Consider the following 57671-nt stretch of genomic DNA (forward strand, 5'->3'; position numbering starts at 1 on the left):
AGGTCGATGAGGATCATCGAGAACGGCGCGTTCATGGCGAGTTGTTCGTCGAGGAAGGTGTCGAAGGCGTGGCGGTTGGGCAGGCCGGTGAGTTTGTCGCGGGTGGCCTGGAGGTGCAGGGCCTGTTTCTCGGATTCGAGTTGGCGGGCGTTGGCTTCGTTGGCCATGGCCAGTTCGAGTAGGCGAGCGTTGGCGTCGGTGAGGATCTGGGCGACGTCGCGTTTGGGGGTGGGCGAGAGGTTGAAGTTGCCGGCGATCGCGCGGCCGTGAGCGTCGGCGGCGGTGAGCACGAGGTTGGCTTTGTCGCGGTCCAGGCCGAAGGCGGTCTTCATCGCCTCGAACCACTTCGCGGTCGCGGCCATGGCGACCTGGTCGGGCAGCAGCACATCGGCCCCGATCGATCCGACCGCGGCACACCACACGTGGTTCCGCCACTCGGCCGGGGCGTTCTCGGGTTCGTGGTGGTAGCGCAGTGAGTTGACGATCATCGGGCCGAGCTTCCAGTTCTGGGCCAGCATCGCGCCGACCACGGCGTGGGAGACCTGGAGCTGTTTGCGTTCGAGGCGGTCGAGGGCCGAGTGGTTCTTGCCCGCGACTTTGGAGATCTGCATGTACGGCCCGCCGATGGTCATCGCCATCGCCAGGACGCCGATGTCTTCGAGCAGCCCGGCGGTGAAGGCTTCCTGCGGGTCGCAGCAGCCGGTGAGCTTGGCGGTTTCCTGCGCGGCCGACGCGGCGTAGACGCAGCGTCGCCAGTAGGCGTCCATGTCAAAGACGTCGCCGCACTGGTCGGTCATCGCGTTCGACAGGCAGAACGCCAGCGACAGCGTCTGGATGGAACGCAGCCCCATCATCTTTGCCGCCGCTTCGACGGTCGTGATCGACCGCCCCGCGCCGAAGCCCGAGGAGTTGACCGTCTGCAGCAGCTTCATGACCAGCGAGGGGTCCTGGCTGATGAGGTGGGCCAATTGGTTAACCGTCGTCTCTTCGTCGCGGCAGAGCTCGACCACCTGCATGGCGATGCGTGGCAAGCTCGGCAGTCGCGGAGAGGCGAGTACCTTTTCCAATAAAGAGCGATCCAGCCGTCCCATCCCAGCCCTTCGTGTCAGGCCCCCGAGGCGGCCAACTGTGGTCACATAAATAAACCGACTACGACGAAAATGACATCGGCCCGATCGGCCTTCTGCTTGACGGGAACCGACTAGGGGAAAACCACCGCTTAAGCAGGTGGTTCTGCTTCGTTTGAAGGATTATCGGCCGCACAACTTACGCCACGATCAGGCCGAGCTGGTCGACGGGTTATTGGGCGCGGGCGGGGCGAGGTTCTTGGTGATCGTCGGTTTGGGCGGGGTGCGGGTCGCTTCGGCCGCGTCTGACTTTTTGCCCGGGGTCGTGGGGTCGGCGGGCTTCCCTTCGCCGGTCTCGGTCGAGGTCGGCGAGAGGGCCGAGGCCTGCTCGTTGTCGAGGTCGAGGTTGTGTTCGTAGAGCGACAGGAGCGAAAGCAGCCAGGACACGGTGGCCTGAGCGCCCTGGTTCTCGTCGACGCCTTGGGCGAGCAGGGCGTTGCAGCATCCGCCGGTGGTGTTGTCGTAGAGGGGGGTGCGCAGGTCGTTATCGCCGAGGAACCAGTTCAGGCATTTGTAAGCGCTGTCGAGCCACTTGCGGTCGTTGGTGACGCGGTAGGCTTCGAGGTTGGCGTCGATGGTGCCCGAGGCCTCGGCGGGCGTCTGGTTGAATCGCGCTTTCTCGCCGCCGCGCGGGTACCAGCCGAGGCTGCCGACGGGGGCGAACTGCTCGTCCTTGCCGGTGTACTGCACGTCGTGGAGCCATTCGAGCGAGCGCAGCGCCTGCTGGATCATCTCGTTGTTGAACATCCAGCGGCCGGACAGCAAAAGCGCGTGGGGCAGGCGGGAAGCGGTGTAGGTGATCGTGTCGGTGGGCCAGGGCCAGTCGTCGCTGCCGTTTTGCTTGAAGGCGTCGAAGAGCTTGTGGGCCAGGGCTTCGCGGACGCGGCGGGCCGAGCTGTCGCCGGAGAACTTGCGGAGGTAGGCGTGGATGCCGATCAGCGAATACGCCCAGCCGTGGACGTGTTCGAAGGATTCACACGCGGGCAACGCGCGGTGGAACAGGCTGGCGGCGAGGGTGAGGTGGCCGCGGACTTGTGAACGGGCCACGGTTTCACCCAGGGCACGGATGGCCTGGCCGTGGGCGTCTTCGGAGAAGCTGCGCTGCTCCCAGGTGCGGTCGAAGTTCATGCGGACGCGGAATCGGCCGTGGTCTTCGTCGAAGGCGTGCTCGAGGAAGGCGAGGTACCGGCAGGCGGCCTCGTCGAGCTTCTTCGCCTCCTTGGCGGGCGAGTTCATGTGGTCCTGAGCCACCAGCACGGCGACCAGCGCCCGGGCGTTGTTGGACACGGTGTACCCCGCGGCCCGGTCGGGAACGGTGTTTTTCGCGTGGCTGAGGATGCCGCAGTCGTCGGTCATCATGTGCAGGTGGTCGAGCTTGATCTCCTGTAACTCGGGGGTCTGGCGGAGCTTGGCCGACTTGCTGCTGACGGGTTTGGGCTTCTGGTTACGCTCTTCGCGGACCTCTTCGAACAGGTCGAGGTACTGCCCGGCGATCGTGGACCAACGCATGTCGCGGGTGAACTGATAGGCCCGCTTACGCATCGCGTGGCGGTCGACTTCGTTGTCGAAGAGATCGATGATCGCGTCCGACATCGCCTTGGTGTCTTTGAACGGCACGAGTCGGCCGCGTCCGTCGGCGAGCATCTCCTGGGCGTACCAGTACGGCGTCGCCACGGTGGCCTTGCCCGTGCCCAGCGCGTAGGCGAGCGTGCCGGAGGTGATCTGGGCTTCGTTTTCGTAGGGCGTGACGTAGACATCGGCGCTGCCGAGGAACTCGACGAGTTCTTCGAGCTCGACGAACTTGTTGAACCACAGGATGTTGTCGGCCACGCCCAGCTCTTTCGCTCGGCGTTGCAGGCCGAGGCGGTATTCCTCGCCCGAGTGGGCCAGGACGCCGGGGTGGGTCGCGCCGAGCACGACGTACACCGCATCCGGGTGCTTGGCGACGATCGCGGGCATTGCCTCGACCATGTTCTCCAGGCCCTTGGACGGGCCGAGCAGGCCGAAGGTAAAGATGACTTTTTTGCCCTCGACGCCGAACTGGTCTTTGTAGAACGCCGGGTCGACGAACGGCACATCGGGGATGCCGTGGTGGATCAGGCGGATGCGGGATTCCTCGATGCCGTAGATATCGGTGAGGAATTCGTAGGCGCGGTCGGCCATGACCACGAAGCGGTCGCAGTGCTTGGCGAGCTCGTTGAAGCTGTCGCGGTACTCGGGCTTGGGGTCTTTGAGGACGGTATGGAGCGTGGCGACCACGGGCATGCGGAGCCGACGCAGCAGGTCGTAGAGGTTGCTGCCCGCCTTGCCGCCGAAGATGCCGAACTCGTGCTGGAGGCTGACGACGTCGACGCCGCCCATGTTCAGGAAGTCCGAGGCGACCTTGTACTCGCCCATGCGGTTCTGGTTGATCTCGAACCACACCCGGCTGGGGTACCGATAACCCTCGGCCCGGTCGTTCATCGCGACGGTATGCACGCCCACGTCCGGAGCGGCGGTGGCCAGAGCGTCGGCGAGGTCGGAGGTGAAGGTGGCGATGCCGCAGCGGCGGGGCAGGTAGTTGCCGATGAGCGAGATGTTGTTGAGGTTGCCCCAGCCCGATCGGCCGGAATTCCTGGATGCGGGCGGATTGCTGCTCATGCGGGGCTCCCAAAATATTTGATCCCGACCAATATAGGTTATCGCTCCTTGCTCGCCAAAAATCGTTCTGGATCGGCCGGGGGATTCATCCGATCCTAACCCATAAGGAGTAGGCCCGCGCGTTAAACTGCGTCGGCTTGGCCGATCCAAGACACGACCCATCGCCCACTCGATCAGGGCCTCGATCAGGAAAAGAGTTACACGATGAAGGGCATCATCCTCGCCGGTGGACACGGCACCCGGCTGTACCCGCTGACCCAGGCGATCAGCAAGCAGCTGCTTCCGGTCTACAACAAGCCGATGGTCTACTACCCCCTGTCCGTGCTCATGCTCGCGGGCATCCGGGAAGTGCTGATCATCTCCACGCCCAACGACCTGCCCCACTTCAGACGCCTGCTCAAAGACGGCAGCCAGTGGGGCATGGAGTTCAGCTACGTCGAACAGCCCGAGCCCAAGGGCCTGGCCCAGGCGTTCCTGCTCGACAAAGACTTCATCAACGGCGAGCCCTGCTGCCTCTGCCTGGGTGACAACATCTTCTACGGCAGCGGTCTGCGGCAGCAGATCCGCGACGCGGCCCAGGTCACCGACGGCGCCACCGTCTTCGGCTACCCCGTCCGCGACCCCGAGCGCTACGGCGTCGTCGAGTTCGACGAAGAAGGCAAGGTCATCTCCCTCGAAGAGAAGCCCGAAAAGCCCAAGAGCCACTTCGCCGTGCCCGGCCTGTACTTCTACGACAAAGACGTCACCGCCATCGCCGAGAACATCAAGCCCTCGGCCCGCGGCGAGCTCGAGATCACCGACCTCAACCGCGTCTACATGGACAAGGGCAAGCTCTACGTGAAGCTCTGGTCGCGCGGCACCGCCTGGCTCGACGCGGGCACCCACGAGTCGCTGCTGCAGGCCGGCACGTTCGTCGAAGCCATCGAAGAACGCCAGGGCATGATGATCGGCTGCCCCGAAGAGATTGCCTGGCGGCAGAACTTCATCGACGACGCCAAGCTCGAGTCCATCGCCCAGACCATGAAGAACAACGGCTACGGCCAGTACCTCTTTGACCTGTTGAAAGACGACCACGTGGAGCCGTGGCTATAGGAGTTACGAGTGACGAGTGAACAGTGACGAGTTTGAAATCAATTACTCATCACTACTCACTCGTCACTCATCACTGATAATGGAAATTATCCCCACCGACATCCCGGCCGTGAAGCTGCTCCGCCCCAAGCGGTTTGGCGATCACCGTGGTTACTTCGCGGAAGTCTATTCGCTGCCCAAGCTGCTGGACGGCGGGATCGATCTGACGTTTGTGCAAGACAACGAGTCGCTCAGTGCCGAGCAGGGCACCGTGCGCGGCCTGCACTTCCAGTCGCCGCCGCACGCCCAGGACAAGCTGGTGCGTTGTGTGCAGGGCGTGTTGCTCGACGTCGCGGTGGACATCCGCAAGGGTTCGCCGACTTTCGGCCAGCACGTCACCGCGGTGCTCAGTGCCGAGAACGGCGACCAGCTGCTCGTGCCCAAGGGCTTCGCCCACGGCTTCGCCACCCTCGCGCCCGACACGATGGTGATGTACAAGGTCACCGACGTCTACGCCCCGCAGTGCGACGCGGGCATCCTCTGGAAAGACCCGGCCCTGGGCATCGATTGGCAGACCGCCGAGGACGCCGCGATCCTTTCGGACAAGGACGTGAAGCTGCCGTTGCTCGCCGAGCTCGACAGCCCGTTTGTGTACGACCCCGCGACCGATGGCGTCGTGGCGGCTGCTGAGGTGAACGCTTGAGCGACGACCACGCTTTCATCCCGGTGTACGTGATCGTGGGTGCCAACGGCATGCTCGGGCGGGCGTGGCGCGAACTGCTCGAAGCTGAGCAGCGCGACTACCTCGCGTTCGACCGTGTCCAGCTCGACATCACCGACCCCGATGCCGTCGCGGCGAAGATCCCCGAGGGGGTGCGCTACGTCGTGAACTGCGCGGCGTACACCAACGTCGACGGCTGCGAAGAGCACGAAGACGAAGCCACCCGCATCAACGGCGAGGGCGTCGGCCGACTGGCCGAGCGCTGCGCCGCGATCGGCGCGACGCTGGTGCACTACTCGACCGACTATGTGTTTGCGGGCGACGCCGATTCGCCGTACCCGACCGATGCGCCGATCGCCCCGGTCAGCGCCTACGGCCGGAGCAAGGCGGCGGGCGAAAAAGCCATCGCCGACAGCGGCTGTTCGCACCGCACGATCCGCACGAGCTGGCTCTACGCCCCGTGGGGCAACAACTTCGTCCGCACGATGCTCCGCCTGACCGACGAGAAGGACACGCTGAGTGTCGTAAACGATCAGCGCGGCCGGCCGACGAGTTCGCAGCACCTCGCCGCGGTGAGCAAGACCCTGCTCGCGGCGAACGACGGGGTGTACCACGTGACCGACGGCGGCGAGTGCACCTGGTTCGAGTTCACCCAGGAGATCGCCCGCCAGGCGGGCCACGACTGCGACATCCAGCCGTGCACCACCGACCAGTTCCCCCGTCCCGCGAAACGCCCGGCGTACAGCGTGATGGATTTGTCCCGCACCGAAGCGGCGGCGGGCAAGATGACCGATTGGAAAACCAACTTGGCTCAGGTGCTGAGCCAGATCGATTGAGGACGTTATGAAACTTCTACTGACCGGCGGTTCCGGATTCATCGGCTCCAACTTCGTGCGTGTGGTCCTGCGTGACCACCCCGAGTACGAGATCCTCAACGTCGACGCGCTGACCTACTCGGGCAACCCCGAGAACCTGGCCGACGTCGAAGACCATCCGAACTACGAGTTCGTCCACGGCAACATCCTCGACATGGAGCTCATGTCCGAGCTGATGCAACGGGTGGACGCGGTCGTACACATGGCCGCCGAGTCGCACGTCGACCGCTCGATCATCGACGCCCGCCCGTTCGTCGAGACCAACGTGCTCGGCACGCAGACCCTGCTCGACGCCCTGCGCAAGAGCGACCCCGACAACACGAAGACCTTCATCCATGTCAGTACGGATGAGGTCTTCGGCGACCTGCCGCTCGACGACAAGGACCTGAAGTTCCACGAAGACACGCCCTTCGCCCCCAGCTCGCCGTACTCGTCCAGCAAGGCGGGCAGCGACCTGGTCGCGATGGCCTACCACCACACCTTCGGCATGGACGTGCGGATCACCAACTGCTCGAACAACTTCGGCGCCTACCAATTCCCCGAGAAGGTCATCCCGCTGTTTGTCACCAACCTCATCGAAGGCAAAAAGGTCCCGCTCTACGGCGACGGCCAAAACGTCCGCGACTGGCTGCACGTCGAAGACCACAACGAAGCGGTCATGACCGTGCTCGAAAAAGGCAAAGCGGGCGAGCGCTACTGCATCGGCGGCAACAACGAACGCAACAACCTCGAGCTCACCCACTCGATCCTCGAGATCATGGGCAAGGGCGAAGAGATGATCGAACGCGTCACCGACCGCCTCGGCCACGACCGCCGCTACGCGATCGACGCCACCAAGCTCAAGACCCAGCTCGGCTGGGAGCCCACCCGCAGCGCCTGGCCCCAGGCCCTCGAAGCCACGGTGAAGTGGTACGTTGACAACGAATCGTGGTGGCGCAACGTCAAGAGCGGTGCCTACCGCGAGTACTACGCCAAGCAGTACGGCGGCTGAGTACGTCTGCGAGAAACCCGGCTTTACTCCCTCTCCCTCCGGGAGAGGGCTGGTGTGAGGGAACGCGAGCCCCGCATCATCTACGCAGCCCCAAGCGACAGAGCGTTTCAGCCGCCCTCACCCTAACCCTCTCCCGGAGGGAGAGGGGACCAAGGCATGGCTTCTCGTAAACGTTCTGAGCCAACCGACAGAAAATCTCACCCATGGCGCAGGTCCCCCGGGCCCGCGGCGTAACGGTGTTGGCCAAGGGAAGTGTTCCCGGCCTAACGACCCCGAAACCCGCGATCCGTGAGGACCACCATGAGCACGTTTGAACCCCTCGAAGCCCGTGAGCTGATGAGCGCCAGCGCGTTCCTCTCCGGGAGCACCCTGTATGTCACCGGCGATTCCGGCAACAACGGGATTTCCGTCACCACGGCCGACCGCGGCGCGACCCTGGAGGTCTCCGAGTACCGCTGGGGCAGCGGCTACCGGCCGATCTACTCCGTCGCCTCCAGCCGCGTCGGCGAGATCCTCATGTACGGCGGGGCAGGCGACGACACCCTGTCGATCGGCACGGATATCGTCAAACGCGCCACCATCGAAGGCGGACGCGGGGCGGACTATCTCTTCGGCGGGGCGGGCATCACCAGGATCGTTGGCAACGGGGATGCGGGGGGCTCCGGTCTGGCCGAGAACGACACGCTCGTTGCGCGTGCGGGCCTGACGTACCTGTACGGCGAGGGGGGCAACGACACGCTGATCAACCAAACCCGCTCGACCTTCTCGATGACCTACATGTACGGCGGCGCCGGCAACGACCGCATGATCGGCAGCGATTACGGCGGGACCTACGCCAAGGGCGACGCCGGCAACGACACCGCGGTCGTGAAACGCGGGGCGTTCGAGTTCCGCGGCGGCGACGGCCGGGACATGGCCGACTACTCCGCCTGGACCACCGACGTCCGCATCGACCTCAACGGCTCGCGCAACAGCGGCGACCGCTGGGGTGCCAAGAAGCACCGCCTGCACAACGACATCGAGGCCGCCAAGGGCGGCAGCGGTAACGACTTCATCCGCGGCAATGCGGGGTTCAACTGGCTCTACGGCAACGCGGGCAACGACCACATCGAGGCGGGCTACGGCAACCTCACCGCCCGCATCTGGGGCGGCGCGGGCAACGACTACATCATCGGCGGCAACGCCAACGACCACATCTGGGGCGACTCGGGCAACGACACCATCATTGGTGGCAACGGCAACGACTCGCTGGTCGGCGGCCTGGGCAACGACACCCTCATCGGCGGCAACGGCAACGACCGGATGTACGGCCAGTGGGGCTACGACACCATGATCGGCGGCGAAGGCGACGACGAAGCCCCCGACCGCGGATGGGACGGCGACTACTGGGTGTTGTGACCCTGGAGTCCGTTAAGAAAGACAGCGGCCCACCTCCATGCTAGGGGTGGGCCGTTCTGTTTGGCGGTTCAGCTTTGCTTGCGACGGCGGGTCATCGCCAAGAGGCCACCGGCCCCCAGCAGCGCCAGCGAGGTGGGCTCGGGGATGGCGTTGATGGTGGTGGCGTAGTCGCGGAGGTCAACGGCGAAGAGGGTCTGGCCGAAGAAGGCCTGGGCGTCGAAGTCGTCGTTGGTGGTTCCGGCGTTCTGGTCGTCGTCGCCGTCGAGGGCCACGGCGTGGGTGAGCCCGGTGAGTTTCCAGGTGCCGCCGTCGTTGATGAACCAGCCGCCGCCCGAGTCGCCGATGCTCACGGTGGATTCAAACTCCACCGCGCCGTTGAGGCCCGGGGTGCCGGCCTCGTCGAAGTCGGCGACCAGGACACTCATGCCCGAGAAGGTGCCGGTGTCGATCGTGTCGAACCCGTTGATGCGGTTCTGCCCGGCGTTGAGCGCGTTGCCGTTGTCCAGCGTGCCGGCCCAGTCGAAGCCGTCGGTGTCGGTGGCGCCGATCGTCGGGCCGAACCCGGTGATGGCGGTGACGGTCGAGCCCAGGGCGCTGATGTTGCCGTCGTAGACCTCGACGAACGAGGTTAGCTCGGCGGGGTTGCCCGAGCCGTCCACCAGGGGCACGAGGCGGAGGTCCACGGTAGTGCCGCCCGAGTCGAACAGGATCTGGTTGTCGACATCGGCGGTGTAGCTCATGCCGTCGATCACGACGGTGCGGTCGGGCGGGTTGGTGGTGGAGTCTTGGTGGCGGGTGGTCAGGACCCAGCCGGAGGCGACCGCGATCGCGGCGGCGTTGTTGCCCCAGGTGCCGACGGCGTCGAGGGGGATGTCGGCGGGCAGGGTCGAGCCGCTGGGCTGGACAATCAGGCCCGAGGCTGATGTTCCGACCAGCACCGTCGCCAGCAAGCCAGCCGCGATGGGGCGGGCCCCTGAGAGACGTTCAAACAGATACATCATGTAAATACTTCCTTCTCCACCCAGGCTCAGGATTCGCTTGCGACCCAGTAAACGGGCTTAGACCTCTAATTTACCCGATCCCCGGCCAACTCCAAACGGTGTCTTGGGTTAATTTGCGGATTTTGAACTCAATCCGCTTTTTTTGCATTAAATCATTATTTAACAATATATTAGTTAATTCGTTTTTTGGCGTTCGGAAACCGATTTTAAGACCAAACGCTTCATCTGTTGGAGCCTGGATTCGAGCCAGACGTATCTGAACTTCCCCGCCGATCCGGTGCGAGCCGATTCCGAGAAAGCCATAAAAGTTGTGGGAACAATTTTTTCGGGGGTTGAGTTGGATGCTTGTCTTGAGGGACCACCGTGTGTGTGGCCCTTAAAAAAACCCGGGACTGGGGTGGTACCACGGCCGTGGTTTGAATACCACACGCCCCACGTCTACACTCTCAGGCCGATCACCCGTTTTGGAGTTAAACCATGGCAAGCGAAACCGTCCTCGAATTGACTGACGCGAACTTCGACGCCGAAGTCGTGAATTCTGATCAACCCGTCCTCGTCGACTTCTGGGCCGAGTGGTGCATGCCCTGCCGCATGCTCGCTCCGGTGATCGACGAGCTGAGCCAGGAGTACGAAGGCAAGGTCAAGGTCGGCAAGGTCGATACCGACGCCAACCGCGAGACCTCGGTCAAGTATGGCATCAGCGCGATCCCCACCATCATCCTGTTCAAGGGTGGCGAGGTGCACAAGAAGTTCGTCGGCGTGACCCCCAAGGCCGAGTTCAGCGCTGAGCTCGACGCCGTCACCGCCTGATCGACGGATACCCCGTCTGATTACAACCACCATAAAAAGCAGCAAGCCCGTGCCCCTCAGCACGGGCTTGCTTTTATTTTGCGAACGGGACAGTGCTCCGTGTTCTTACAGGTCGTATCGTGCCTCGTCGCGGGGGGCCGGCAGACCGTCCCACATCGCACGGCTGGTCCAGGGTTTCGGTGGGTCGGCCCAAAACGGGTCTTGCGGTGGCAGCCCCAATGGGAGCAGGCCCATGGTGCACAGGTACATGCTGCCGTGGGTCAGGTAGGGCTCGGGCAGATCGGGCTGGGGGCCGATGAAGCCGATGGTGAGCCAGCCGTCGTCGGTGAACAGGCCGGGCCTGGAGGCAAACCGGCCGATGACCGCGGTCGAAGCGCATCGGAGCTGAGCCGGGGTGATGGTGTCGGGCAGTTCGTGACGCAACGCCACCATCCCAGGGAGGTGCAGGACGCCGAAGCGGTAGCAGATCGATCGGCCAAGCGGAGGGAACGTCCCCTCGGGCGAGATCATGCGTTCGACCACCTCGGCGGCGCGGACGATACGTTGTTGCGCTTTCACGCGGAAGTCGTCCCAGGTCGGCAGCGGCGGGGCGAGGTTCTCGAGGACGTCGACGAGCATCGGCTGAATGACGAAGCTGTTGTAGTAATCCCAGGTGTGGTGGAAGCCGTCGGCATACCAGCCGTCACCCAGGTAGAAGTGGTCGAAGAATTCCATCGCCTGGCGGGTACGCATCGGGTCGGGCGCTTCGCCGAGGCGGATGAGCGCGATCTCGATGATGGCGGCGAAGAGGAGCCAGTTCATCAGCGGCGGCTGGATCACGCGGGTCTCGAGCAGCCGGTCGCGCAGTTGCTGGCGGACCTCGTCGGGCAGGCCGTCGATCAGGAGTTTGGGAGCCCGCAGCATGGCGTGGGCGAGGTGGGCGGCGTCGACCAACGGCTGGTCGCCGACGTTGTAGTTCCAGCCGCCTTGGTCGGGGGTGCGGGTCCCGCGGTCCAGGCCATCGTAGAGCTGATCGATGAGGCGCTGGCGTATTGCCGCTTCGCGTTCGGGCACGTCTTCGGGCTGGGCTTCGAGCCACGGAGCGAGCCCGGCCAGCGTCCGGCTGAACACCTCGAGCCCTGTGTAACGCCGACGATCGGCGACCGGCGGCATCGGCATCGCGTCCGGGATCCGTCCCGCGGCGGCGTGTTCGAAGACCGGCGTGGCGATCCGGTCGACCAGATCGATCCAGGCTTCGCGTTGCTGCAGCCCCGTCGCGGCGGGGTCGGTCCAGGCGGGGTGGTTCTCGGTTTCAGGCATCTTCGCTCCGGTTGTAGATCGCCAGGTTTCGGAAGGTCATGTCGGTCCGCATCATGCAGCGCAGCGCAACCGCGCCGTTGCGTAGCACCGGGCCGTTGTTGTCCCAGGAGGTGTCGACCGCGTCGATGACTTTGACGTTGTCGATCGCCCCGAGGATGTGGTTGCCGCGCTGCAGATAGTGCAGGCGATAGGTCCGGCCGAGCTCCCACTGGTCCTGCGTCGCAAGGTACGACATCGGCTTGTACCACGGATTCTTGAGCATCGCGTGGGTGGCGACGTCGTTGCGGATGTCGCACATCTCCCGCATGTATTCCCAGTGGTAGTTGCGCACGTCTTCCCAGCAGACCATGCTCATCGAGCCATCGACCCGGGGGTGGTAGGTGTGGATGAAGTCTTCCCCGTGCATGCCCGCGGCTTGGGTCATGAGTAGCGCCAGCCCACCGTGGCGGTGGAGCTCGAACTCGAAGGTGACGTAGAGGTCGCCCTCGAAGGTCTGGCGGGTCCACAAGTACATCCGCGTCTGATCACCCCACGGCGGCTTGGGCGCATCGTAGTAATTGCCCAACTCGGGCGTGGTCACCCGTAGGCCGTTTTCGCTAACCGAAGTGCCGTTGTTGCAGCCCTGGTGGTAGAACGCCAGGAGGTCTTCGTCGCGGGTCAGCGGGAGTTCGAGTTGAGATGACCAGCCGTCGGCGTTGAGGTCGGGCGGGGTGAACTCGGCCGGTTCGCCGTGGGCGTGTTCTTTCTTGGTTTCACGGTACAGCTCGGGATCGAGGGGGTACGAGCCGTCGTGGGCCAGGGCGTGGACCTGGTCGTCGGCGAGGACGTCATCGTAAAAACTCACTTCGCCGTAGGCGGTTCGGGGCGCCCCGCCGTAGGCGACGGGCCCGGCGGGTTGGTTGGGGATGACGCCTTCGTAGGATTTGTCTTCGGTGCCGACGAGCACACCGTTGACGTAGATCTTGTAGAGCCCGCGGGTGCGGTCCCAGGAGCAGGCGAGGTGCTGCCAGCGGTCGCGGTGCAGCCGCATGTGGTTGGCGATGGCGATCGCGCCGCGGTCGTGCGACCAGAACAGGCTTTGGTAATCGCCGCGGGCCCACTTGGCCATGAACACGGGGTGCCACCACGTGTGCAGGTAGAGCGCGAACTGGGCCGGCCGTGCGTCGATCGGCTGCTCGAGGTCGCTGAGGAAGATGTAGTGGTCGTAGCCGGGGTTGTGCTCGCGGTGCTGGGGGTGCTGAGCCTGGGAGGTGATGTCGTCGAGCGGGCAGACCCAGAGCGCCGCGGTGCCGCGGTCTGCCTGAAGCGTGTTGCGGGTCAGCGCGAAGCCGCTGTGCAGGCGGTCGAAGACCACGGCAGGCCGGCCCATCCGGGTCACCGTCCGTCCCGGGCCACGCGGGAATGCGGGAGGCAGACTCCCCTCGGTGTTTTCTCCAAAACGGTAACGATACAGAGGCTGGGTCATAGGTTTTATGGATAGTTGAATGAACGGGTTCGAACAATTCGTCATGCCCCGCGAGAAGATTGGGTTAGCACTCCACGTCTCGGCCCTCGCTGCCGAAGAGCGCGAGGCGGGTTTCGGTGTCACACTTCTGTGTGCTTTGGCCCGTGTAGTGGAACTGCAGCGCCCACCGCCGGTGTTCGCTGAAGTTGGTGGGCGTGCCGTGCATCAACAGCCCCGAGAACACCAACGCCCCGCCCGGCGGCAGCGGCACCGCAACCGTGGGCCGGCCCATGACGTGGCTGTCACAGATCTGCCAGTCCCGCCGGTTGAAGTGGGGCACGATTTCTTTGTGCGTCGACTCGACCAGGTGCATGCACCCGTTGTCCAGGCGTGCCTCGTCCAACGCGATCCATACCCCGGCGATGCGCGTGCCTGCGGGGTAGTCGAAGTAGGCGTGGTCCTGGTGCCACGGTTTCTCCCGTCCGCCGCCCGGCGGCTTGAGCAGGGCCATCTCCTGGAAGCAGGTCGGCTCGTCGCCGATCAGTGTCCGCAGCAAGTCCATTAGCGCGGGGGCACGCATCACCGCGTCCAGCCGGGCGTCGAACCGGGCGAACGCCATGAGCTTGCGCACCAGCTCGGCCCGTGCGAGTTCATCCAGTTCGTTCAGGTCCACGCCCCCCGCAGCGGACTCGAAGGCGATGCCGTTGAACTCGGGATTGCGGCCCCGAGTCAGGTCGTCGATTGCCGCTACCGCGTCGGCAATTGTCTGGGCGTCGAACGCCTTCTCGAAAGCCAGATAACCCGTCTCGTGGAACCGGCGTAGCGCGGCCTCGTCCACCGCCGACAGGTCCGGCAACAACTCCGCGGTGCGTGTCGCGGCGTACAACCCCTCGGGGTAGTCCTGCGGGGCATGCACGTCGATCTGGGGCGTCTCGTAGGGGTTGGCGGTCATGTGCTGGTCCGATTGGATTGAAGCGAAGATTCAGGAAGATGTTGTATTATCCCTTAGCTATTGGTTTTTTCCATGGAGCGAAGCGCGAGCGATATGCACTGGTCCGATCCAAATGTTGTGTGGGCGGTTAACCGATGCCTTCGGACCTACCCGGAGCCGGGCTGGTCGATCGGGCCGGAGTGGTCGGGTCAGCTCAAGGACCTGGACCTCTGGCTGATCCTGGGCGGGCGGGGGTGGATGCGCTGTGACGGCGAGGAATTCGAGCTGCGTCGGGGCGTTGCGCTGGTGGCCCGTGCGGGCAGTTCGTACGAAGCGTGGCAGGACCTCGACGATCGTCTGTGTGTGGACGCGATCCATTTTGATCTACTGGACCAACAGGGTCGGCGTCTTCCCGGGGACGCCTTGCCGCCGCGGGTGCTGAGCGTGGCGGACTTGGGCATGGCCGAGGCGGTGTCTCGCCGTCTGCGCGAGCGCCGGTACTTCCATCCCGAGGGGCAGTCTGCCTCGGACGATCGCGTGAGCGGTGCTTTGCTGCGTGGGTTGCTGCTCGACCTGGATCACCACACGCTTGCGAGCGGGAACGATGACGCGTCCGATGAGATGGCCGAGCACCGGACCGCGGTCCAACGGGCCTTGTCGCTGATCCACGAAAAGCCCGGGCATCAACTTACCGTCGCGGACCTGGCCGAGGACGCGGGCTACAGCCCGGACCACTTCAGCCGCATCTTCCGCAGCCTGACCGGCCGCTCGCCCCAGGCCGCCATGATCCACGCCCGGCTGGACCGCGCCCGCCACCTGCTGCGCTCCACGCCGATGAGCATCTCCCAGATCGCCGAGGCGCTGGAGTACTCCGACGCGTTTTTCTTCTCCCGCCAATTCAAGAAGTTCGTCGGCGAGTCGCCCACCCAATACCGGCAGAAACCCCGATCTTAACGAAGACCTACACTACGCCCATGCCCATTCAATTCCGCCAACACACCCTCGCCAACCAGCTCACCGTCATCGCCGAGGTCAACCCCGACGCCCACACCGCCGCGATCGGCTTCTTCGTGAAGGCCGGGGCCCGCGACGAGACGCCCGAGGTGATGGGCGTCTCGCACTTCCTCGAACACATGATGTTCAAGGGCACCGCCCGCCGTACCGCCGAGGACGTGAACCGCGAGTTCGACGAGCTCGGCGCCAACTACAACGCCTACACCAGCCACGAACAGACCGTGTACTACGCCCACGTCCTGCCCGAGTTTCTGCCGCGGGCAACTGACCTCATCGGCGACATGCTCCGCCCGGCCCTGCGCACCGAAGACTTCGACATGGAAAAGAACGTCATCCTCGAAGAGATCGGGATGTACGACGACCGCCCCGAGTGGGTGCTGCAGGACAAGCTGCTCGAAGACTACTTCCGCAACGAGCAGGGCGGCGACCACCCGCTGGGCTTCCGCGTGCTGGGCACGACCGACACGATCAAGGCGCTTACCGCCGACCAGATGCGGGCGTACTTCGAACACCGCTACAGCCCGGACAACATCGTCGTCGCCGCGGCGGGGCGGGTGAACTTCGAAGCGTTGGTCGCGGATGTCGAGCAGCTCTGCACCGACTGGCCCGCGACGGGCGCGGTCCGTGACTACGCCGAGCCATGTCCGGTGGAGAAGGCCGACAGCGTGTCGGACGAGAAGCTCAGTCGACACTACCTGGGCATGCTCTGCCCCGCGCCGAGTGCTCAGGACGACCGCAGATACGCCGCGAAGGTCTTGGCCGATGTATTGGGCGATCACGAAGGGTCACGGCTGTATTGGTCGATCATCGACCCCGGCCTCGCCGACGAGGCCGACTTCAGCTTCATGCCCCAGGACGGCACCGGCGCCTACCTCGCCTACGCCAGCTGCGACCCCGCCCGTGCCGAGCAGGTCGAAACCAGGCTGATGGAAGTCCTCGACGCGGTGGTCCAAGCCAAGGACATCACCGAAGACGAAGTCATGCGGACCAAAAACAAGCTCGCCACCCAAGCGACCCTGCAAGGCGAACGCCCCGCAGGCCGGATGCAGGCACTTGGCGTGCAGTGGAGCTACCAGGGCGCTTACACCCCGCTGGATGAAGAACTCGCCAAGCTCATGGCCGTCACGGTCGACGACGTCCATGAGCTCCTCGCCGACTTCCCCTTCACCCCCAAGACCGTGCTCCGCCTGGGCCCGGGGGTGGCTGTTTGAGCCACCACGGAGATGAGGAGGCACGGAGACACGGAGGAAGGCAAGAGATGAGGAAGGTGCCATGGGCGACGACATCGAAGAACTCATTGAGAAGGTGATTGGTGCGGCAATTGAAGTGCATCGCCATTTTGGTCCGGGTTCGCTCGAAGCTACTTATCACCGGGCTTTGGAGATCGAGTTAAAACTCCAAGGCATACCTTTTGAATCAGAAGTCCCGGTGACACTGGATTACAAGGGGCATCCTGTCGGCCAAGGCCGAATCGACCTGCTAATCGACGGGCGTCTCGTGGTAGAACTCAAAGCGGCACATCGCGGAGCAGACCAGTTCAAACGCCAGGTTTTGGCTTACCTCAGGGCTACAGACCTTCCATTGGGCTTAGTGATTAACTTTGAAGTTGGAGTGTTGAAAGAAGGCCTTGCCAGAGTCCGCTTCTGAATCCCTGGCAACCTGCCTTGCTCCGTGTCTCCGTGCCTCCTAACCTCCGTGGTGGATCGGCTTCCTGACCACCCACGAATCTCCCATGACCCACCCTATCCCCGACATCCTGCAAGACCTGCGTGACGGCAAGATCGTTGTGCTCACCGACGACGAAGACCGCGAGAACGAGGGCGACCTCGTGTGTGCCGCCGAGTTCTGCACCGCCGAGGTGATCAACTTCATGCTGTCCGAGGGCCGGGGCATGCTGTTTGTCGCGCTCGACGGGCCGACGTGTGATAAGCTCGACCTGCCGCCCCAGGCCGCGGTCAACACCACCCAGCGCGGCACCGCCTACACCGTCACCGTCGACGCCACCGCCCGTTTCGGCATCACCACCGGCGTTTCGGCGGGCGAGCGGGCCCAGACCATCCGCACCCTCGCCGACCCGCAGACCCTACCCACCGACCTCGATCGGCCCGGCCACATCCAACCGCTCCGGGCCCGCGACGGCGGCGTCCTGGTCCGCACCGGGCACACCGAAGGCATCACCGACCTCTGCCGACTCGCCGGGCTCCGCCCCGTGGGCGTGGGCATCGAGGTCATGAACGACGACGGCACCATGGCCCGGCAGGCCCAGATCGACGAGCTCTGCACCAAGCACGACATCAAGTCTTGCTCCGTCGCCGAGCTGATCGAGTACCGCATGCAACGCGACCTGCTGGTCGAGCGGATCGACACCATCCCGTTCACCAACGAGTTCGGCGACTGGACGCTGGTGGCCTACCGTTCGGTGGTCGACCCGTTCCCTCACGTGGCTTTGGTCTGTGGCGACCTCGCCCAGCTTGATGGGGTGGATGAGCCGATCGATTGCGGCGAGCCGGTGCTGGTGCGGATGCACAGCCAGAACCTGCTTGGCGACGTATTCGGCGACGCCCAGCAGCCGTCGCATCAGACGCTGCGCCAATCCATGAAGATGATCCAGGGCGCGGGCCGCGGCGCGGTCGTGTATCTGCGGCACGAAGGGATGGGCAAGGGGCTGTTGAAACGCTTGCAGACGCCGGTGCCGCTGGGCGGATCCGGTGAGGCGGAGCCTGCGGACGGCCCACGCTTCGGCGAGTCGCAGGAAACCCCGGGTGTCTCCCCGCCCCGCAACACGATGGACTACGGCATCGGGTCGCAGGTGCTGCGGAACCTCGGCGTGAGGCACCTGCGTCTCATCACCAACCACCCGTTTACGCCTCAGGCGCTGTCGGGCTTCGGCCTGACAATCGACGAGTTTGTGCCCCTGCCCGCTGAATGAGGCGGGACGGGCTTATTGGTAGACCTGATTCGAGTAGCCCGCACCGCCGGGGCTTTGAGACGGGGTGTCGCTCGAGCGTGGCGTGTCCCGCGGGGGCATCGGCGTGGGCGACTGGTTGCTGTAGCCGTTCTGAGCCGGGGGCTGAGGCGTGGGGCTGCTGAAGTTTTGCGGCTTGTTGCCCCGAGTGGCGTAGCCGCTGGTGTTGCCGCGGCCGCTGCCGCGAGGCCGGGCCTCGTTGACGGTGAGGGGCCGGCCCTGGAACTCCTTGCCGTGCGCCTCTTCGATCGCTTTCTGGGCCGATTCGGCATCGTCCATCTCGACGAAGCCGAACCCCCGGGGCCGGCCGGTCTCGCGGTCGAAGACCAGCGTCGCCCGCTCGACGGGGCCCCACTGCTTGAAGTACTCGACCAAATCCTCTTCCTCAACGGAATAGGGTAGGTTGCCGACGTAGATGTTGGTCACGATTGAAACCCTGTATCAGTCACCCGCAAACACATATACCCACACAGACCCGGGGTGAAGGGGGTCGGTGTGGAAGAAGGCCTAGGTTGTGGGATTGAAGCTGAACTAAATTCCCCAGCGGCACGCTGCAGGCGAGCGTGACGCGATTCTTAACTTCCTTACCATAGCCCTACCGCGGGTGCGGGGCAAAGGGTATTCACCAATTTTGCGTGATCGAGCATGTTTTCATGCCTATTGCGCAGCAATAAACAGACGCTGGGGATCGCTATCCCCAGGTTTTACCCAACGGGCGGGTGCTGAAATCAGGCGGGGCTTATGACAGCAGCTGCTCGATATCTTCCCGGGTCAGGCTCTGCAGCAGGTTCTGCTGACCGCCGACGATCGCATCTGCGAGCTTGCGCTTGCGTTGCTGCAGCTCGATGATGCGCTGCTCGACGGTGTCTTCGCAGATCATGCGGTAGGCGAAGACCGGCTTGGTCTGGCCGATGCGGTGGGTCCGGTCGATCGCCTGGGCCTCCACGGCCGGGTTCCACCACGGGTCGAGGATGAACACGTACTCCGCCGCGGTGAGGTTCAGGCCCACGCCGCCGGCCTTGAGCGAGATCAGAAACACCTGCAGGTCCGGGTCTTCCTGGAACTGCTCGACGACCTGCTTGCGGTTGCGGGTTTGGCCGTCGAGGTAGGCGTAGCGGATGCCGAGTTCGTCGAGGCGTTTGCGGACCAGCGACAGCATCGAGGTGAACTGGCTGAACACTAGGGCTTTTTGGCCGCCGTCGATGACCTCGGCGAGCATCTCGCTGAGCGTGTCGAGCTTGGCCGAGGGCGTGTTTTCGTCGCCCGAGTCGATGCCTTCCTTGTCGATGAGGGCGGGGTGGCACGCGGCCTGACGCAGACGCAAGAGCGCCTCGAGCACCATGAACGCCGACTTACCGACGCCGTTGCCCGACGCGTCTTCGCCGCCCTTGCTGTTCTTGTTGGCGGGGGTGTCGTCGAGCTGTTTCATCAGGGTGCCGCGGTAGTACTTGCGCATCTGGTCGTAGACCTTGCGCTGGGCGGGCTCCATCTCGCAGATGATGGTCTGCTCGGTCTTGGCCGGCAGGTCGTCGAGCACCTGGGTCTTGGTGCGACGCAGGATGAACGGCCGCAGCGCCGCGGCGACCTGGGCCACCGTGTCGGCCTTGGCGTCGCCCTTCTGCTCTTCGGGCAGGTAGAAGTCTTCGTCTTCGGGCGAGCCCTCGCCGTTGTCGGCCATGACCGCTTGGGCTTGGCCCTCGGCGTTGACCGGGGTGTTGAGTTTGTCGGCCGCGGCGTTGCTGGAGGCCCCGCGGACCAGGTCGCTGAACCGGGCGTTGGCGCCGAGCATGCCGGGGTTGAGGAACTCGAAGATCGACCACAGGTCGCCGAGGTGGTTCTCGACGGGCGTACCCGTGAGGGCCAGGCGGTGGTTGGCTTGCAAGAGGCGGGCGGCCTTGGCGGACTGCGACGAGGGGTTCTTGATCGCCTGGGCCTCGTCGAGCACGGCGTAGTCGAACGCTTTTTCCTTGAGCTTGTCGATGTCGCGCCGCATCAGGCCGAAGCTGGTGACGACCAGGTCGTAGTCGTCGAACTTGGGCAGCATCGCCGCGCGGTCGGGGCCGGAGTAGGCCAGGACCTTGAGCTCGGGGCAGAACTTCTGGGCCTCGTCGAGCCAGTTGAAGATGACCGAACGCGGCACCACGATGAGCGAAGGCTTCTTCTTGGCCTTGGCGGTGGGCGCGACCTTGTCGTCGTCGTCGCTGAGCAGGAGCGGCGGGTCGATGTGGTCGGCGTGGCCGAGCGTCCGGCCCTGGATCATCGCCAGGACCTGAACCGTCTTGCCCAGGCCCATGTCGTCGGCCAGGATGCCGCCCATGCCGAACTCGCGGAGGAACGCCAGCCAACCCAGACCTTCGGACTGGTAGGAGCGGAGCTTGCCGCCGAACTCCGGCGCGGGGTCGAGCGGCTTGATGCCTTCGAATTGCTTGAGGCGTTCGCGGGCCTGCTTGAAGCGGTCGTCGATCTCGACCAGGTCCTTCTCATCGAGCAGGGCGTCGAGCATCGCGGCTTGCGACGACTTGAAGCGGAGGTGGTCGCCCTCGATTTGGCCGAGCGCGGTGAGCAGGCCGTGCTCGTCGAGCCACTGCTCGGGGAGGAGCGCCTGGCTGCCGTCGCCGAGGGTGATCATGTTCTGGCCGGAGCGGGCGGCGGCGAGGATCTCGGGGAGCGTGAACTCCTGCTCGGTGCCATCCGTCTGTTCGTAGGTGACCTTGCCGCGGAGCTCGAACCAGTCGATGCCCGAGGCGATCGACAGGGCGGGCGGCCCGGCGGCGCGGACGATTTTTTGATCGGCCGAGATGATCCAGCCTTCAGCGAGCAGCGACGCCACGGCCCGCGGCATCTGCTTGGGGCTCACCAGGAGAACGTCGCCGGTGGGCGAAGCGGTGTGGCGCAGGCCCAGTCCCGCGGTCGCGGCAATGGCTTCGCGCTCCGAACGCAGGTTGCGGCGGATGAGTTTTTCGTCCGGGCTGGCGTCGTCCAGGTTTTCGACGACGTCGGCCGACTCGGTGTCGGCGACCTCGGCGTCTTCGACCGCGACGGCCGACTGCTGGGCTTCTTCCTCGGCGGGGGCTCCGCTGGTTGCGGTGTCTTCGGCATCCGCGGCGGCGCCGACCACGGCGGGTTGGGCCGTGGGGTCGGTGCTGGCGCTTGCACCGGCCGCGCCGGTCTTGGCCGGGCCCACGGGGACGAAGCGTCCCTTGCGGGCGGGGTTCACGCGTTGCCCGGCGTAGTCGAACCACACCCGCGCGACCAGGCTGCTCTTGCCGCTGCCCGAGATCAGCTCGGCGGCCTCGGCCGAGCCGGGGCTGTACAGGTCCAAGTGCGGAGCCGGCTCAAGGAGTTGCTCTTCGCGGCCCATGCCCTCGGGCAGGTCCAGCTCGGGCAGCTGCGGCAACAGGTAAAGACGTTCGAGGAACCGCGGTACATCCTCCGCGGGGATGCGCAGGGCCGAGGCACTGATCGGCTCGTCGAGCGCTTCGGTCGCTTCATCCGCCGCGACCGCATCGTCATCCGCATAGCGGTGGTCGCGGAACTGGCTGACCCAGCGGTAGGCGTCGCGGTCGTCGAACGGCGCGGCCAATGCGTAGGGGAAGCGGGACCGCCCGGACTTGCCGGTGGTCGCTTCGACGGGGTTGGTGTTGACGAGTAGGCCGTCGCGTCCGCCGAGCACGATCTCGGGGTCGGTCACGGCGATACGCTTGCCCGCCCGACGCAGCTGCAGGTCGACCAGCAACTCGCCCGCGCCTTGGCGTGCGACCATCCACAGCTTCCAAGGCTGATCGTTGCCCGCCCAGCGCAAGGGACGCTGGTTGGTACGGTTGTTGGTCTCGTCTTCGTCGAGTTCCACGAAGCATCGGCCGGTGGCGATCAGGCGCTGCAGGAGCATGCGCTGGCTGCCGGGGGCGATGCGGTAGGTGTGGTGGCCGCGGTCCAGGCGGTAGCTCTGGCTGGCTTCGTTCTGGGTGACCCAGGTCGCGCCGAGCATCATGCTGACCAGTTCGCGGTCGGCCTTGTCGGCCAGGGTGTCGATCGTGTCCAGCCCGACGCGCAGCGGCTTGGGCTTGCTCCACCCCGAGGCAATCGCGGTGCGTTGCTGCAGGTCGACGACCAGGCCGTTGTGGCGGTTGGAGAGCTCGGGCAGGATGACGTAGCAGACCTGACGCTGGGTCGGGAAGATGGAAACGGCGTCGGAGTTTTCCGCGTCGTTCTCCGCGGAGGTGGGGCGGAGCAGCGAGAGCCGTCCGATCCACTGCGGCTCGGCGCTGCGGACCGGGCGGGCCGAGTCGTCGCGCTTGCGGGCCTTGGGGGCGCGGAGGCGCAGGCGGGCGAGGTCGCTGATGGTGACGCCCTCGTGGTCGTCGTCGGTGTCGTGTTCGTTGAGGTCGAGCAGGACCGCCCAGATGTGCCGGCAGAACGCCCCGGCGGCGAAGTCGTCACAGGTGCACTCGGCGACGGCGTAACGCTTGTCTTCCTTGGTGATCTCGACGGTGTGGACCTCGCCGTTGTCCTTCACCTCGGCCCGCAGGAGCACATCGTCCCCGGAGTCGTCGGTGGGTTTGAGGCGCTGCACGGCCCCGGCGAGCTGCAGAGCTCTCCCCTGCATACGGACGTGGCTTTGAAAAAACGGCGACCAAGACGGCAATACGAGCATGGAATTCCCAAAGTCGGTGAGACGAGCAACCGCGAATCACTCAGTTTAGGTAACCTCGCTTCATCATTCAACGTGCCTCAGACCCTCAGGAACCGTGAATTTTGATTCAAAGTCTGTTCAACCTGGCCGCCCCAACGCTCGGGGCTGAAGAGGTGCCGCCTTGGCCCGACGGCGCGATCTGGGGCGCGGCGTTGGTGGTCATCCTGGCGATGGTGGTCGTCGCGGTGAAGATGCAGGGCCCGATGCTGCGACGCGGACCGCTGCGCGAGATCGATTTCACCCACGCAGACATCGTCATCGGCTTCGGCCTGGTCGGGATGATCTTTCTCGACAAGGTTTTGATCGGGTTGGGCGGACAGTTCATCGACTGGCCCAAGAACGTGTCGCTGGGCATCCAGCAAGTCTCCGCACTGGCGCTCATCGGCGGGGCGGTGTTCTTCTTCGGCAAGGCGTGGATGACCGAGGCGGGGCTACGCAAGGCGGGCTTTGTGCCGCGTCAGCCCGGGCGGGACCTGGTCTACACCTTGGTCAGTACGCCGGTGGGGGTGCTGTTTACCTTTGCGACGCTGCTCACGGTCAACGGCGTGGCGACCGCGGCGGGCCACCCGTCTCCCGAAGTGAACCACGGGATGCTCAAGCAGTTGGAAGACGCCGACCTCCAACTCAAGATCACGATCATCGTCACGGCGGTGGTGGTGGGACCGTTCCTGGAAGAGATCGTCTTCCGCGGGCTGCTGCAGACGCTGCTGCTCGAGGTGCTGGGGCGTAAAGCCCGGTGGGCGACCATCCTGATCGCCTCGGCGATCTTCGCGTTTGTGCACATTGGAGCGGTGTCGTGGCACGCGTTGCCCGGGCTCATGATGCTGGGGATCGTGTTGGGGTGGATGTACGAGAAGACGGGGAGTTTGCTGCCGGTTTACCTTGTGCACGCGGCGTTCAACGGGCTGAACATCCTGATCGTGCTGCAGGGGTGGTCGGAGTAGTGGGTTCGACGCCGCTTGCGGCTTAGCGTGGACAGGCCATTGAGTGGGCGCAAAAAAGAACCCGCGGAAGGCTGCGCCATCCGCGGGCTTTCGTGAAATCATCGTGGGACTTTACTTTGTGTTGGCGACACCGATGACGCCCTGCGAGATGCGGGCCCCGGCGTTGCCGGTGGGTTGGCCGCCGTCGTCGGGCTGGGCGTGGATGATCACGCCGCGGCCAATGATGGGGTTGAAGTCGTCGTCGAAGACACTGATGTTGTCGAAGGTCTGGTCGAAGGTCGCGTTTCCGTCCGCGTCGGCCTGGAGGTTCCCCAGGTCCCCGGCGTGTCGCGCGTGGGCATGACCGTGGCCGGCCCCATGGTCGTGGGGCAGGGCGTGGTCGTGGCCTTGCGGGTTGTAGTGGCCGCCGGTGGCTTTGCCCGCGGGGTCGGAGATATCGCCGAACTCGTGGATGTGGAAGCCGTGCTTCTGGTTGGGGTTGAGCCCCGACACGCTGGCCGTGACGCGGACGCCCATCTTGGTCTGATCAAAGCGGATCACGCCGCGGACGTTGTTGCCCTCGGTGGGGATCATGATGGCGACCGCGTGATCGACTTCCACCTCGAACTCGTCGTCGTCATCATCATCATCATCGTCGTCGTGGTGCTTGCCGTGGCTGTGATCGTCGTGCTTCGCGTGATCGTGATGGTCGTCATGGCTGGCGTGTTCATCGTGCTTCTCGTGCCCCTCGGCTTCCTTCGCGATTTCTTCCGACTTCGACTCGGCGGCGTCGCGGGTTTCGTTGGCGGCCTGCTTGATCTGCGACAGCGGGTTGCCTTGGGCGATAACAACAAACAGCCCAACAGCAAGCAGGGCAACACAAAGCGAGAAGGTGCGGTTCATGGCGGTCTCCTGAATAAATGATCGTGGGTCCACCTGATGTTACGGCCAACCCAAGAAAAAACGATGTGAAATCACGGACTCAGAGCAGCACGCCCGCCAACGGCACCACCGCGTCCATCAACTCGTCCCGCGTGTAGCTGCACGACAGATCGATCGGCAGGGCGACGCCGTGGTTGTGGTCCGACGCGATGATCAGCGTGTTGTCCGCCACGGGCTCGCAGCCCATCTCCGCGGGCTGGTGGCCGACGACAAACGCCCGCACGCCCCACGCCTCGGCGAGCTCGTCGGTGATCTTCTTGTTCTGGTGTCGGCCCCAGACCATGTCGTACGCCGAGCCCTTGGGCGCGGTGTCTTGCTCGGTGGATTCGCGGTCCAGCACGGTCTTATCGAAGGCTTCGATGCGCCGAGGTGCGGGCAGGCTGTGGCTGAGCATCACGCCGTTGGCGCACTTGATCGCCAGCGGCAGCGACTGGACATACTCATCGAACGCCTCGCGGATGTCCTCGGCGGCCTGGGCGTAGAGGTTTTCGATGCCCTGGTCGAAGACATCGCAGACGCTGATGCCTTCTTTGGTAATGCCCTCGTTGCGAAGCTGGGCCAGCTCGTGGTTCGAGAGCAGGCTGTGGAAGTGGCTGGGGTAGCGGAGCTTGAGGTCGGCACAACGGGCGATCATGCGGATGGAGAAATCCATGCCGCTGAAGGTGGGCGGGCCGTGGATCACTTCGTGCAGGACCAGGTGCTGATCCACGGTTTGCCCGGCGTCGTCGGTTTCGCCGAGTTGGCTGAATTTCAGGAGGCGTTGGAAGTTCAGCGCGTTATCGTGGAGGTCGCCGGTGGCGGTGAGTCGGCCGTGGTCGGGCAGGTGGATCGTGTTGCCCCGGCGGAGGGGGCAGTCGCGAAACGCCTCAGCCGCGCCGCGGAACAGGGCGATGACGTGATGGGGGTCGCTCAGATCGGGGGATTCGTAAGCCAAGGCGGGATATTGTATGGTTAATCCAAGTTCAGTGAAGCAGTTAGAGGATCATGGGGAACTCGGGTTTTCCCCGGATTTTGGCCGGGGGTTGCAATAACCCGCCGGGGCGTGCGTTAGACGCTTCAGGAGCGTGTATGCCAGAGTTGGATGTAGCCCAGACGCTCCGGACCGCCTCGTCGGGAGACCCCGATGCGTGGCGTGACCTGGTCACCGCGTACAGCGGCCGTGTGTTTGGCTTGCTGGTTAAACATTGTGGTGACCGTGAGTTAGCGGAAGAGCTCACTCAGATCACGTTCGTCAAGCTGGTGGACCAGCTCGGGGCCAAGGACGGCTACGCGGAACAGGGGCGATTCGAGTCCTGGCTGTTTCGGATCGCCATGAACAAGCTGCGGGACGAGATGCGTCGCCGCAAACGGCAGGCCCGGCCAACGGATATGACCCCCGGGGCCGGCCGAGGCGAATCGCCGAGTGGCGAAGCGAACACCGGGGGATTGGGCGTCTTCGCGGCGTCGAGCGACGAGGGCGGGCTGGGCGAAGACCCGGCCGAGCGATTGAGCCGGGCCGAGCAGGTCGGCCGGCTGCAAGAAGCCATCGCGGGACTGCCCGAAGCCGACCGCGAGATCCTGCACCTCCGGCACACCGCTGGGCTGAGTTTCGCCCAGATCGCCGAAACACTGGACCAACCCCTGGGCACCGTGCTCGCCCGGGGACACCGAGCCTTGGGCAAACTCAAGAAGCTGATGACCGAAGAAGAACCCGAGAGAAAACGAGCGTAACCCCGTGAACGACTTCAACCCCGACAACCTGACCGAATCGACGCCGACCGACCCCCGGCTGGACGCGTTGTTGGACGACGCGTTGGCCCCGGCCGATCTGCCCGTGGGACTCAACGACCGGATCCTCGCGGCCACCGCCGACCGTCTGCCCGGCGGGAAGAGTGAGACCTTTGAAGAAGCGCCCGCCGTCATCGGCCGCATCGGCGGCGGGGTGCCTTGGCGCTCCATCGCCGCGGTGCTGCTGTTCGCCCTGGTCATCGGCGGGGTGTGGGTGGCGAACCAGGAATCCGATACGACCGATCCGGTTCCACCTACACACAATGTTGCAGGCGTGGATCCTAGCGTCGCGCTCGAATCGCTCCTGGCCGAGCTCGCCGAAACCGAAAACGAAGTCGAGTGGATCGACGACCGCATTGATATGCTGTCGATGCAGGTCACCCTGGCTCAGGACACCGAAGGCTGGGGCGACGAGGCGTTGGATGCGCTCGACAACGCGATCGCGATGGACACGTTCGACGACATCGCCGACGAGTTGGAGTGGTACTTCTAAACCCCGGTTCGCGGATTGACCGCGGCCTAGCCGATTGAGCTCCTATGAAGATCAACTTCAAACGCTGGACCGCTTTGTCGACGCTGGCACTCACGCTGTCGGCGGTCTGTGTCATCAGTTGGGCCCAACGCGGTCCCGGGGGTGATGGAGATGGTTTTGGCCCGCGCGAGGGCGGCCCTCCCATCGTGGAAGGCGATCGAGAAGGGCGTGACGGCCGAGACCGAGATCGCCGCGGTCCCCGTATGAGTGACGAAGACCTCGACGCCGCCTACGGCATCCTTGTCCGCCTCTACCCGAATATGGCGGAGAAGCTCGAAGCTCAGCGCGATGAAGACCCCGAGAAATTCAAAAAGACCCTCGAGCGCAGCTTCCCCCGTATCCGTTTCCTCGTACAGCTCCAAAAACGAGACCCGGACATGTTCGAGCTGCGCATGCAGGACATCAGCCTCGATCAGCAGACCAAGCAGTTGGTCAAGCAGATGCGCGAAGCACGCAAGGCCGACGATAAAAAGCTGTACAAAGAGTATTACGAGCAACTCGAAACCAAAGTTGCGGAGCAGTTCGACGTCCGCCAGCAGATCCGTGCGATGGAAATCGAGGCCCTGAAGAAGAAGCTCGAAGAACTCGAGCAGAGCCTCGATGACCGCGACGACGACCGCAAAGACCTCATCGAGCAGCGCATCAACGAACTCGCCGGTCCCGAGTGGTAAGCTCGTTGATCTGATCACTCAATCACAACCGTTTAGCCAGCGATCGCAGATCGCTGCTGTTTTTCGTTGCGTGATCGAATCAACCCGCAGTGTGCCGCAATACATAAGCCGCTTGCGGCTTAGCCCCTGACGGCCATCAAACGTTTTTCGTACACGCTGCGCTTACCGCACACCCGCCGGCGCAAACACCGGATCGATCACCCCCGCCGCGCGGAACGCCGCACGACGACGTTGACACGCCGGGCACCCGCCGCACTGCGTCTCCTGATCCAGCACGCAGCTCCACGCCAACTCCCACGGCACGCCCAGCCCCGTGCCCAGCTCGATCACCTGCAAATCGGTGTAGCTGAGCAGCGGCGTCACGAGCTTCGGACCGGCCGGCCCCAACACCCCCGCGGGCGCCTCGGCCTCGGCGAGCTGCTGGATCAACAACTGCTGCTCCTGCGCTTTGGCGGTGGCGTCCATCTTGCCGTTGACCGCGGCGGGCCAGTGCAGTTCATCAGCCCCGATCTCTGTTGCCGTCGCCAACGCGGCCAACAGCAACTGAGGCGTCGCCAGCGGCGCTTCGGGTCGGCCATCGGGCTGGTGGTGCGTCGGGTCCTCGTACAGATGCGGCAGCTCGATCTCTTGGGGCTGCGCCAGGGTGTAGTAGTCGGCCTGTTGACGCAGGTGCTCGACCCGCTGCGGCCCGGCGGCCCGGCCGTCGTGCACATGAATGAGCGTCAGCCGAACGGGTTCGGGTTGGTTCAGCACACGGGCGGTCGCCACCAGGCTCCGCAGCCCGCCGCTGTGCAGGATCGCGATGTGTCGTCGGCTGGCCATCGACAACATTATCGGCCACTCGCCGCGGCCCGCCCCAATATCACCGTCATGACGGGCGCTAATGATCCCCCTCCCTTGAGGGAGGGGCTAGGGGAGGGTGCCGAGCACTCGAAACATCACCAGGACTCCGCACCTCCACCCGTCCTCCCCCTCAAGGGGGAGGAGTAAGGCATCAAGCCGCGACTGGCGATCCGCTCCTCAATCCCGATCTGATAGACTCCGGTCATGGCTATTGTCGTCTTTGAACACCACCCCCTCGAAACCGCCGGCCGACTCGGCAACGTGCTCAACGAGCACGGCCACAAGCTGCGCATCATCCAGCTCCACAACGGCGATTCGGTGCCGTTCGACCTCGACGACGTCGACGGCGTCATCTGCATGGGCGGCCCGCAGAACACCGACGAAGTCGACCAACACGACTGGATGCAGCCCGAGCTCGACTTCATCAAGAACGCCCACGACGCCGACCTGCCCGTGGTGGGCATCTGCCTCGGTGCCCAACTCATCGCCACCTCGCTTGGCGGCGAAGTCGGCCACATGGACACCCCCGAGATCGGCTTCGGCGAAGTCGAGTCCACCTTCTTCGGCACCACCGACCCGGTCCTCATCGGTGTGCCCTGGAAAACCACCATGTTCCACGCCCACGGCTGCGAGGTCACCAAGGCCCCGCCCGGCGGCACCCCCATCCCTCTCCAGGGCAGCAAAGCCTGCAAGTGCCAGGCCTTCAAAGTCGGCCTCAACACCTACGGCTTCCAGTACCACTTCGAGTGGACCCGCCAGATGCTCGACATGATCCTCGTCGACGACCCCGACTTCTACGGCTCGGGCACCGCGACCGTAGACGACCTCACCCTCAGCCTCGACCAACACTACGACACCTACCGCCACCTCGGCGACCGCATCTGCAACAACCTCGCCACGCTGATGTTCCCGCTCGACAAACGCCTGCCCCCCAGCGGCGCCAACGTCGACAACTTCCACGCGTCGTAAGTTCAACTTTTTAATCAACCCTAAAGCCCGCCGATGCAAAGCTTCGGCGGGATAAGTTTTCATGCCTCGTTCGCCTCCGCGGCGAGCGGCAGGGGCTCTGCCCCTGCCGCTCGCCGCGGAGGCGCTCCGCCGTCTAAAATCTCGCAGCCACGACACATCACAACGTGAAATCATAAAGATGCCCACCACGCTAACCGTCACACCCCCATCCAAGTGTTTCGACCTCCACCGCGCCGTCTGCTCCTACGGCTACTTCATCCTCGCCCCCAACCACTGGCTCATCGACAAGAAAGTCCTGCACCGCCCGCTCCGCACCTCCGCCGGAAGATTGGTGCATACCGTCATCCGCCAACGCAAAGACGGCAAGCTCGCCATTCAATGCGACCGTGACGTCCCCCGCAAAGACCACGACACCCTCAAGCAACAAGTCGCCCGCATGTTCCGCTTCGGCGAAGACTACCGCGGCTGGCGGAAGGTCCACCCCCAGGCGAAGAGGCGCCGCTTCGACCGCATGTTCCGCTCGCCCTCGCTCTTCGAAGACATGGTCAAGACCATCACGTCCTGCAACGTCACCTGGCGCAACACCATCGTCATGAACCAGCGCATGGTCCAACACGTCGGCCACGGCGGCTTCCCCACACCCGAGCAACTCGCCGACTTCGGCGAACAACGCCTCAAAGACCTTTGCCGCGTCGGCTACCGGGCCGACCGCATCATCCGCCTCGCCCGCATGGTCGCCGACGGCGATCTCGACCTGGACTGGTTCGAAGCCCCCGCCGCCGAGCGCAACTCCGACGAGATCTACGAGGGCTTCCTCGAACTCCACGGCTTCGGCCCCTACGCCGCGGCCAACCTCTGCCACCTCGTCGGCCGCTACGACAAGCTCGCCATCGACACCGAGACCTACCGCCACTTCTGCCTGCACTACAACGTCAAACGCCCCAAGGGCGATAACGCCGCCGGCCTCAAACGCCTGCACGCAAAAATAGAAAAACACTACGGCCAGTTCGCCCCCTACCAATTCCTCGCCTACTGGTTCGAACTCTGGGAGGACTACCAAACCCGCTACGGCCCCGCCTGGCGCTGGGACCGCGACACCACCGGTACCCAATTCACCGCCGCGGTGTTGAAGTGAAGTATCACCAGCTATATTTATGGACTAATTTCGGGTGATCATCGATTTAGTCGATGCTGGCAAAGCCTTCTGGAGGTACATGAATCGTGTCTAAGAAAGATGTTGACCGGTTAAGAGAAAAACTTCCCTTGCCTCCATTGCTTATGTCACTGATTCAAGCCGGCCGGTGGAGTAATCCTGGTGATGAGGTGATGCTCCGCAAGATTCCTTTTATCCATGATCCAATCATATTTCTGACTACTCGGGAATCTATGGATTTTAATTCAGGCCCTTTGATGGGGCCGGATGAATCAGAGCATGCTTATTTCTCTGAATATCGAGGGGCATTGGTAGGCGAACGTGAGCTTCCGTGGGCGGATGTGGAGAAACTCATATTTATTGTGGTGAATGAGCGTCCCGGCGATGATGTTGGAATTGCTTTGGATTATCGCACGGGTATAGACACGCCTCGTGTGATCGGAATGGATTGGCATTCGGGCAAGAATTGTATTTATCGCGAGATCAGCCAGTCATTTGAAGAATTTGTTGAGTTGCTCGAAATCTAGCTCGGCAAGTTCGTTTTCGATTAAGCCGACTTCTATTCTTGAACTCCAACGATCGCGATGCCCGCATCGTCGGCGGCTTTCAGCACATCTTCCTTGTCCACAAAAATCACCCGCCCGGCATCGACGGCTAAGCAGCCCGCGCCGGCGGCTTTGAGGTTTTCGATGGTTTGCAGGCCGATGGTGGGGACGTCGAAGCGGAGGTCTTTTTGGGGGCCAGCGCCCTTGAGCAGGGTCCAGCCGCCGTCTTCTTTTTTGGAGCGGCTGCCGACGAGGTCGCCGGCCCGCTTGATCATGGCGTCGGTGCCCTCGATGGCTTCGACGGCGACGACGTCATGGGTGCGGACGGCGATGGCTTGGCCGATCTCCAGATCGTTCATGTTCATCAGGATCGGCCAGCCGAAGGCGATGTCTTCCTGCTGGGTCTTGGTGGGCGGGTGGGTGGTCATCACGCCGGCGTCGGCGAGGTGCTCGGGGATGTAGTGGGTGCTGTCCATGAGTTCGATGCCTGCCTTGCGCAGCTCCTCGGCCACGGCCGTGAGCAGCGTTTGGCTGCGTTTGTCGTGTCGCAAGATACGGTACCACAGCTTCGCCACCGTCCAGTCGGGCCGCATCACCAGCACCCGTTTCCAGAACGGCATGAACATCAGCGACGCCTTGTCCACCCCGCCGACCATCACCGCCCGGGACACGCCCATCCGCTTGAGTTTCCGCGCCCACTCGCCGACGCGCAGCACGCCGACCTTGACGAAGTCGTCGCTGACGCCCGGCAGGGCGTCTTCGTACTGCCCCGCCATCCCCGCGATGACGACCCGATGCCCCGCCGCCCGCATGCCCTGGGCGGTGAGCCGAGGCAACTGCCCGTTGCCCGCGATGATTCCTAGCGGTTCAGCCATCGGGGTAGTGTAATCCAACGCTGGGGTGAGGCGTGAGGGTTGAGGAGCGAGGCATGAGGCGTGAGTGGTGAGACGTGAGGCGGGGGCAACTGGTCTGGTTTTGGTGGCCTGGCCTGGCTCCAGACCAGTTCCGGACCGCAAGCAGACCACCTTGGCCCGGACGCGTGGGGTGTCGGGACGGGAAGCGGGGGCCGGTTTAGAATCGGGGCGATGCAAGACGCAAACCCCGGCACCGAAACCCACAGCCCCGAGCCCGGGCGTCCCGCGGCGGGGGGCGAGGCGGAGCGCATCCTGCGGCTGGCGGCGGATCCGCAGGCCAAGACGGTGCACGACATTTTGTGTGGTCAGTTCGACGTGTTGCATAGCCGGGCGGGGGTGTTGCTGACGTTTTGTGCGGTGGTGATCACGACCACGGGGTTCTCGGGCCGGATCATCGCGGGGACGAACCGCTTGGCCCAGGGGCTGATCATCCTGGGCGTGGCGACGGTGATGGCCGCGGCGTGGTTCGTCTTCGCAAAGGTGACGCGGATCCAATGGGTCACCGGCGAAGTACTCGACGAAGGCTTGCCGGGCGTCCGGTCGGTGCTCGCTGAGCGCGACCGCCGCCGACAGGCGCTCCGCCGAGCGACGGGCCTGGCGCTGGTGGGCATGACGTTCTACGTCGTCGCGATCATGATCATGCTGTGGTTCCCCGGTAAGGATGCGGTGGAGTTGGATCGGTAAACGGGAGTGGTGCGGCTGGCAAGGCTTGGGATGCCGCACTTTATGCGGGCTCCCAGCCGCCGCGGGCTTGGTTTTCCCAGGTCAGGGCATCACCCTCGGGCACGCCCTCGACGCCAAGCCTTCGGAGCATGAACAGCAGTTGGGCCCGGTGGTGCATCGCGTGGGTCGCCAGATGCACGATGCAGCCGCCGAAGGTCTTGCGTCGGGGCGGATCCATCCAGTGGTCGATAAACGTTTCGTTCAGCCGGTTGTTGTCCTCGATGTCCTTGGCAAACGCATAAAGCTCTTCGCATACCGCATCATGCCGCTTGATGAGTTCCGCCACCGAAATATCTGCACGCCAGTTCTCATCCCGAGCGGGCCGACCCTTCATCTGATCCAGCCAGGATTCGTGGCAATCGATCATGTGCCAGAAGGTCTTTCGCAGCGTGTCGAGCCCGAGGTCAAAGGTTCTATCCAAGTCTTCATCGCTCAATCCCGCCGCGAGTTGCAGCAACTTCCGCGTCGTGTCGGCATCGTGTCGAAGTAGGCGGTCAAGGATGTTCATGTGGAATGGGAGTTGATTGCTATAACTCCAAAAAGGCTTTGAGCCGCTAGCGGCGTCTGAATAGATTCAAGAAACGTTGGGCAAGTGTCTGCTTGTTGGCGGTGGAACTTAGTTGATCCGGAAGCTCAAATAAGTGGAGGTTGCGGGTCTGGAACGAGCCGACATCGGGGTGTACACCCAGGGCGGACATGAAGTCGAAAATTTGGTCGTAATCGCCGATCGTAAACTTGTCCCCTGGATAGGCCCGTGTGTCGGTCGGCTTGGTGCGAGGCGAAAGGGCTTGCTCCAAGTCTAGTTTTTGAACGGTCACCCCTGGACTAACTTCGGTGGATGGATCATCTTCATCAATCGTTTCAGGCCAGCAATGGAGGTAGCGGTTGATTTCCGTTACATCCATATCCCAGAGCGATGCCAGTTCCTTGGGATTTCCACGGCGTGACTTTTGTTCTTGAGCAGAGAATCCCCAGTACCAGGGTGCACAGCTGAAACAGTGTCGATGCTGATTGCCGAGGTAAAGGGAGTAATCCCAGTGATGACCTTCCTGGATGCGTAACTCGAGCCAAGGGAGTTTCAAGACTTCACCAAGCCGTTCTCGGAATTGAAAGTCCAAGCTCTGGTAAGGCATTTGGACCGTATGGACTACGCCTTGATGCGTGATTTCTATCCAGGGGTCAGGGGCATCCTTCAGATCGGTAGGAGAGCGACGTATAAAAGTTGCATTGAAGTCCAAGCAAACAGAATCCAGGGCAGCATTGAATTGTTCAACGCTACACCCTCGATACACGCCCCAGATAGCTCGCATGCCCATTGAAAAGTCTCAACGCTTAGCGTAAATCGATCTGATGAATCTCAATAGGTCCGCACGACCCCGATGCAGGTTCCTTGAATTTGGACTTCTTCGGGTTGGCAGTAGCGGGGTTCGTATTTGTCGTTGGCGGGTTGGAGGCGGATGCGGCCGTCTTTTTCGCGGTAGAGTTTTTTGAGGGTGGCTTCGCCGGTGTCGAGGAGGGCGACGACGGTTTCGCCGTTGCGGGCGGCGTTTCGTTTTTCGCAGATGACGAAGTCGCCGTCGCGGATGTGTTCGTCGATCATGGAGTCACCGCGGACTTTGAGGACGAAGGTGTTGCCGCCGACGGTGCCGCGGGGCGGGGCGAAGATCTCGGCGAGGTCGAGGTGCTCGCGGTCTTCGATGGCGTCGATGGGGGAGCCGGCGGCGATGGAGCCGACCAGGGGGAGCTTGGTGTTGGAGGTTTCGTCGGGGAGGTCCAGGTCAGGCGACACTTCCAAAGAGCGGGCTTTGTTGGCCTGCCGTTTGAGGGCTCCTTTTTTGATCAGCGCTTCGACGTGTTCGAAGACGGTGACCTTGGAGACGCCCAGCTCGTCGGCGAGTTCCTGCATCGTCGGCGAATAGCCGCGGGTCAAGCGGGTTTCGCGGATGCGGTTGAGGATTTTGAGCTGTTTGGGCGTGAGGTTCATTGGGGTCTCTCCGGGTGGGTGAGGTCTGGGGGGTGAGGGGTTGGGGGTTGGGGGATGAGGTGTTGGGGATCCGGGGCTTTGTCGCGTTGCTCCTCAGCCCTCGGCTTGGGGTGGGGGCGAGGGCGGGGGCGTCGACGAAGTCGACGGGGACGGGGGTGATGGCGATGCGCGGGGCGGGTTGTTGGGCGCGGAGCTTGGCTTTGGCGGCGCGGAGGGCTCGGACGAAGGCGGGTTGTTGGGGTTGGTCGGGGGTGAGGGTTTTGGGTTGGGGGATCCGGGGCTTTGTCGCGTTGCTCCGCAGCCCTTGGCTTGGGTTGGGGGTGGGGGTGGGGAGGGCGGCGGCGAGTTGGTGGTGGGTCTGGGCGAGGTCGCTTAGGGTGAGGGATTGGAGTTGGAGCCAGGCGGCGGCGGCGTGGAGGGGGGCGGTGAGGTTGAAGGTGTCGGACTCGCGGTGGGGACGCGATGAATCGCGTCGCTTCGTGGGGGAGAATTTGCCGCGGTTGAAGGTTTGGCGGTGGTAGCCGAAGTGGTTGGGGGCCTGGTCGGGGTCGGGGTTGGTGGAGGTGTTGCCCTGAGGTCCCTTGGTCTTGATCAGACGGGTGCCTTTGACGTTGAGGCGGGTGGCGTAGTCGCCGGAGCCGAGCATGACGAGGGGGGTGGGCATGGTGGAAGTCGCTTTCTGGGAGCCGGGGTTAGGGTGACGGTCGAGGTTTGGGTTTTGGGGGGGACGCGATGAATCGCGTCGCTTTGTGTGGCCTGCCCCTTGATTGTGGGATGAACATTGTGTTGCCCCAAGATGTTGGGGTCGGGGTGTTCTTGGCCGCTTTAGTCTTCGACGGTCGGGGGTTGGCTCCTTGAGGGAAAAAGCGAAAATCTGTTCGGTAGACGTTAACCGAACGGGTTCCAGACGTCAAGGATTGGTTCAAGGTTTTTTAAAAGCGGGGGTTAGGGCGTTTGTTTGGGAAATGAGCGGTTATACAGGGGGGGTGGGGGTTATGGGACTTGGGTGCGATTGGGGGGTGGGAGTGGGGTTATTGGGACATGGCGGTTCGGCTTTGTCTTGGCGTTGGGGTGGGGGTGCGATTGTGGGGGGGGTGCATGCGGGCTGAAGCCCGCACGCCGGGAGGGGGTGCACGGGTTAGTTGGAACCCGCCGAAGCTGCGCATCGGCGGGCTTTAGGGCGGGAGGGTATCTTGGGGGGATGTTGACGAAGATTGATGAATTGACGGCGGCGGCGACGGCGGACCTCGAGGCGGTGGGGGACGCGGAGGCGCTGGAGGCGTTCCGGATCAAGTACCTGGGCTCGAAGGGGGCGGTCAAGGGGCTGATGGGGCTGATTAAGGATGTGCCCGGGCCGGACAAGCGGGAGTTTGGGCAGAAGGCGAACGCGGCGCGGGCGGCGGTGGAAGAGGCGTTTAAGGCGAAGTCGGAGGCGTTGGGGGGCGGCTCGGGTGGGGGTAACCGCGCCGCAGCTTCGCAGCGGCGGGCTTTGGTGGATGTGACGCAGCCCGCGGCGGGGGCGGTCTTGGGGCGTCGGCATGTGATTGCGCAGACGATCGAAGAATTGGTCGAGGTGTTTGGGCGGATGGGGTTTGATGTGGAGACGGGGCCGGAGGTTGAGGATGACTATCACAACTTTGTGGCGCTGAATATTCCCGAGACGCATCCGGCGCGGGACCCGTTGGATAACTTTTATTTGAAGAAGGGAGCCGCATCGCAGCTTCGCAGCGATGGGCTTTCGGAGTCGCCGGCGTTGATGCGGTCGCAGACGTCGACGGTGCAGATCCGGGTGATGGAGAACGTGAAGCCGCCGGTGCGGATCATTTCGACCGGGCGGGTGTATCGGCCGGACGAACACGACGCGACGCACTCTTCGATGTTCCACCAGATCGAAGGGCTCTACGTCGACAAGAACGTGAGCATGGTGGACCTCAAGACCACGCTGATCCAGTTCGCCAAGGCGTACTGGGGCGAGGACGCGGAGGTGAAGCTGGTGCCGAGCTACTTCCCGTTCACTGAGCCGAGTGCCGAGCTGTACGTCAAGATCGACCTGGGCAAGGGCCTGGAGTGGATGGAGGTCGGCGGGTGCGGCATGGTCGACCCGGCGGTGTTCGAGCATGTGGGCTACGACCCGGAAGAATGGACCGGCTTTGCGTTCGGCCTGGGTATCGAACGGCTGGCCATGCGCAAGCACAACATCGCGGATATCCGCTGGCTGTATGAAGGCGATGTGCGGTTCCTGCGGCAGTTCTGATCGGTGAGATTCAATCGTTTCGGGGGTAGGCGATCAGCGTCCTGGAAACGGAGCGCGGTGGCTGTGGTTTTGCTGATCCGCACGACCGTTACAGGCGTAACGTTTGGCAGAGTCGCACGAGATTCACAGATCGCGCGGTGGTGGGGTTGGCGTCGCGCGGGGCTGGATGCGTAGCTTGCGGGATGTGAAGGTCGGGTCCCCAAGCCATACGCAATGTGTGGCGGAAGCGGAGACAACACGATGAACCGTCCAGGAAACCAATCGATTGAAACGACTGCGGCCAAGCCGACGACGGCGTGGGTGCTCCGGTGTTTGTTTGCCGGGGTCACGGTTTGTGGCGCGGCGGCGGGGTTGACGCTGTCGCAGTTCGAGCCGGCGTCGGTGTTGGCGTCTGCTTCGGGGGAGTATGACGCTGCGCCGGTGGTGGCCTTGGCGGATGGTGGTGCAGTGTCAATGGATTGGCCCGCGGCGGTGGAAGGGGTGAGAAGTTCCGAGCCGAGGGTGGCGGAGCGGGCCGGGGGGATGGTGTACATGGTGGAGGGCGGAAGCGTGTTGCCCGCCGCGTCGGGTGATGAGCCGCGGGTGGTAGACCTGCCGCCACATCCCGGGGATATGGGCGGTGGCTCGGCTGTGACGTATGTGGGTGTTGAGCCTGCGGGTGATACGGGCGCGGTGGTGCCGGCTACCGAAGAGCTTCAGCCGAGCACACGGCGTCGGCGGACTGCGGGCAGCTCGTCGCGCACCGCTGAAGATGTGCTGGTTCCGGAAAGTCCTGAACGAGATGCTGAAGTGGTCGCGCCTTCGCCGGTGGATGCAGAGCCCGTTGCGGAAGCGCCGGTTGTCGAAGAAGCGTCGGAGCCCGAACCGGAAACGTCTGCGGAGCCGGACCCCGCGTTGATCGAAAAGTACCGCCAACAGCTCACGGCGTATTTTCTGATTGGCAACAGCTCGACGCGTCTGGATCGTCGGACGGTGGGGTGGAATCTTGCGGCGAGTGGTTGGCCGGGCTTCCGGACGCGTTACGTTGAGCCGGCGTTGGACTACGGGTTCCGTCGGGTGCACCTGCACAACCCGTTTGGCGAAGATGGCCAGTGGCCGATGGAACTCGATCAGGTGATCCGTGCCCGCGAGGCGGGGCTGGACTGGTTGGTGGATGACTTCGTCGAGACCTGGCTGCCGGTCACGCGGGGCGACCTGACCGGGGGCGAGCCGGTTGAAGTGATCGCGTATTTCGGCACGGCCCGGCTGGATGAGTTCGAAACCCTGGAAGCCGCGGGCGACTGGGACGGCTGGATGGCCCGGGCCGAGGAAAGCATACGCCCGGCACTCGACGCAGGGATGAGTATCGCTTTCGATTCGTTTTCCGTGGCGCCCGAGGGCAGCTACAGCCACCAGTTTGCGGAGATGATCAAGCAGCGGGGCGTGCGGGTGTACATCGAGACCTGGCCCAACCGCGACGCTCCCCACTGGAAAGACACGCACATCGTGGTGGAAGAACGCTGGTACCTGCGCAACCACCGCCACCCCAACGTGTTTCGGCGGAACGAACTCAGCGGCGAGGTCGTTCGGCTGCTCCATTCCCAGATGACGCCCGACCCGATCGATAACCCCAAGCCGCACAGCCAACGCGTGGTAGAAGCGATGGTGCAGGGTTATACGATCGCGATCCAGCCGCGTTGGCTGTGGGAAGAGTCGCCGGATCTGGATGAACTGCTCGCCGAGGCGGTCCGCGCCGCCGAGCTGACGTACGACTGATCGGCCAAGTACACGGGTTGCTGTTCGGGGCTAGGCGAGGGCGGCCTGCACGCCGTTGGGCGTGTGCTGAATGGTCAGGCTCGATCGGTCGCCCTCGAAGCAGAGGGCGGTGCTTCGCGCCGCGTCGTTGCGGTGGTCGGGGTTGAGGGGCAGCAGGGTTTCGAGCTGCGTTTGGAAGAACGTGCGGAGGCTCAGGCCCAGGCCGTGGTCGAGGGATTTGACGTAGCGGCCGTCGATGTCGGCTTGGGTAAAGATTTTCATCGTGGCGTCGAGGCCCCGCTTCTGCAACGCTTCGACGTAGGCCTGTTTCTCGTCGGTCGGGGCGATGATGTCGTTCGGGGCGTGGACACAACGCAAGGCTGCGGGGCGGGAGACGTCGGCATAGCTCGTGTCGAGATGCGCGGGGTGGGCGAGGTCGCGGAGCCGGCGGGCGTCGTCGTGGTAGGCGTTGTCGGCCTGCGGGTCGAGGCTCCACCCGGAAGCCACGAAGTAGGCGAAGCGGAACGTGGGCGAGTGATTTTCGAAGAAGTCGGGCCCGGCGTTGGCGGTGCGGCTGTCGACGTAACGCAGCGGCAGGGCGGCGTAGGCCGAGTTGTCGAAGACCGCACGCAGGGTATTGGGGGCGAGCTTGTTGATGAGTCCCGCGAGGTAGCCGCCGTGGGAACTGCCCAGGGCGATGACGTTGGCGGGATCGAAGGGGTGGTGTTGATGCAGGTCGTGCAGGGCGGCGAGGTGGTCGAGGGCCTGGGGCAGGCCGAGGTTGATCGGGCCGTCGGGGCTGCGGAGGCCGCAGGTGAGGATGATCGTTTGCAGAGGTTGGCCCTGGGCTTGCGCCTGGGCGTTGCGCTGGTTGTGCATGTGGTCGAGTCGGCCCATGAACTGCATGAGGTCGGGCACCTCGGGGGGCTGGGGCCAGGCGATGCCGTGGTCTTGGCAGAAGTGGGCCAGGCGGATGAGGTCGTCCTGGGCGAACAGGCGCTCGGCCCCTTGCTGCGGGCGGTTGTGGATGCCGTGGTAGCTCACGGTCACACAACCCATGCCGAACTGCTCAGCAACCCATTCGCGGAACGCGCGCAGGTAACCGTCGTCGTTGTCCTGCCCAAACCCGGGGATGAGCAGCAGCAGCCCGGGGAGTTGGTTGTTGTCACGCGCCTCCGGCCAGGCCACGTCGTAACGCAACGGCTTCGCACGCGGCAACCCGAGCTCGACATCCGGCGGGGCGGGGCAGTGATAGACGTGATGCGTCGGCACGAGGGTAGGGTAACGCGAAAAGAGAAAGAGCCCGTCCGCGGGGAGCAGACGGGCTCGTTTGAGAGTGGGGTTGTAGGGTGGGCAATGCCCACCGCATGTTGGGTGACGACCGATACGTGGTGGGCGGTGCCCACCCTATGATGGAGAAACGCCTTACGCGTTGCCGGTGTCGTAGTAGAAACGCTCGCTGACGATCTTGCCGTCTTTCCATTGCTGGACGACGGTTTGTTCGACGTGGATGTCGTTGCCGTTGACGTCGGTCCAGTCCATGACGTTTTCGTACAGCCCGGCGGTGCCGCTGACCGCGACGGCGGGGGTTTCGAAGTTCTTGAACTCAGCGACGGAGGCGACGAACTTTTCTTCACGTTCGAGGTTGGCCGCGAGGCCGACGGTGTCGCCGTAGGCGGGCTCGGACATGACCACGTCGTCGGCGTAGAACTCGCGCATCGCGTCCATGATGCGGCCGTTGCGGATGAAGTCGAGCAGTTCGTGGAGGCGGACGTTGGGGGTGGACATAGCGTTTTCCTTTGTTTCTGCGGGTGGGCTGGATTCAGGATTGATTCGGTCATTAGCTGCGACGCCACGCGTCGCTGGGTTTTACGGACTTGGATGGTTTACGCGCTCACCGCGATCGCCGAAGCATGCTTGGCTTGCAGCGCAATGCGCTTCGAACCGATGAGGCGTAGCAGCGGCGTGGTCAGGTTGAATCGACCCGGGCCGGTGAGCACCAGCGCCACGGCCACGAGGCCCAGCGCCAGCGGGTACTCGCCCCCGCCTCCCTGAGCGCTCAGCTGCGCCCCCTTGGCGGTGAAGAACGCCACCGCCATCGTGAACGCCAGCGGGATCGACGCCAGCCGGGTGAATAGGCCCAGCGCCACCGCCACGCCCGCGACGACTTCGGTGCCCGCCGCGAGGTAGGCGTTGAGCAGCGGGAAGGGTACGCCGAGGCTGTCGAGGTAGCCCGCGAAGCCGTCGATGCCGGCGGTGAACTTGGCGCTGCCGTGGAAAACGAACAGGCCGCCGAGCGTCACGCGGATCAGGAGCAGCCCCGTGTCGCGGGCGGGCTCGGCGATGCGGGTGGGCAGGGTCAGGCGATCGGTGGTGTTGGGGGTCGTGGTGCTCATGGCGGGTCTCCGTGGTGTTCGGTGGGGGGGAGGGTAATGTAATTGTTTAAACAACTATATGCTTGTTGAAACAAATATCAAGCGCCAGCGAAAAAATTTTTGACCCCCCGTTTCTTGATCAGACCCCCCATTTTCAGCCAGCGGTTATACGGGAGGGCGAGGCTCCTGCCGAGCCGCGTGTCGCCGAAACGTCGGGTGGCCGGGGCTGAGGCTTGGCGAAGCCCGGAAGCGAATGCATTCAACTCTGCCCTGGTGACACGTTCCGGGGCATCGCGGACTCTGCCCCGGCCACCCCCGGGCTACGTGTCAACGAAACGACTCGGCTCGGCAGGAGCCTCGCCCTCCCCGTCAGAACCGAGGGCGATACAACAGAACCGTGTGCGATCAAATTCCCCGGAACAGGCTTTAACAATCGTCGGCGTCCGCCATCGGCTGCCGGGCTTTTTCCAGCAGGCGGTTGAGCTCCGTCAGTTCTTTGCAGGACAGGTGCCCGAGCTGCTTCTCGTGCAGCTGGCGGATGGGCTTGTCGAGCTTGCGCAGCAGCGCCAGCCCCTCGGAGGTGATGCTGACGATGACCACCCGGCGGTCCGCGTCGTCCCGGGTCCGTCGGGCCAGGCCCGCCTGAATCAGCCGGTCGACCAGCCGGGTGATGTCCGGCACCCGGGTCACCAGACGCTCAGCCACCTCCAGGCTAGGCAGCCCGGGCAGGCCCTCGACCTTCTGGGCCCCACGCAGGATCCGAAGCACGTTGTACGTCGACTCGGACAAGCAGTTTGCCTTGAACAGCTGATTGAACTCACCGCACAACGCCCCGGCCGTGCGCGCGAGATTGAGGTACGCCTCTTCCGCGGGGCAGTCGAAGGGCTGCTGCTTCTTGAGTTCGTGTTGGAGGCTGGGTGGGGTCATTGTGGGAGTCTAGGGGCGGTGGCAGGTTCAATTAAGTGTTTCAACGATTATTTTAGACGCCCGATTCCACATTTCCAGTTTTTTGCGCGCGGGATGCGGTATCGTTGTCGTTTTGGCGGGACCACGCGACCCGTTAGACCTCTAACCCACCGAGCCGACCGTGACCCAAACCCTCATGCAATCCGACCTGCCCCTGGACAACCACCGCCAAGGCAAGGTCCGCGATGTCTACGACGCCACCACCACCGACGGCCAACCCGTCACCCTGCTCATCGCCTCGGACCGCCTCTCGGCCTTCGACGTGGTCATGCCCACCGGCATCCCCGACAAGGGACGCGTCCTCACCCAGCTCTCCAAGTTTTGGTTCGCCAAGATCGGCCAGGAACTCGGCGACCGCTTGTCGCACCACCTCATCTCCACCGACGCCAACGACATCGCGGGCCTCGACGAGGCGCAACGCGCCGCGCTCCGGGGCCGGGTCATGCTCGGCCGGCGCTGCGAAGTCGTGCCCATCGAATGCGTCGCCCGGGGCTACCTCGCGGGCAGCGGCTGGAAGGAGTACCAGAAGACCCAAAGCGTCTGCGGCGTCGCGCTGCCCGAAGGGCTGCAGCAATGCGAGAAGCTGCCCTCGCCGATCTTCACCCCCGCGACCAAAGCCGAAGAAGGGCATGATGAGAACATCAGCTTCGAACGCGCCTGCGAACTCGTCGGCGAAGAACTCATGACCACGCTGCGTGACCTGACGCTGACCCTCTACCAACTCGGCCACGACCACGCCGCGAAGCACGGCATTATCCTCGCCGACACCAAGTTCGAGTTCGGAATCCCCGTCGATAGCGAATCGAAGCAACCTATCCTCATCGACGAAGCCATGACCCCCGACAGCTCACGATTCTGGCCCGCGGATGACTACGAAGTCGGCCGTGATCAATCCAGCTTCGACAAGCAGTACGTGCGCAACCACCTCCAAGCGCTCGTGGATGCGGGACAGTGGGGCAAAGAACCGCCTGGCCCCGCGCTGCCCGATGACGTCGTGGCCAACACCGCAAATAAATACCGTCAAGCGTATGAAGTCTTGACCGGAAGCGCGTTGGATGATTAAACTAAAGTATGAGTTAAACGAAGTGTCTTAACTGAGCTTCAACTCACTGACCCGGCCACTTGTTCTACCGGCCGTGTGAAACAACAACCCGATTTCGATCAGCGCGATTCGTTGATCCCCCGAACCCACGTAGCGCCACGCGTGGGTTCGCTTTTTTATGACGCCGTTCATGGAACGCGGGTATGTGATTCGTAGGGTGGGCACCGCCCACCACCGCAACAGGCACACCAGCCCGACCGGCTCATCCCTCGTCCCTCACACCTCATCCCCCGATCCACCGGTTTGCGTGCCACGTAAATCGGCGTATCCTAGTCCTCCGGTTTCCGTGCAACCCCTTGCCCGCCGCAGGCGATTTAAGCCTGATTTGCGGGCCCGCAAGGGTCTCACGGGGTGTAGCTCAGCTTGGTAGAGCGCTACGTTCGGGACGTAGAGGCCGCAGGTTCAAATCCTGTCACCCCGATTGAACGAAGTGAAAGCGGGATGCCGCATCGCGGCCCTAAGCATCGCTTCGCGTGACGGATTCCGTGAGAACGCAATCCTGTCACCCCGATTCCGCCGCTTCACGCGGCTTTTTCATTGCCGACGGCGTCGGCAGCCCCAGGCCGGCAACAGGGATGCACCTTTGTCCGAACCTCCAGCGTTCCATCCCGTTGTCCTCCTGCCCACGTACAACAACGCCCCCAAGCTCATCGGCGTGCTCGAGCAGGTGGTGGCGTTGGGTCATACGGCGCTCGTCGTGAACGATGGCTGTACCGACGACACCGCGGAGTTGCTCGAGGGGTTTATCGCCGAATTGGCTGATGTGAGTTCGGTCACGGTGGTGCACCACGAGCGCAACCGCGGCAAGGGGGCGGCGCTGAGGACCGGGTTTAACGAAGCCCGCAAGCTCGGGTACACCCACGCGCTCTCGATGGATACCGATGGCCAACACGACCCCGCCGACGCCGCGGCGTTACTCAATGCAACTGAAGCGCAGCCGACCGCGTTGGTGCTGGGCACGCGTGACGCCAACGACCCCGACTACCCGTCTGCGAACCGGGTCGGGCGGGTGTTCTCGAACCTGTGCATTTTCATCGGCTCGGGCCGACGGATCGAAGACAGCCAGTCGGGCTACCGCGTGTACCCCTTGGGGCTGGTCGAAACGATTCAGTGTCGGGCGGGGCGGTACGGGTACGAAGCCGAGATTCTGACGCGCTCGGGCTGGGCGGGTTGTCCGCTGGTGCAGCTGCCGATCCGCGTGATCTATCCGCCGGGGGAGGAGCGGATCAGCCACTTTCGGCCGTGGATGGATTCGTTGCGCAGCGCGGCGTTGCACCTTCGGCTGTTCGTGCGGGCGGTGTTGCCGCTGCCGTTCAAGAAGTGGCCGCCCCCGGAAGAAGTCAAAGACGAAGCGGACGCTCTGCCCAAGCAAGCGTGGTGGAAGCGCGTCTTGCTGTGGTTCGATCCGCGGGAGTTGGTGCGCAGCGCACGCCGAGACCGGGTGAGTCAGATGAGTGTCGCGGCGGGCTTGGGGGTGGGCGCATTTGTCGCCAACCTGCCGGTGTATCCCGTGCAGACGCTGGTGGCGGTGTACCTCGCCAAGCGGCTGCACCTGCACCCGGTGTCGACGGTGGCGGGTTCGCAGCTGGCGTTTCCGCCGGTGGGGTTGGCGCTCATCTTCGCGGCGATCTATCTGGGGCACTTTGTGCTCACGGGCGAGCCGCCACGCTGGTCGGATTTCAGCGAGTTGGGCTCGCTGAGCTTCAGCGAGATCCGCGGGCTGATGCACGAGTATTTCCTGTCGTGGTGGATCGGCGGCGTGACACTCGGGACTGTGATTGGCTTGGCGACCTTTGCCCTGGGCATCATGCTGCTCAAGTGGGTGCCGGTGGAGAGTGAGGGTGTGGTGGTGGCTTCCAACCGCTCTCCCTCTGGGGGAGCTGTCGCCGAAGGCGACTGAGGGGGAAGGTGAGTACGGATTCGCTTGGTACTTGGGCGTTCCCCCTCCGACCCGCTTTGCGGGCCACCTCCCCCGGCGGGGGAGGGGTTGGGTTTTGATGTACCGATAGGAGTAGGGTGGGCAGTGCCCACCGGCGGGTTTGATGGCGTACGGGGTGGGCGGTGCCCACCCTACTGATATGCCGGAAGGTCGAGCAGTTCGTCGAGCCGGACGATCTCGAATCCCTTGTCACGCAATTGATTGACCAACGGCACCACCGCCTCGGCGGTCACGCTGCGTGACGCGGGGTACTCCGGCTCGTGGCCGTCGTGGAGCAGCAGCACATCGCCGTCGCGGGCCTTGGTCAGGCGTTTGAGGATCTTGGTTTTCTTGGGCGGATTCTTTTTGCCGTCGAGTGCTTTGCGGGACCATGTGACGACGGTGTGTCCGCCGAACTTGGCCTCCTGCATCATGTGCCAGTGCTTGAGTCCCATCGGCGGGCGGAACATCGCCGGGCGTTTGCCCAGGAGGTCGTAGACCGCGTCGTCCGTCAGGTCGATCTGGCGACGCCAGAACGCGTTGAGGCCCCACAGGCCCTGACGGTCGTGGTCGAAGGTGTGGTTCGCGATGAGGTGGCCCTCGTCGTGGATGCGTCGCAACAGGTGCGGGTGCCGTTGGACGTTGCGCCCGATCACGAAGAACGCGGCGGGGGCGTCGACGGACTTAAGCGCATCCAGTACAGCTGGCGTGCTGTCGGGCGTCGGTCCATCATCAAAAGTCAGCGCCACGCGTGGCTTCTGGTTCTCGCCCACCGGCCAACCGCGGTGCACGAGCGCCCCCATGATCCGGCTGCGCGGGTGCACCATCCCCCAGCCCAGCAAACTGCCGCCGAAGAGCGCCGCCGGGGCGATGATGGTGAACCAGGTGGAGGGGACGTCCATCCGGAGAGTTTAGAGGTTCCGTCGCTACGCGCGTAACGCATCACCCATAGCCGGGCGGCTACGCCGCCCTGGACCAGCGACGCGTAGCGTCGCGGTTACTTGATCAGATGGGTTTGTAGTTACTCACTAGCGGGCGAAACAATCGGCGGGACCCAGCCCGGCTCGACCGCGTCCATCGTCTCCGCCGCACGCAGCGGGCCTTCGACCGGACGCTTGGTCGTCATCAGAAACGCCGCGGAGTTGACCTGGTTCAGCCCGCCGTGCGTCGACAGCGGGTCGATGACCCAGGTGAACCACTCGATACCCGCGCAGTACCCGTCGCGGAGTGTGACCATGACCTGCGGGTTGTTGCGGGTCTGCCCGTGGAATGCGTCCCACAGCCGCGCGGGAGCATCCGGGAAGAGGTGGTCCGCGGTGCGTTCGAACCATTCGTCTCGGCTGAGCGGCACGTTCGAGAGTTCGCTGCCGTAGTCCAGCGGGTCGCCGTCTTGCAGGGCGTAGGTCAGGCGTTGGTCGGCCATCGTGATCCGCGCGGTACCGCCGACATTCCGCACCACGACATCGGGGCCGTCCATGGTCGCGATCGTCTCGATCTCGGGCACCTCGGCGAGTAGCGCCTCGCTCACCGCTTCGGGTTGCGAGGTGTGCACGCCGAACCAGGTCATGAGTCCGTCCATCTCGACGAACACGTCGTCGGCCTGTTTGAGTTTGTCGGTGATGCGGAACCCGGCCTGCTCCAGCTTTTCTTCGACATCGATCCAGGCGGTCTCGGCCAGGTTGTGCCCGTGGTCGGACATGACGGTGATCTGCACCGCGCCCTTGCGTTCGTACATGACCTGAAGCAAGAAGCGTTCGAGTTCATTGAGCGTTTCGTCGAGGCCCGGCTGGCCGTACTTCATGATCATCGCCGAGGCGGTGGCGATGTAGACGATGGTGGTGCGGTCGGGGCTGGCGTCGAAGGCCTGGCGGGCGCGTTCGAACTCGACGCCGAGCCACGGCCGGGGCTTGAGCCAGGCCGAAGAGTTGTCCGAGTAGTCGATGTTGTAGTGCAGGCGTTGCTGCCAGGGGTTGCGGTAGCCGCCCAGGCGTTTGTTGATGAGGTTGTTCACGCCGTTGTGCTGCGGGCGGGGGTCGTAGTGCTTGTTGATCGCCCCGGGCATCGGCGGGGCGTGGAGGATGTCGCTGAAACACACGGCCGACATGCTGGGGTAAGGCGCGATGACTTTCACCGGCCGGTGGAACGCGCCCCACACGCTCGGCGGCCGTTGGGCGAGGCTGCGCATCAGCGCGTCGTACGGGATCGAATCGATCAGCACGATCAGGTGCGGCACCTCGTCGGGGTCGTAGTCGGCCAGGCGGTAGAGCCGGTCGGGTTGACCGTCCCGGTCGTCGTCGTACGCCAGCGATTCGAGTCGGCCTTCGTCGTTGTGGGCTAGCGCGAAGTCGGGCGTGTCGTCGCGGTTGGTGTCGTACCAGGTCTCGAAGCCTTGGGTGTGCGTGGGCGCATCGGGGAAGTGCAGCCGATCGCCGGGTACACAACCCATGCACAAGGCCAGACCAACCAAGACCGGTAGCAGTAGGGTCAGACGTGTCATGCCAGAGTCGTCTCCAGCGTATCCAGGGAGGACTTGCGCGGGTACAGCAGGATCAGCACCGGCAGCAGGGTAAGGACCGACGCGGCCCACGCGGCGCCGACGCCCATCGCGGTGAACCAGCCCAGCGACCGGATGGCGGGGACGCTGGTGAAGGCGAGTGAGCCGAAGGCGAGGCCGGTGGTGACGCTGGTCATGGTGATCGCGTGGGCGCTGGCGGCGAGGTGATCGATCAGCACACGCCGGTTCTCGCCAAGCTTTCGACAACGCCGGGCGATGGCGACCAGGAAGATGCCGTCGTCCACGCCGATGCCCACGACCAGTGGCATCGCGATGAGGTTGATCGCGTTGAGCGTCAAGCCGAACACCTCGGCACAGGTCACCAGCGCTAAGACCCCGGCAAACGAAGGCACGAGCGCCAGCACCAGATCGCCCGGCCGACGGAAGAAGATCAGCAGCCAGGCCAGCACGAGGCCCGCGGCGATGAGCAGCAGCTTGGTGAGGTGGTCGCCGATGGCTTGCTGGGTGTCGTAGCCGACGACGGTGATGCCGGTGAGCGTGGCCGAGCCGCGAGGCGGGTGGTGCGACGAGATCATTTCGATCATGCCGAGTTTTTCTCGCGCTGCTTCGATCGTGGCGTCGCGATCGTCCACCGTCATCCACGGCCGACTCAGCGTGACCAGGACTAAGCCCTCGGTGGGCGGGTGTTGACCACGCGGCAGCACCATGCCCGCGAGTTCGGGGTAGGCCGACAGGTCTTCAAACGTTGGCGGACCGCTGGTCAGCAGCGTACGCAGGAAGTCTTCGGTTTCGCCAAAGGCCCCGGCGTTGAAGCCCGCCGCGTCGGCCGAGGCACGCAGGTCGTCGATCACGCGTTGCACTTCGTTATCGTTCCACGCCAAATCGGCATCCAGAGGTGCGGGCAGCAGCGTGCCGGGGCCGACCACCCCCGCGACGCCGGAGGGGATCGGCTCGCCCGCGGTGAGCAGGTGCTGCGCCTGGCGTGCGGTGCTGAGCATCGTCTCGGGCGAATCACCTTCGACCAGGATCATCAACGAATCCTGCGCCGCGCCAAACACCTCGGCCAGGGTTTCTTGCGTGTCCAGCGGCGGGTGGGGGCGGGGGTGCAAGGCATGAAGGTCGCTGTCGAAGGCGAGTGGCGAGTGCCAGCCCGTCTCCCGATCGATCGAGCCCAGCACGACCGTGAACCCCGCGGCGACGATCACCACCGCGCTCAGCCAGACGTAGCGCTTGGGGTGGCGGGCGACGTGGCGGACGGTGGGGGCGAGGTCGAAGCGGGTGGCGGAGAGGCCGTGCTTGGCGAAGCGGGTGGGGCCGAGGGTGGCGAGCAGGGCGGGCAACACGGTGATGGACGCGAGCAGGGCCAGGCCGAGCCCGAGCATGCCCAGCAAGGCGAACTCGCGCAGCGACTGCACGCTCGAGCTCAGCACCGCGCCGAAGCCGATGAGCGAGGTGACACATGCCGCCATCACGGCTGGGCCTACGGCCGCGACGGTGTGCACCCCCGCCGCGCGGTCGTCGCCGTCTTTACGAGACCGCTTCACCGCTTCGTGGTGTGACAGTACGTGGACGCAGTAGTCGATGCCCAGCCCGGCGAGCACCGCGCCCGCGACGGCGGTGACGGGGGTGAGTCGACCCGACAAGACGCCGTAGACGCCGAAGGCGGTGACGATCGCCGCGTACACCGGCAGCTTCAGCAGCCAGAACGCCATGGGGTGGCGGTACACCACGATGAAGACGACAACGAGCAGCAGGATCGACCCCGTGCAGCTGCGGATCATGTCGGCCCGGGTCTGCGACGCGCTGAGCTCGGCGATCGCGTAGGCCCCGGTGTAGTCAATCCGTAATTCGCCGTCGGGGTTCGCGGCGGCAACTGCTTCACGGATGCGCGGCATGAACTCGGCCGTGAAATCCAAGTCCCCGGCCGACTCACGGCCCATGATGCGGATCATGATCGCACTGCCGTCGCGGCTGACCATCGCGCCCGTGCCTTCCATGAACTCGCCGCCCCCGCCCCCGGACGAAAACTGCCCGGCGTTCTCCGAAAGAAAATCGCGCAGCCGAAGCGGGTCGCGGATCAATTCTTTGGCGAGTCGGCCCGCGGCGGGCCCGGGCGCGGCGATCATCGCGGCGTTCTGTGCAAACTGCTCGTCCATCGCGGCGCGGGTCAGGCGTTGTTGCAACGCCGCCCGCTGGTCTTGGTCGAGGTAGTACAGCCCGTGCGGGATCACGACTTCTTCGATGAACGCCGCGGCCTGCTCGGAGGAGCGGTAACGCAGCGAGGCCACCATCGGGTCGTCGGCGAGTTCCTGTTCGAGACGCTCGGCAAATCCGATCAGCCGGTCCGGGTCAGATTCGCTGTCGTGCATAGGCAGGCGGGCCAACACGATCAGGTCGTCGACCAGGGCGTAGTTGCCCACAACCTTGCCCAGCGCGACCGCGGAGGGCTGATCGTCGGCGAGCATGTCCTGCACGCCGGTGGCGGGTTTGATCTGTAACGCGATGAGCAGGCCTGCGGTCGAGAGCAGGAGCGTGATGAGCAGCGTCGCGAGCGGCCGGGCTGTCACCAGCCGGGCCCACGCCGCGAACAGCCCGCGTGGCTCGTGGGTCGGCGTCTCGCTCACGGCGACATCGTCTCCGCTTGCTCGTCATCCAGGGTGTCGATCCGCACCGCCCGCCGCGAGGGCTTGAACGCGCGGGGGTTGAGTTCGCCGTTGAGTTCGACGTCGCGGAAGGTCATCTCGACGGTGCCGAAGTCGCCCTCTACCACTACGCGTTGATACCAATACAACGTTTCGTAGATTGAAAAGTTAGTTTCAACGCCAACGGAAGGCTCGGATGGGTTTGTACTGCCGAACGCAGAGTTTTCTGGAACAAGGGAACGCTGATTGATCTGTGTGTATCCTTCGGGCCAAGTCGCGAAAATCGCAGATTCCGATGTGGGTACATCCGAGCCCAAAAGCGGGTTAATCAAACTCATACTGGCTTGGCGATAGTCTGGTCCGCGCAACAGCTTGCCGAGTTGATCGGTCAATTTCGCCAGGTCTTGCTCAGCATCCGGCGCTTGCTTCTTCATCTCCTCGTTCGCCACGATGAACGTGCCGTCGGGTGTCGCGGTGAGGTCGAAGACGGTTTGGTTGAGTTTCCACGCCCGCATGCGGAAGCGGTCGTCGCCCTGGATCACCAGCGCCGCGTCGAGCGTGTTGGTCTGCTCGTCCGGGGCGGGGGTGGTGATCTTGAGTTTGAGCTGGGCCTGCACCGATTCGATGGCGTTCTGCCGATCGATCAGGATCTGGCGGGCGTCTTCGAGCGTGTCCCATTCGACGGCCGGCAGCGGCGGGGCGGTGGTGACACAGCCCGGCAGCACCGCGATCGCCGCCAGCAGCAAAGCCCCCCATTTCATGCGGGCACCTGGACCTTCCGCCGCAGCACCTTGCCGGTCGGGCTTTTGGGTAACGCGGCGCGGACCTCGAACGTGCGCGGGACTTTGTGCGCGGCGAGGCGTTCGCGGAGGAACGAACGCAAGACGTGTTGATCGACCTCGCCGTTGGCTGCGGTGAGCACGGCCTTAACGCGGTTGATCGTCGGCGAAACCGGGTCGGGCACGACGACACACTCAGCGACCTGCGGATGGCTGACGAGCACCTGCTCGACTTCGATCGGGTTGACCTTCACGCCGCCGACGTCGATGAGCAGCTTGAGTCGGCCGGTGATTTGGAGGGCGCCATCCGCGTCGAGTCGGCCGAGGTCGCCGGTGAGGAAGTAGCCGTCGGTCAGGCTGTCGGCCGTGAGTTCGTCGGGGCCGAGGTATCGGCTGAACATCGACGGGCCGCGGACTGCGACGTGGCCTTCCTGTCCGTCGGGCAGCGGGAGCGAGGGGTCGGGCTGCTCGGGGGCGAGGATGCGGATGTCGACGCCGGTCATGGGCTTGCCGACGTGGTGGGGTTCGCGGTCGAAGGTGACCGAGCCGATCTCGGTGCTGCCGTAGAGCTGGCCGAGGCGGAGGCCGTCGCGTTCTTCGAGTCGGTTGGCCAGGGCCGGCGGGAGCGTCGCGCCCGCCGAGTAGGCGAGGCGTAGCTTGCCACGGCCCGCGCCCATGCGGTCGATCATCTCGAACATCGCGGGCACGCCGGGCAGGACCGTCGCGCCGCTGGTGACGGCCAACGTCGGGTCGAACCCGCGCCCAGGTTGGTCAGCAGGAACCACGTGATGCAACGCACACGCCCCGGCGACGATCGGCGCGAGCATGCCGTTCTCGATGCCGTAGGAATGGGACAAAGGTACGGCCGCGACCACACGGTCATCCCGCCGAAGCCCGACGGCCTCGGCGACGTTGTGGGCCACCGCGTCGAGCGACGGGCCCGAGCGTTTGACGATCTTGGGGCCGCCGGTGGTGCCCGAGCTCTGCAGGAGCAGCCAGGCGTCGTTGCTGCGGTCGGTGGGGCGGGGCGTTGGCTCGGTGTCGTGTTGCAGCAGGTCGTCGGTGCGGATCACGGGCACGCCCACCGATTCGAGCCGGGGCAGGACGACGTCGTCGGCGATGATGGCGTCGACGTCGGCGCGATCCACAAGCTGCTGGAATTCGATCGCGGTCAGCGACGCATCGACCGGGAAGACGGTTCGGCCCGAATGCAGCACCCCCAGAAACACCGGCACGCGGGACGGGCGGTTGTGGCCGAGGACCATCACGACCGCGTCTTGGGGGAGTTGATCGCCGAGCTGCGCGGCCACGGCACCGACTTGCCGATCGAGCTGCGCCCACGTCAGATCGGGATGCTCGTCGGCCAACGGCCCGATCACCCGCACCGCCGCCTCGTCGCCCCGTTGGGTGGCGTGGTCGCGTAGCGTGGCAAACAGATCAAGGCCCATGGCGGTCTCGAAAGGATCAACCGGTCACGCGGGCACCACGCCCACGCTGAGGCTTTCGATTATACGTTGCGTGGCGAACCACTCGGCCATCTGCGGAGCGGGTTTAAACTGCTCCCCTTTCGGGGGAGCTGTCGCTGAAAGCGACTGAGGGGGAAGGTGAGTACTCGGCCGCTTGGTATTCGGGCTGCCCCCTCCGACCGGCTTCGCCAGCCACCTCCCCCGACGGGGGAGGGGTTGTCGCGAGTTCTGCGGACTGGGGACTCGTTGCGGGCTGCGGTGTCTCGGCGAGCAGCGAGAACCCGGGGCGACGCGGCACAAGCGGCAGCCATTGCTGCAACGCGACACAGGCGTAAAACGCCCGCATCCGCCAACGCACCGCCCACGACGGCCGGGGGAAGACCTGCCCAGCCAACACGGCGATGACGGCGCGGTGCATCGACAGCGGGCCTTCGCCGTTGAGGAACAGATCGCGGAACCGCGGGTTGTAGTACGCGCGGATCAAGCGGAAGAAGTGCCGGGTACCGTTGCGGAGGAACTGGGTGTATTGCTGCTGGGCCTTGACGGGCGAGGTTTTCTCGTCCAGCAAGCGGTCGATCTGGTGCGCCGCTTCGTTGGCCCCTTCGAGCCCGAGGAAGATGCCGGTGGAGAACACGGGGTCGAGGAACGTCGCCGCGTCGCCCACGAGGAAGTAGCCCGGCCCGGCAAACGGGGCGCAGGTGTAGGAGTAGTCGCTGATCGAGTTGTTCGTCGGCGGGTGCACGGCGTGCTTCACGCGGTCGCGCACCAGCGGGCAGCGTTCGATGCCCCAGGCCAGCATCTGGTTGGCGGGGCGTTTGACCTGCTTGGCGACCGCGGCGTCGAGCACGAGGCCGATGCTCGTGCGGGTCTCGTCGATGGGGATCATCCAGAACCAGCCCTCGTCGCAGAGGACCATGGTGATCTCGTCTTCGCCCAGCGCGTTGTCGCGGTCGACGTGTTCGAAGTGGCCGAAGTAGGCGATCTTTTGCAGCGACGGGTCGGTGTAGTTCTGCCGGGTCTTGAGGTGTCGGCCGACGACGGTCGATTGCCCGGTGGCGTCGACGAGGTACTTGCCACGCAGTTCGCCTTGGGCGGTCTGCACGCGGACGTCGCCGTCTTGCAGCTGCAGGATCTTCTCCACCCGGCAGTCGCAGCGCACCTCGGCCCCGGCGCGCCGCGCCGCGCTGAGCATCGCGTCGTCCAGCACGGCCCGTTCGATGTTGAACGTTTCTTTCGCCCCGGGTGTGAGCGACTGAGCGAACTTGATCCGGCTGCCCGCAGAGTTGTCGCCCAACGCGAACTCAACGCCGTTTTTCTTGAAGCGGGGCAGCGATTCAAATTCTTCGAGCAGCCCGAGTTCTTCGAAGACTTTCATGTCCTCGGGGATCAGCGACTCGCCGACGTGGAAACGCGGGAAGGTGGTCTTCTCCAGCACGACCACCCGCCGGCCTTTTCGGGCCAGGATCAACGCCGCGGCAGCGCCCGCCGGGCCGCCACCGAGCACGATGGTGTCGTACACCTCCGGGAGCTTGTCGTCGGGCGGGTTCATAGGGTGACTTTAGGCGTTTACCGGGCGTCGGCCATGCCCTCGATCTCGACGCCGAGGTCGGGGCGGCAGAGCGGGGCGTGGACCATTTCGATGCGCCCGACCAGGTGCGGCAGGCGTTGGTGCACGTGTTCGAGGATTGCGTCGGCGTCTTTTTCGTGGACGTGGTAGACGCGGACGTCGTGCAGGTCTTCCAGGCCGTTGGCCCCGGCCTCGCAGAGCAGGGCATCGATGTTGTCGAGGGTTTCGCGGGTCTGTTCGGGCAGGTTGCCGACGTGGACCGAGTCTTCGCCGAGGATGCTCGACGTGCCGCCGACCAAAACGCGGCGGGTGTCGGAACGCGCGTCGTCGGCGACGAGCGTGGCGCGGGCGAAGCAGGGCGGCAGCGGGCCGTAGGCCTGCGAGTACCGGTAGGCGGCGCACTGACGCGGGTTCTCGATGGGTCGGCCCGGCAGGCGGTCGGCCAGGCAGTGGACGATCAGGTCCGTGCCGCTGTGTCCAACGCCCGTGGCGGTGGCGATGTGCGGGGCCAGGCGGTCGCGGTCGGCGGCGCAGAACCAGTCGGAGAACGCAGCAAAGCGGCCGGCGTTGAAGACCATGTAGCGGTCCAGGCCGTCTGCGGCGGCGGCGTCGACGATGCCGGGGATGAAGTTCCAGAAGCGGACGGGGTGGTGGGCCAGGCCTTCGTCCAGGGCGCGACGCACCATGCGGTAGGCCGCGGTCGAGGCGTGCTGGAGTTCGAGGTCGGGGAGGATGTCGGCGTGGGCGACGCGGACCACCGCGTGGGTGAACCGTGGGCCGTAGCTGACCCGGCCGACCATGGTCAGGCCGCTGTCCCGCTGGTCGAGCGTCCGGACGTCGGATGGGGGGCCGACCCACTCCTGAACCCATCGGGGCGCAGACGGGGTGGGTCGAATTGGGGTCGTGGTGGCGATCAGTGTGCTATCTCACATGTCGGGGCGTCGTGACGCCGTGATGCCCGGCCCTGGGCGCTTACGCGACCATAACATTCTAATGCATGGGCAAGCGGATGCGAGCGCAAGATGTGAGACCGTTGAAGTCCGTGCCCAGCACCGCGACCCGCTCGGGCGTCGAGTGGGTTTCGGAGCCGGGTGCACCCCCGAGCAGTGCCGCCGCCACGCCCGCCAACGGCCCGGCACTGAAACTCTCCGCCAGCGAGCCGCTCAAATCGGTCATCGTCACGCCGGACCGGCGGATCGCCGCTTTCTCGACGCGGTCGAGCCAGGTCCCGTGGTGTGAGCCGATCGCCTGACTCACGCCAAGGCCGTGTTGCTGTTCGAGCAGTGTCCGCAGGCCGCTGACTCCCAGCGCGATGCGCCGGTTGAAGTGGACCTGCGAACTGGATTCCACGACGCCACGGCAGCGTGCCCCGCGCGCCTCGGCGGACGCTTGGCTCTCCAGGATCAGCGTCACCGCGGCAGCACAGGTCTGCATCGGCAGGCCCAGTTCGGCGTAGCAGCGATCGACCAGTTCGTCGTGCTCTTCGCCCGCGCACACCACGGCCCGGTCCCACTGCCCCTCGGCGATGCGCAGCGACGCGAGCCGCAATGCATCGAGTCCCGCGGTCCGCGAGCCGATGATCGACTGGCACGCCCCGCGGAGCTTGAACGACATGCTCAGGTGCGCCGCCCCGGCATTCGGAACGCCCTCGGCGAAGAGCATCGGGTTGGCGGTGTTGAGTCCGTCGTCGACGATGCCGCGGTAGTAGTCGTAGCTGTAGTGCGTCGAGCCGTGCGCGGTGCCGAGGATCGCTGAGCAGTTGGCGGTGAAGGCTTCGCGCTGGTCTTCGGTGATCTGCGCATCCTCGAACGCGAGCGTCGCGGCGGCGAGGGTGAGCTTGACGTAGTCGCTTAGTCGGCGGACCCGGCGGGCGTTGAGCAGGTGCAGATAGTCGTCCTCGGCCACGGGGCCCGTGATCGCGGGGCGTTGCTCGGCGAGGTGCGCGGCAAAGGCTTCGTTGCCGACGCAGCCCGGAGCGATGACGCCCACGCCGGTGATCCAGACCTCGTTTGTAGGGTGGGCACCGCCCACCAAACGGGATGCTGCCGGCTGGTCGCTGACGACGACGCAGGTGTTCGCGCCGCCGAAGCCGAGCGAGGTGTTGACGGTGGTGTGGATCGCCGCGGGTTGGCTGTCGCCCGCCGAGAGCTTGAAGTTCTCAAAGTCCACATCGCCCGGCGTGGTGGTGGCGGTGGTGGGCTGCATCTGATCGCGGACCGCGAGGCCCGCGAAGATCAGCTCCGCCGCGCCCGCCGCACCGAGTGTGTGGCCGAGTCGACTTTTCAGTCCGGCCACGGGTTTGTCGGGCATGGCGTCGCCGAACACCGAGGAGAGCGCGGCGACTTCGGCGGCGTCGTTGTCGGGGGTGCCGGTGGCGTGGGCGACGATGAGGTCGATGTCGTGGGGTGTTGTGTCGGCCTGGCTCATCGCCTGGGTGATGGCGCGGGCGGCGCCGCTGCCGTCTTGCACGGGCTGCGTGAGGTGGTGGGCATCCGCCGACTCGCCGCCGCCGCGCAGATAGAGGAACGCTCGGCCGCCGCGTTGTTGCAGGTCGCTTTCGCGTTCGACGGTCACGATGCCGTAGCCTTCGGAGACTTTCATCCCCGCGCGGTCACGGGCAAAGGGGCGGGGCAAGCGTTCATCCACCAAGCGCAGGCTGTTGAAACCCGCGTAGGCGTATTCGCTGATCGGGTCGTAGCCCCCGGCGATCACCAGGTCGAGTTCGCCTGTGCGCAAGAGCGTCGCGGCGAGGAGGATGCTGCCCAGGCCCGAGGAGCAGGCCGAGCAGGTCGTGGCGTTGAAGCCTTCCAGCCGCAGGTGGGTCGTGGCCCGCGCGGCGACAGCGGGCGCAAGGAAATCGACCAGGGGCGCGGCGGAGTTCTGCCGGACCATCTTGCCCGCGGCGGTCATGCCGTGGAGCGTGGTGCCGAGCATGAGGCCGCAGCGCTCGGGGGCGTAGGGCCAAGACGATGGATCTTCGGGGTCTAGCCCCGCGTCACGCAGCGCTTCATCGATCGCAAAACGCAGGTAGGCGGGCTCACGTGGTTCTTCGGGGTCGGCGGGGTTGGGGTAGACGCCCGGGGCTTGAGCGACTTCGCCGCCGCCGCGGTCGGCTTGCTGGGGGTCTTCGATGGCGGTGTACGGCCCCAGGCCGATCTTGCCCGCCCGCAACGCTTCCCACGACGCCTCACGCCCGACGCCCAGGCTGATGGCGAGCCCGGCGCCGCTGATCACGATTCCCGTAGATTCCGATGCCAAATCCAAAACCCTCAATAACGGTCGGCCACGTCGCCCCACTGTATCGACTCACTCGGAAAACATCGATTCCGTGTCGCGTCATTCCGCGGCGTCTTCCACGAACGCGTGGTGCAAGACGTGCCATTGCTCGGGGTGCTCGTCCACGATCT

50 protein-coding genes and 1 tRNA gene (2 of these 51 only partly in view) are annotated in these 57671 nt (G+C 64.6%); 23 read left to right on the forward strand and 28 right to left on the reverse strand.

Annotated features, from left to right (window positions below):
* Positions 1-1031: the 5' portion of a sensor domain-containing diguanylate cyclase gene (locus HNQ40_RS09815; protein WP_184677664.1), read on the reverse strand. It extends 391 nt beyond the left edge of the window; the window shows 1031 of its 1422 coding nt (coding positions 1-1031); the start codon lies at positions 1029-1031; its stop codon lies off the left edge, out of view.
* 246 nt (positions 1032-1277) lie between these two features.
* Positions 1278-3767 (reverse strand): glycosyltransferase family 4 protein, encoded by a 2490-nt coding sequence (locus HNQ40_RS09820; protein WP_184677665.1) that lies wholly within the window; start codon positions 3765-3767, stop codon positions 1278-1280.
* 204 nt (positions 3768-3971) lie between these two features.
* Here HNQ40_RS09820 and rfbA point away from each other — a divergent pair, with 204 nt between their 5' ends.
* The 5 genes from rfbA to HNQ40_RS09845 all read left to right on the forward strand — a co-directional run bounded on the left by rfbA (position 3972) and on the right by HNQ40_RS09845 (position 8823).
* The gene (gene rfbA / locus HNQ40_RS09825) at positions 3972-4859 is read left to right on the forward strand and encodes a glucose-1-phosphate thymidylyltransferase RfbA (RefSeq protein WP_184677666.1); all 888 of its coding nucleotides are present in this window, start codon (positions 3972-3974) and stop codon (positions 4857-4859) included.
* Positions 4860-4938: 79 nt separating this feature from the next.
* On the forward strand, positions 4939-5541 hold the full coding sequence (gene rfbC / locus HNQ40_RS09830) for a dTDP-4-dehydrorhamnose 3,5-epimerase (protein WP_184677667.1): 603 nt from the start codon (positions 4939-4941) through the stop codon (positions 5539-5541).
* The gene (rfbD, locus tag HNQ40_RS09835; protein ID WP_184677668.1) at positions 5538-6395 is read left to right on the forward strand and encodes a dTDP-4-dehydrorhamnose reductase; all 858 of its coding nucleotides are present in this window, start codon (positions 5538-5540) and stop codon (positions 6393-6395) included. Before rfbC ends, rfbD begins: the two co-directional genes overlap by 4 nt.
* Positions 6396-6402: 7 nt before the next feature.
* On the forward strand, positions 6403-7425 hold the full coding sequence (gene rfbB / locus HNQ40_RS09840; RefSeq protein ID WP_184677669.1) for a dTDP-glucose 4,6-dehydratase: 1023 nt from the start codon (positions 6403-6405) through the stop codon (positions 7423-7425).
* A 300-nt stretch (positions 7426-7725) separates the two neighbouring features.
* Positions 7726-8823, forward strand: coding sequence for a calcium-binding protein (locus HNQ40_RS09845; RefSeq protein ID WP_184677670.1), 1098 nt, complete (start codon positions 7726-7728; stop codon positions 8821-8823).
* A gap of 68 nt (positions 8824-8891) precedes the next feature.
* Here HNQ40_RS09845 and HNQ40_RS09850 read toward each other — a convergent pair whose 3' ends face one another.
* A complete protein-coding gene (locus HNQ40_RS09850) occupies positions 8892-9824 on the reverse strand; it encodes a PEP-CTERM sorting domain-containing protein (protein ID WP_184677671.1) in 933 nt (310 codons plus the stop codon).
* Between the two features lie 477 nt (positions 9825-10301).
* On the opposite strand from HNQ40_RS09850, the gene trxA reads away from it, so the two are divergent.
* Positions 10302-10634 (forward strand): thioredoxin, encoded by a 333-nt coding sequence (gene trxA, locus HNQ40_RS09855; protein WP_184677672.1) that lies wholly within the window; start codon positions 10302-10304, stop codon positions 10632-10634.
* A gap of 105 nt (positions 10635-10739) precedes the next feature.
* Here trxA and HNQ40_RS09860 read toward each other — a convergent pair whose 3' ends face one another.
* The 3 genes from HNQ40_RS09860 to HNQ40_RS09870 all read right to left on the reverse strand — a co-directional run bounded on the left by HNQ40_RS09860 (position 10740) and on the right by HNQ40_RS09870 (position 14329).
* Positions 10740-11933, reverse strand: coding sequence for a DUF2264 domain-containing protein (locus HNQ40_RS09860; protein ID WP_184677673.1), 1194 nt, complete (start codon positions 11931-11933; stop codon positions 10740-10742).
* Entirely contained in the window at positions 11926-13302 is a 1377-nt protein-coding gene (locus HNQ40_RS09865; RefSeq protein ID WP_184677674.1) for a DUF1961 family protein, read from the reverse strand. The genes HNQ40_RS09860 and HNQ40_RS09865 overlap by 8 nt, the downstream gene beginning before the upstream one ends.
* A gap of 160 nt (positions 13303-13462) precedes the next feature.
* Positions 13463-14329 carry a phytanoyl-CoA dioxygenase family protein gene (locus HNQ40_RS09870; RefSeq protein WP_184677675.1) on the reverse strand — a complete coding sequence of 289 codons (867 nt, stop codon included), beginning with the start codon at positions 14327-14329 and terminating at the stop codon, positions 13463-13465.
* A 72-nt stretch (positions 14330-14401) separates the two neighbouring features.
* Between HNQ40_RS09870 and HNQ40_RS09875 the strand changes: the two genes are divergently transcribed.
* From HNQ40_RS09875 to ribB, 4 genes are all read left to right on the forward strand, one after another.
* The gene (locus HNQ40_RS09875; RefSeq protein WP_221435468.1) at positions 14402-15262 is read left to right on the forward strand and encodes a helix-turn-helix domain-containing protein; all 861 of its coding nucleotides are present in this window, start codon (positions 14402-14404) and stop codon (positions 15260-15262) included.
* 20 nt (positions 15263-15282) lie between these two features.
* The gene (locus HNQ40_RS09880; RefSeq protein WP_184677677.1) at positions 15283-16533 is read left to right on the forward strand and encodes a M16 family metallopeptidase; all 1251 of its coding nucleotides are present in this window, start codon (positions 15283-15285) and stop codon (positions 16531-16533) included.
* 61 nt (positions 16534-16594) lie between these two features.
* The gene (locus tag HNQ40_RS09885; protein ID WP_184677678.1) at positions 16595-16969 is read left to right on the forward strand and encodes a GxxExxY protein; all 375 of its coding nucleotides are present in this window, start codon (positions 16595-16597) and stop codon (positions 16967-16969) included.
* Positions 16970-17054: 85 nt separating this feature from the next.
* Positions 17055-18251 carry a 3,4-dihydroxy-2-butanone-4-phosphate synthase gene (gene ribB / locus HNQ40_RS09890; protein ID WP_184677679.1) on the forward strand — a complete coding sequence of 399 codons (1197 nt, stop codon included), beginning with the start codon at positions 17055-17057 and terminating at the stop codon, positions 18249-18251.
* 12 nt (positions 18252-18263) lie between these two features.
* On the opposite strand, the gene HNQ40_RS09895 is transcribed toward ribB, so the two are convergent.
* Together HNQ40_RS09895 and HNQ40_RS09900 are read right to left on the reverse strand one after the other, a co-directional pair.
* Entirely contained in the window at positions 18264-18713 is a 450-nt protein-coding gene (locus HNQ40_RS09895) for an RNA recognition motif domain-containing protein (protein WP_221435469.1), read from the reverse strand.
* Positions 18714-19026: 313 nt separating this feature from the next.
* Positions 19027-22893: a DEAD/DEAH box helicase gene (locus HNQ40_RS09900; protein ID WP_184677680.1), complete on the reverse strand. Its 3867-nt coding sequence runs from the start codon at positions 22891-22893 to the stop codon at positions 19027-19029.
* A gap of 149 nt (positions 22894-23042) precedes the next feature.
* Here HNQ40_RS09900 and HNQ40_RS09905 point away from each other — a divergent pair, with 149 nt between their 5' ends.
* On the forward strand, positions 23043-23924 hold the full coding sequence (locus HNQ40_RS09905) for a CPBP family intramembrane glutamic endopeptidase (RefSeq protein WP_184677681.1): 882 nt from the start codon (positions 23043-23045) through the stop codon (positions 23922-23924).
* Between the two features lie 111 nt (positions 23925-24035).
* Here HNQ40_RS09905 and HNQ40_RS09910 read toward each other — a convergent pair whose 3' ends face one another.
* Positions 24036-24806, reverse strand: coding sequence for a superoxide dismutase family protein (locus tag HNQ40_RS09910; protein WP_184677682.1), 771 nt, complete (start codon positions 24804-24806; stop codon positions 24036-24038).
* Between the two features lie 79 nt (positions 24807-24885).
* Positions 24886-25779: a hypothetical protein gene (locus HNQ40_RS09915; protein WP_184677683.1), complete on the reverse strand. Its 894-nt coding sequence runs from the start codon at positions 25777-25779 to the stop codon at positions 24886-24888.
* Positions 25780-25913: 134 nt separating this feature from the next.
* Between HNQ40_RS09915 and HNQ40_RS09920 the strand changes: the two genes are divergently transcribed.
* From HNQ40_RS09920 to HNQ40_RS09930, 3 genes are all read left to right on the forward strand, one after another.
* Positions 25914-26555, forward strand: a complete 642-nt coding sequence (locus HNQ40_RS09920; protein WP_184677684.1) for an RNA polymerase sigma factor — start codon at positions 25914-25916, stop codon at positions 26553-26555.
* A 4-nt stretch (positions 26556-26559) separates the two neighbouring features.
* Positions 26560-27105: a hypothetical protein gene (locus tag HNQ40_RS09925; RefSeq protein WP_184677685.1), complete on the forward strand. Its 546-nt coding sequence runs from the start codon at positions 26560-26562 to the stop codon at positions 27103-27105.
* Positions 27106-27347: 242 nt separating this feature from the next.
* A complete protein-coding gene (locus tag HNQ40_RS09930; RefSeq protein WP_184677686.1) occupies positions 27348-27815 on the forward strand; it encodes a hypothetical protein in 468 nt (155 codons plus the stop codon).
* Positions 27816-27977: 162 nt separating this feature from the next.
* Here HNQ40_RS09930 and HNQ40_RS09935 read toward each other — a convergent pair whose 3' ends face one another.
* Positions 27978-28637, reverse strand: a complete 660-nt coding sequence (locus HNQ40_RS09935; RefSeq protein WP_184677687.1) for a 7-cyano-7-deazaguanine synthase — start codon at positions 28635-28637, stop codon at positions 27978-27980.
* 225 nt (positions 28638-28862) lie between these two features.
* Here HNQ40_RS09935 and HNQ40_RS09940 point away from each other — a divergent pair, with 225 nt between their 5' ends.
* The 3 genes from HNQ40_RS09940 to HNQ40_RS09950 all read left to right on the forward strand — a co-directional run bounded on the left by HNQ40_RS09940 (position 28863) and on the right by HNQ40_RS09950 (position 31307).
* Positions 28863-29627, forward strand: coding sequence for a type 1 glutamine amidotransferase (locus tag HNQ40_RS09940; RefSeq protein ID WP_184677688.1), 765 nt, complete (start codon positions 28863-28865; stop codon positions 29625-29627).
* Between the two features lie 178 nt (positions 29628-29805).
* On the forward strand, positions 29806-30762 hold the full coding sequence (locus HNQ40_RS09945) for an endonuclease III domain-containing protein (protein ID WP_184677689.1): 957 nt from the start codon (positions 29806-29808) through the stop codon (positions 30760-30762).
* 86 nt (positions 30763-30848) lie between these two features.
* Positions 30849-31307, forward strand: coding sequence for a hypothetical protein (locus tag HNQ40_RS09950; RefSeq protein ID WP_184677690.1), 459 nt, complete (start codon positions 30849-30851; stop codon positions 31305-31307).
* A 32-nt stretch (positions 31308-31339) separates the two neighbouring features.
* Here HNQ40_RS09950 and HNQ40_RS09955 read toward each other — a convergent pair whose 3' ends face one another.
* Positions 31340-32200, reverse strand: a complete 861-nt coding sequence (locus HNQ40_RS09955; protein ID WP_184677691.1) for an LpxI family protein — start codon at positions 32198-32200, stop codon at positions 31340-31342.
* A gap of 210 nt (positions 32201-32410) precedes the next feature.
* Here HNQ40_RS09955 and HNQ40_RS09960 point away from each other — a divergent pair, with 210 nt between their 5' ends.
* Positions 32411-32923, forward strand: a complete 513-nt coding sequence (locus HNQ40_RS09960) for a hypothetical protein (RefSeq protein ID WP_184677692.1) — start codon at positions 32411-32413, stop codon at positions 32921-32923.
* A gap of 40 nt (positions 32924-32963) precedes the next feature.
* Here the strand turns inward: HNQ40_RS09960 and HNQ40_RS09965 are convergent, their stop codons facing one another.
* The 3 genes from HNQ40_RS09965 to lexA form a co-directional block, all read right to left on the reverse strand.
* Positions 32964-33470, reverse strand: coding sequence for a DinB family protein (locus HNQ40_RS09965; RefSeq protein ID WP_184677693.1), 507 nt, complete (start codon positions 33468-33470; stop codon positions 32964-32966).
* Positions 33471-33516: 46 nt separating this feature from the next.
* Positions 33517-34200, reverse strand: a complete 684-nt coding sequence (locus tag HNQ40_RS09970; protein ID WP_184677694.1) for a hypothetical protein — start codon at positions 34198-34200, stop codon at positions 33517-33519.
* Positions 34201-34319: 119 nt separating this feature from the next.
* On the reverse strand, positions 34320-34946 hold the full coding sequence (gene lexA / locus HNQ40_RS09975) for a transcriptional repressor LexA (protein WP_184677695.1): 627 nt from the start codon (positions 34944-34946) through the stop codon (positions 34320-34322).
* 1201 nt (positions 34947-36147) lie between these two features.
* On the opposite strand from lexA, the gene pheS reads away from it, so the two are divergent.
* Both pheS and HNQ40_RS09985 read left to right on the forward strand, forming a co-directional pair.
* Positions 36148-37200, forward strand: a complete 1053-nt coding sequence (pheS, locus tag HNQ40_RS09980) for a phenylalanine--tRNA ligase subunit alpha (RefSeq protein ID WP_184677696.1) — start codon at positions 36148-36150, stop codon at positions 37198-37200.
* 240 nt (positions 37201-37440) lie between these two features.
* Entirely contained in the window at positions 37441-38955 is a 1515-nt protein-coding gene (locus HNQ40_RS09985) for a hypothetical protein (protein ID WP_184677697.1), read from the forward strand.
* A gap of 30 nt (positions 38956-38985) precedes the next feature.
* Here HNQ40_RS09985 and HNQ40_RS09990 read toward each other — a convergent pair whose 3' ends face one another.
* The 4 genes from HNQ40_RS09990 to HNQ40_RS10005 form a co-directional block, all read right to left on the reverse strand.
* Positions 38986-40206, reverse strand: coding sequence for a DUF2920 family protein (locus HNQ40_RS09990; RefSeq protein ID WP_184677698.1), 1221 nt, complete (start codon positions 40204-40206; stop codon positions 38986-38988).
* A gap of 153 nt (positions 40207-40359) precedes the next feature.
* The gene (locus HNQ40_RS09995; RefSeq protein WP_184677699.1) at positions 40360-40722 is read right to left on the reverse strand and encodes a SnoaL-like domain-containing protein; all 363 of its coding nucleotides are present in this window, start codon (positions 40720-40722) and stop codon (positions 40360-40362) included.
* 98 nt (positions 40723-40820) lie between these two features.
* Complete coding sequence (locus tag HNQ40_RS10000) at positions 40821-41330, reverse strand: DoxX family protein (RefSeq protein ID WP_184677700.1); 510 nt, start codon at positions 41328-41330, stop codon at positions 40821-40823.
* Between the two features lie 405 nt (positions 41331-41735).
* The gene (locus tag HNQ40_RS10005; RefSeq protein WP_184677701.1) at positions 41736-42236 is read right to left on the reverse strand and encodes a MarR family winged helix-turn-helix transcriptional regulator; all 501 of its coding nucleotides are present in this window, start codon (positions 42234-42236) and stop codon (positions 41736-41738) included.
* A gap of 175 nt (positions 42237-42411) precedes the next feature.
* Here HNQ40_RS10005 and HNQ40_RS10010 point away from each other — a divergent pair, with 175 nt between their 5' ends.
* The 3 genes from HNQ40_RS10010 (at position 42412) to HNQ40_RS10020 (ending at position 45277) form a co-directional block, all read left to right on the forward strand.
* The gene (locus HNQ40_RS10010) at positions 42412-43338 is read left to right on the forward strand and encodes a phosphoribosylaminoimidazolesuccinocarboxamide synthase (RefSeq protein WP_184679224.1); all 927 of its coding nucleotides are present in this window, start codon (positions 42412-42414) and stop codon (positions 43336-43338) included.
* Between the two features lie 386 nt (positions 43339-43724).
* A tRNA-Pro gene (locus tag HNQ40_RS10015) sits at positions 43725-43798 on the forward strand.
* A 162-nt stretch (positions 43799-43960) separates the two neighbouring features.
* Positions 43961-45277, forward strand: coding sequence for a DUF2062 domain-containing protein (locus tag HNQ40_RS10020; RefSeq protein WP_184677702.1), 1317 nt, complete (start codon positions 43961-43963; stop codon positions 45275-45277).
* 170 nt (positions 45278-45447) lie between these two features.
* Here the strand turns inward: HNQ40_RS10020 and HNQ40_RS10025 are convergent, their stop codons facing one another.
* From HNQ40_RS10025 to HNQ40_RS10065, 9 genes are all read right to left on the reverse strand, one after another.
* A complete protein-coding gene (locus HNQ40_RS10025) occupies positions 45448-46197 on the reverse strand; it encodes a polysaccharide deacetylase family protein (protein WP_184677703.1) in 750 nt (249 codons plus the stop codon).
* A 119-nt stretch (positions 46198-46316) separates the two neighbouring features.
* Positions 46317-47792 (reverse strand): hypothetical protein, encoded by a 1476-nt coding sequence (locus HNQ40_RS10030; protein WP_184677704.1) that lies wholly within the window; start codon positions 47790-47792, stop codon positions 46317-46319.
* A complete protein-coding gene (locus HNQ40_RS10035) occupies positions 47789-50434 on the reverse strand; it encodes an MMPL family transporter (RefSeq protein WP_184677705.1) in 2646 nt (881 codons plus the stop codon). Before HNQ40_RS10035 ends, HNQ40_RS10030 begins: the two co-directional genes overlap by 4 nt.
* Positions 50431-51213 carry a hypothetical protein gene (locus tag HNQ40_RS10040; protein WP_184677706.1) on the reverse strand — a complete coding sequence of 261 codons (783 nt, stop codon included), beginning with the start codon at positions 51211-51213 and terminating at the stop codon, positions 50431-50433. The genes HNQ40_RS10035 and HNQ40_RS10040 overlap by 4 nt, the downstream gene beginning before the upstream one ends.
* Entirely contained in the window at positions 51210-52679 is a 1470-nt protein-coding gene (locus HNQ40_RS10045; protein ID WP_184677707.1) for a class I adenylate-forming enzyme family protein, read from the reverse strand. Before HNQ40_RS10045 ends, HNQ40_RS10040 begins: the two co-directional genes overlap by 4 nt.
* Positions 52680-52782: 103 nt before the next feature.
* Positions 52783-54246 carry an NAD(P)/FAD-dependent oxidoreductase gene (locus HNQ40_RS10050; protein ID WP_184677708.1) on the reverse strand — a complete coding sequence of 488 codons (1464 nt, stop codon included), beginning with the start codon at positions 54244-54246 and terminating at the stop codon, positions 52783-52785.
* A gap of 17 nt (positions 54247-54263) precedes the next feature.
* The gene (locus tag HNQ40_RS10055; RefSeq protein ID WP_184677709.1) at positions 54264-55064 is read right to left on the reverse strand and encodes a chorismate transformation enzyme, FkbO/Hyg5 family; all 801 of its coding nucleotides are present in this window, start codon (positions 55062-55064) and stop codon (positions 54264-54266) included.
* 190 nt (positions 55065-55254) lie between these two features.
* Positions 55255-57522, reverse strand: a complete 2268-nt coding sequence (locus HNQ40_RS10060) for a beta-ketoacyl-[acyl-carrier-protein] synthase family protein (RefSeq protein ID WP_184677710.1) — start codon at positions 57520-57522, stop codon at positions 55255-55257.
* Between the two features lie 78 nt (positions 57523-57600).
* On the reverse strand, positions 57601-57671 hold the 3' portion of the coding sequence (locus HNQ40_RS10065) for a lysophospholipid acyltransferase family protein (RefSeq protein WP_184677711.1). 889 nt of this gene lie beyond the right edge of the window; only the last 71 of its 960 coding nucleotides appear in the window; the start codon falls outside the window, past its right edge; it ends in the stop codon at positions 57601-57603.

Source organism: Algisphaera agarilytica (assembly GCF_014207595.1).
Taxonomy (GTDB): domain Bacteria; phylum Planctomycetota; class Phycisphaerae; order Phycisphaerales; family Phycisphaeraceae; genus Algisphaera; species Algisphaera agarilytica.

Coding starts and splice junctions, on each gene's coding strand:
- HNQ40_RS09820 (WP_184677665.1), bottom strand. CDS start 3,767: ATGAGCAGCAATCCGCCCGCATCCAGGAATTCCGGCCGATCGGGCTGG.
- rfbA (WP_184677666.1), top strand. CDS start 3,972: ATGAAGGGCATCATCCTCGCCGGTGGACACGGCACCCGGCTGTACCCG.
- rfbC (WP_184677667.1), top strand. CDS start 4,939: ATGGAAATTATCCCCACCGACATCCCGGCCGTGAAGCTGCTCCGCCCC.
- rfbB (WP_184677669.1), top strand. CDS start 6,403: ATGAAACTTCTACTGACCGGCGGTTCCGGATTCATCGGCTCCAACTTC.
- HNQ40_RS09845 (WP_184677670.1), top strand. CDS start 7,726: ATGAGCACGTTTGAACCCCTCGAAGCCCGTGAGCTGATGAGCGCCAGC.
- HNQ40_RS09850 (WP_184677671.1), bottom strand. CDS start 9,824: ATGATGTATCTGTTTGAACGTCTCTCAGGGGCCCGCCCCATCGCGGCT.
- trxA (WP_184677672.1), top strand. CDS start 10,302: ATGGCAAGCGAAACCGTCCTCGAATTGACTGACGCGAACTTCGACGCC.
- HNQ40_RS09860 (WP_184677673.1), bottom strand. CDS start 11,933: ATGCCTGAAACCGAGAACCACCCCGCCTGGACCGACCCCGCCGCGACG.
- HNQ40_RS09865 (WP_184677674.1), bottom strand. CDS start 13,302: ATGGGCCGGCCTGCCGTGGTCTTCGACCGCCTGCACAGCGGCTTCGCG.
- HNQ40_RS09870 (WP_184677675.1), bottom strand. CDS start 14,329: ATGACCGCCAACCCCTACGAGACGCCCCAGATCGACGTGCATGCCCCG.
- HNQ40_RS09875 (WP_221435468.1), top strand. CDS start 14,402: ATGGAGCGAAGCGCGAGCGATATGCACTGGTCCGATCCAAATGTTGTG.
- HNQ40_RS09880 (WP_184677677.1), top strand. CDS start 15,283: ATGCCCATTCAATTCCGCCAACACACCCTCGCCAACCAGCTCACCGTC.
- HNQ40_RS09885 (WP_184677678.1), top strand. CDS start 16,595: ATGGGCGACGACATCGAAGAACTCATTGAGAAGGTGATTGGTGCGGCA.
- ribB (WP_184677679.1), top strand. CDS start 17,055: ATGACCCACCCTATCCCCGACATCCTGCAAGACCTGCGTGACGGCAAG.
- HNQ40_RS09900 (WP_184677680.1), bottom strand. CDS start 22,893: ATGCAGGGGAGAGCTCTGCAGCTCGCCGGGGCCGTGCAGCGCCTCAAA.
- HNQ40_RS09910 (WP_184677682.1), bottom strand. CDS start 24,806: ATGAACCGCACCTTCTCGCTTTGTGTTGCCCTGCTTGCTGTTGGGCTG.
- HNQ40_RS09920 (WP_184677684.1), top strand. CDS start 25,914: ATGCCAGAGTTGGATGTAGCCCAGACGCTCCGGACCGCCTCGTCGGGA.
- HNQ40_RS09930 (WP_184677686.1), top strand. CDS start 27,348: ATGAGTGACGAAGACCTCGACGCCGCCTACGGCATCCTTGTCCGCCTC.
- HNQ40_RS09935 (WP_184677687.1), bottom strand. CDS start 28,637: ATGGCCAGCCGACGACACATCGCGATCCTGCACAGCGGCGGGCTGCGG.
- HNQ40_RS09940 (WP_184677688.1), top strand. CDS start 28,863: ATGGCTATTGTCGTCTTTGAACACCACCCCCTCGAAACCGCCGGCCGA.
- HNQ40_RS09945 (WP_184677689.1), top strand. CDS start 29,806: ATGCCCACCACGCTAACCGTCACACCCCCATCCAAGTGTTTCGACCTC.
- HNQ40_RS09955 (WP_184677691.1), bottom strand. CDS start 32,200: ATGGCTGAACCGCTAGGAATCATCGCGGGCAACGGGCAGTTGCCTCGG.
- HNQ40_RS09960 (WP_184677692.1), top strand. CDS start 32,411: ATGCAAGACGCAAACCCCGGCACCGAAACCCACAGCCCCGAGCCCGGG.
- HNQ40_RS09965 (WP_184677693.1), bottom strand. CDS start 33,470: ATGAACATCCTTGACCGCCTACTTCGACACGATGCCGACACGACGCGG.
- lexA (WP_184677695.1), bottom strand. CDS start 34,946: ATGAACCTCACGCCCAAACAGCTCAAAATCCTCAACCGCATCCGCGAA.
- pheS (WP_184677696.1), top strand. CDS start 36,148: ATGTTGACGAAGATTGATGAATTGACGGCGGCGGCGACGGCGGACCTC.
- HNQ40_RS09985 (WP_184677697.1), top strand. CDS start 37,441: ATGAACCGTCCAGGAAACCAATCGATTGAAACGACTGCGGCCAAGCCG.
- HNQ40_RS09995 (WP_184677699.1), bottom strand. CDS start 40,722: ATGTCCACCCCCAACGTCCGCCTCCACGAACTGCTCGACTTCATCCGC.
- HNQ40_RS10000 (WP_184677700.1), bottom strand. CDS start 41,330: ATGAGCACCACGACCCCCAACACCACCGATCGCCTGACCCTGCCCACC.
- HNQ40_RS10005 (WP_184677701.1), bottom strand. CDS start 42,236: ATGACCCCACCCAGCCTCCAACACGAACTCAAGAAGCAGCAGCCCTTC.
- HNQ40_RS10010 (WP_184679224.1), top strand. CDS start 42,412: ATGCAATCCGACCTGCCCCTGGACAACCACCGCCAAGGCAAGGTCCGC.
- HNQ40_RS10025 (WP_184677703.1), bottom strand. CDS start 46,197: ATGGACGTCCCCTCCACCTGGTTCACCATCATCGCCCCGGCGGCGCTC.
- HNQ40_RS10030 (WP_184677704.1), bottom strand. CDS start 47,792: ATGACACGTCTGACCCTACTGCTACCGGTCTTGGTTGGTCTGGCCTTG.
- HNQ40_RS10040 (WP_184677706.1), bottom strand. CDS start 51,213: ATGAAATGGGGGGCTTTGCTGCTGGCGGCGATCGCGGTGCTGCCGGGC.
- HNQ40_RS10045 (WP_184677707.1), bottom strand. CDS start 52,679: ATGGGCCTTGATCTGTTTGCCACGCTACGCGACCACGCCACCCAACGG.
- HNQ40_RS10050 (WP_184677708.1), bottom strand. CDS start 54,246: ATGAACCCGCCCGACGACAAGCTCCCGGAGGTGTACGACACCATCGTG.
- HNQ40_RS10055 (WP_184677709.1), bottom strand. CDS start 55,064: ATGGTCGGCCGGGTCAGCTACGGCCCACGGTTCACCCACGCGGTGGTC.